Genomic DNA, 57,671 nt, shown 5'->3' with positions numbered 1-57,671 from the left:
CAGCATCCCGAGCGACTGCATGGGCCGCCTCCCGCATCGTCGAAGGGTGCAAGGGCGACCCGGCCGGTGCTCATCGGCCGCCGTCATCTGCGGCGCTCCGCTGAGACGGGCTGGCGGGCGGCCTGGCGTCGTCCGCCGGCGCCGCGCTGGAAGACACCCGCAGGTGCGTGTGGTGCGGCTCGGCGTACCCCGAGACCCCGGCGCGGTCGGGCAGCTCAGGCACGGGACGTGGGCGGGCACCGGTCCGCTGGCCACGACTCCGATCCCGACGTCGTCCGGGTCCCCGGGGTGGGTGGTCAGCTTCCGCTGCCGGAGGCCGCGCCCCCGGATCCACGGACCCCGCGGGGCACCGTCGGCGGTCGGTGCCCAGGACCTTTCGCCGGCGCGCGCCGGCACGCTGCCCATCCCGCGGCCAAGCCGCACAGCCTCCGTGGAGTGCCGGCTGGCCGCCATGGCTTCCCCTCCCTGCGAGCGCCGACCCGGTCGCCATCGGATCGGAGCCGGACGAGGGCCGAGGCGGTGGCGCGCATCGACCAGATGCGCCCATCCGGCTCATCCGTGGGGCATCCCGCACCGGGCCCCTGCGTCCCGGACCGCCTCCTCGGTGGGTCACGGCGGGATCAGGGTCGACCTCGTGCGTCATCCCGGCGTCACGGTCACGTCATCGAGGTGCGGTCGGTCCTCCGTGACCGCCTGTCGCCCGGGGTGTTCGAGCCGACACCGGGCCGTCGATGGTGCGGTCGAGACCGGCCGCACGCCCGATGACCGGTCGGTGACACGCCGGTGACGGAAGATGCCTAGCGTCGGCACGTCTGCCAGCCGAGTGTCGATCAGGCGGGGTGAGACCGCCGATGAGCCATCCGCGTGATGTTCGTGACGTCGGTTCGCCCGTCGCCGCTCTGCTCACCAGGGCGGGTCAGCTCCGGGACACCGGCGATCTCAGCGGTGCGCTCGCGGCGTCCACCGAGGCGGTCCGGGTGGCAGGAGCCCAATCGAGCGGCGCCCGGGCGCTCGCGCTGCTGGCGCAGGCGCGCCTGCGCCGTGAAGCAGGGGTGTCGGCCGGCAGTGAGCAGGCGCTGGCCGCTGTCCAGACGTTGATGGACGAGCTACCCCCGCAAGACCGGCCCGCCGTCGCGGTACAGCTGTGGATCGAGCAGGGGATCTGGGCCAAGGAGGCCGGGGACCTCGGTCAGGCAAAGCAGCTCTTCGAACGGGCGGTGGCGGGAGCCGAGCAGATCCCCGACGCGCTCGCCTCTGCACTGGCGAACCTCGGCGACGTCTTTCTCCATCGTGGCCGCATGGACGAGGCGCGCAGGCACCTCGAGCGCGCCGTACGCGTGAGCGCCGACGCGAACGACCGTCGGGGGGAGGCTGCGGGCCTGAACCTCCTCGGCATCGCTCTCCGCGGTGCCGGCGACCCGGATGGCGCCATCGACCACTGGTGGTCCGCCATCCGCATGGCACTGGCCGAGGGCCTGCCGAGGCAGGCGACGGACGCCTTCACCAACCTGCTGGTCCACAGCCGGGAGATCCCGGACGCGGACGTCCACGCACTGCTGCGCCGGGTCCTCGACTGGTATGCGTCCTCAGCCCTCCACGACGAGGCGCTCCTCGTGGGCGGCGTAGTCGCGAACCGTCTGGCCCGGGACGGTGACCCGGGAGCGGCCCGGGACCTGCTCGCGGAGATCCGCGACGAGCACCTGCGCGGCGGCCGGGTCGTCCCTGCGGTGTACGACCTGCTCAACCTGACGAATCTCGAGATCACCTGTGGCGACTACGGCGCAGCCGCGGATCACGCCCAGCTCCTCGTAGAGGACGTGGAGCGCCTGGGCCTGCTCGAGCTCCTCCACCCGGCCTACCTCGCGCTGGCGCAGACCCACCTGGGACGGATGGCCGGTGCCGAACCCGTGGACGTGACCGGGGTCTTCCGCGATGCGCATGCCGCGTACGCGCGGGCGGCGGAGGGCATTGATCTGGTGCGGGCCGGAGTGGACAGGCCGGAACGGCGCGAGCCCCTCCTGGGGGACCGGGAGCGGTTCTTCGACGAGGCCATCCAGTTCTATGCCCTCGCGTCCGACGCCCTCCCCGATCGGGCTTTCGGGCAGGACGCGTTCCTGATGAGTGAGCGCAGCCGGGCTCGGTCCTTCCTGGAACTGCTGGGTGCGGATCGGCTCGCGCGGGCGACTCATGGTGATCCGCTGGTGCGGCGGCGGACGGAGCTGACGCAGCAACTGCTCCGCGCGTCCGGGCGGGAGCCCGAGCGGGTCGCTCGGCTCACGGCCGACCTGCGCACTGTTCGTGGTCAGCTCGCGCGGGAGGCGCCCGCCCTCGCGGCGCTCACCGAGCAGGGGCCCGCCGGAGTCGACGACATCTGCTCCGCCATCCCGGCGGACGCGGCGCTCATCCACTACCACGTCACCGCGGACGCTCGGACGTTGTGGACCTTCGTCCTGACCGCCGAGGGCATCGCGGCCTCCTTCGAACAAGACCTCTCCGGCATCGACCTCCACGGCTTGATCCGGCGGTTCCTGGCGGAGGTGGGTGTCCGCTCCTCACCGGGGCGGCGGGGGGATGAAGCACGGCAGCGGAGGGATGTGCTTCAGGAGCGCATCCGCCAGGAGAGCGGCGATTCCGTCCTGCCGACGGGGCAGGAGCTGTCCGAGCTGCTACTGCCCCCTGAGCTGCAGGAACTTATCGGCGCCGCCGTCACGCACCTGCTGATCGCGCCCCACCGGAGCCTCCACGGACTGCCCTTCTCCGCCTTGCGGCATCTCGACGGCGATCGCGGCACCTGGCTCTCGGACCGGTTCGACCTCTCCGTCCTGCCGTCCAGCTCGTTCCTTCCCGTCTGTTCCTCACTCAGCCGCCCGGCGCCGCGGCCGGGCAGCGCCGTGGTCCTCGGCAATCCGACCGCGGACCTGCCCGGGGCGGAGGCGGAAGCGCTGCGGGTGGCCGACCGGCTCGGAACGGTGCCGCTGATCGGAGGTCAGGCGACCCGGCAGGCCCTCCTGTCGGTTCCTCCCGGCACAGCCGTCGTCCATGTCGCCAGCCACGGCGCCTACGACGACGCGGACCCCCTCCTGTCCGGCGTTCAGATGGCCGACGGTCGGGTGACGGTCGAGGACCTGATGGACGGTTCCGTGGCCACGGGACTGCTGGCCCTCAGTGGCTGCGTCACCGGCTTGTCCCGGCGCCGCCCGGGCGACGAGCTCACCGGCCTGACCCGCGCGGCGGTGACCGCAGGCACCGCCAGCGTCCTGGCCACGTTGTGGGAGATCGACGACCGGTCCGCGCCGGTCTTCTTCGACTCCTTCTACGCCGACCTGATGACGGGCCGGCCGAAGGACAGCGCCGTCGCAGCAGCACAGCGGCACATGCGAGAAGCGGGGTTCACATCGCCGTACCACTGGGCGCCGTTCGTGCTCATGGGCGACCGGCGATGACGCACCGCCATCGGGGCCGGCGCCGTGCGGGATGGCGCCGAGGGGGCCTGATGAACGTACGACCCGACGACGGTGACGCGCTGACCCTCCAGGATGTGCGGCTCCTCCTGGAGCGCGGTGACGTCGACACCGTGCTGAGCCTGAGTGGCCGAGGCCTCAGCCGCGGTGATCGTCGGTTGTCACGCGCGGCCCTGCTCCATGCCCGCGCCATCGCACTGGCCGAGTCGGCGGGTGGTGATCTCGGAGAGGCGATCCGCTGCCTCGAGGAGGCCATGTGTGAGCCTCCCGAGGATCGCCGACAGTCGGAGCCCGTCCTCGGCAGCCTCGCTCTGCACCGCGCCCACCTCGAGCAACGCCGTCGCCGGGCGGGGCCGGTCGACCTCGACCCTCCGCTGGGTCGTGCTCAGCCACTGGTCGCCGCCCTCGTGGAGGGAGCGGGCAGCCTGCTGTCGGCGTCCCGGGTGCTCGAGGCGGAGTTGCTGTTGTCGCGGGCCGTGGCCGTGGCCGCGGACAGCGAAGGTCCGGCCGGGGCGCGGTTTCGAGCCGGGGTCGCGGCACTGCGCCGAGTGCACGAGCAGCTCGGACAGGATCCGGGCGATCCCGTCGACGGCTCGCGCCGGCCTCCGACGCACAGGTCCGAGACGCAGGTGTCCGGCGGGACGGCGTTGCCACCGCAACCGGTCCTGCGCCTGCTCCAGCGGAACAGCAGGGAGTCGTGGGGGATCGCCGACGATGCACGGCAAGCGGCGTCCGCCGGCGCGATCGAACCTCAGCGGGCGGCACTCGCCGTCGCATTGGAGAACGCGCGCTTCTCCTACACCGCGCAGGAGCGGAACCAGTACCTCGAGATCCTCCGACAGCTGGCAGGAGCGGCTCGGGCGGGCCTTCTGACGGAGCTTGCGCGGCGGATCCTCATGTGCGGACTGGATGTATACCGGCGGACCGCTCAGGCGGAGGGCGAGCGGGAGGAGTACGCCGAGGTACTGGCCTGGCTCGGTCAAGTTGCCGTCGACGCCGGCGCCTACGGTCAGGCCCAGATCCTCGGCAGCGAGCTGGACCGGCTCGTCGCGAGCGGCGGCTGTCGGAGCTTCTGGGCCCGCATGGCGTTGGTCGTCGAGGGGCGCGCCCTCATCGCCCTCGGGGACACGCTCCCCGGCGTCGACCGGATCCGGGCGGGTGTGAGGGGCTCGACCGCCGACGACCGCAGCCGCTGGTTCGTCGACGGGATACGTGACCTCTACGGCGCATGCTTGACCCTCGGCGACCTGGAGGGCGCGTCGGAATGTCACGGTTGGCTCGCGGCCACCGGGGACCCCCGCGGGACCTCCCGACAGGAGATCCAGGCACGGGACCTGGAGGACTCGGACCTGGCCGGGGCGATCGACCTGTACGACCAGCTGCTCACCTCTGCTGATCAGCTTCCCGCGAGCGGCATCATCCGGATCTCGCTGCGACTCGGGCAGATCCTCCACGACCAAGGGCAGGACGACCGTGCGCTCGGGCATCTCAGCCGGATCTATCCGCTGATCGGTCAGCTCCGAGGGGCGGATCATCCGTCCCTGTCCGAGGTCGAGGAGTTGGCGGCGTCCCTGGAGTCCAGCGCTGGAAGGTACGAGTTCGCGCTGGGAGCGATCTCTCGCGCGACGGCACGGGACTCGCGGACTGCGGGGCGTCAACTTGCCGTCAGCTCCTCCACCCAGCGAGACCGGAAGTTGGGCGAGTTCCGTCGGCGCATCGAGACCATGGCCTCACTCGTCGTGGACCACTTCCGCCAGGACTCGGAGCCTGTTGGGGGGCTGTTCGCGCTCGTGCTGCGACAGAAGGGGGTCAACACCCACGTCGAGCGCCAGGTCCAACTCGACATCGTGGAACAGGCCGATGGCGGTCGTGAACTCGACGAGGCCCGGCGGAGTGCGGCGCACCTGCGTGCTCGGCTGAGCCAGGAGGCCCTGCGCATCCGGTCGGGCAGCCAGCGGCGACGACAGGTGGAAGAGCTCCTGCGTGAGCGGGAGGCGCTGGAGCGCCGCATGTCGATCCTCGTCGGTGGCCTGTCTCTGACCGGCTTGACCACCTATCCCGACCCCGTGGGGATAGCGATGACCATCCCCGAAGACAGCGTCTACGTCGACTACTACCTCCACACGTCGCCGTCCGCCCCCGGACGACCTCCTGTGACCAGGTACTGCGCATTCGTCGTTCCCGCCCGGACGGTCTACCGCTGGCAGGTGCTCGACCTGGGCGACGCCGCGACCATCGATCGACTCGTCGGTCAATTCCGGTCGACGGTCACCTCGACACCGACGTCGGGCAGGGACGCGGGCACGCAGGACGAGACAGGGCCCGGGAGTCTCCCGAGGGACCGGGATCGCGACGCAACGCGCTGGGGAGGGGAGATCCGCGAGCTGGTCTTCGACCCACTGGTGCCGTCCTTCGAGGGCCGGACGAGGCTGGTCGTGTCTCCCGATGGGAGCCTGGCGACGCTGCCCTTCGACTGCCTTCCGCTGGGCGAGACGGAGCAGGTCATCGACCGGTACCGCCTGAGCTACGCCACGTCGTCGCGTTCCGTGCAGACGATGGACGCCGCCGTCCTCCACGACCGCACGCCCGAAGCGGCTGCGGCATGCAGCGCTCCCCTGGTCATGGGAGCCCCCGCGTTCGACGAACCGCCCACTCATCAGCCCGAGCCCCCGGTCCCAGGCCTGCCAGGCGTCATGTTCCGGCCGCTCGAGGGCGCCGAGAACGAGGTGGACCAGGTCGGGAGGACACTCGGCGTGGCGCCGCTCGTCGGGAACGCCGCATCGAAGGCTGCCCTTCAAGCGACCAGCAGTCCGGTCATCGTCCACCTCGCCACGCACGGCTTCTTCCTCGACGGGGCAGAGGAGGCGGTGCTGGCAGAGGTGCCGTTGTTGCGCTCCGGCATCGCCCTCGCGGGCGCCAACGTCGGTGGCTCGGACGGCATCCTGCTGGCCGAGGAGGTCCTGTCGTTGCCTCTGCGACGAACCGCGCTGGTGGTCCTCTCTGCCTGTGAGACCGGACTGGGGCCGCAGGAGCGGGGCGAGGGGCCGGCCAGCTTGGGGCGGTCGTTCGAGGCGGCGGGTGCCGAGTCTGTCGTCGTGGGACTGTGGAAGGTCCCGGATGAAGAGACGACGAGGCTGATGGCGTCCTTCTACCGGTCGCTGGTGGCTGGCGCCGGCGTCGCTGACGCCCTGCGCGAAGCCAAGCTCGAGCTCAGACGGACGCACCCGCACACCTTCTTCTGGGGTGCCTTCATCTCCAGCGGAGGCTGGGGATCGATCGCCACGGACACCTGGCACGGAGGAAGGCCCTCCGCGGGCGGGCCCGACCGATCGTGACGGGGTGGGGGCGGGCGTGCCGGGGCCGGTCGGTGCGTCCTCGCCACCCGTCCGAGGAGCGAGCCCGAGGCGAGACGGCTTCACCATGGAGTGGCCCCACCGGGCATCGGGGAGGCCACCGGGAAGCGGTGGCACGTTGGATGCCGTCCCTGCCCATAGCGAGGCGCACGGCGCGGCGACGAGGAGCGGGCGCGGCGTCGTCACCGCTATCCCGTTCGAACGTTCACCCGCGGCGGCCGTTTTCCGGGGACCCGCCGACTGGACGGTCGACGTTGCCCGCACGCACGGCTGAGTGTGCGCCGACGTGGTCTGAGCGCCGGCCCGGGGGACTCGCCCAGCCGGCAGCATGGTTGGCCGGCGTCCCGTGGTGAGGGACGCGTCCCCGCGCCGAGGGAGGCCACGGCCACCGGGATCCGGTGATGGCTGCCGTGGAGTCGCTCGGCGCTGGCGGCGGCGCGGGGTCGCTGCCGCCGTCTCCGCCGCAACCTGGCCGGCGCCGCTGACCGTCGCCTCCATCCCCGGCCGCACGGCCCTCCTGCGCGGTCTCGCCGTGGTCGGCCGGGCGGGCGCCAGCCGCTCCGTCGGCGTCGGCGTCGGCGTCGGTACTGGTGTCGCCACCGAGCGGCTCGTCTGCCGCGGGCGCTCGGGGCTGCGGCTGCTCGACTGCCCGACGACGGGCCCGACCGGGCAGGACGGATTGCTGCGGGTGGGACCGGCCACAGCTCCTGTGGCCGTGGCGTCAAGGCGACGAAAGGGTGCGTCCGCCGGCGGACGCACGGTTCGCCGAAGGGGCAGAGCCCTCGGCGCTGTTCGAAGGAGCGCTCGTTGGCCGCGCGACCATGTCGGGTCCTCGCCACAGCGCCGAGGTGAGCGCTCGGCCGGCGTCCCGCTCCTGGGACGGTTGAGCCGGCCGTGGACGTCCCACTGCGTCGTAGAGCAGTCCCGGTGCAGCGCGAAAGCGGCGTCGAGGAGTTGTCCGTAGCGGCTGGCGGTGCCGACCAGGTTCGCATACACCACGACCGCCGCCACTATCCACGTCGGACGGGGGCGGCGCAGGCTCTGGAGTGCTGCCGCGGCCTCGGGGCGGCCGGCCCGCGCCCTGGGGACACGACCACGGCCGGCACCTGACCCACCGTCCGGTCCGCACGACGGCGCCTCGCGGAGCGGTGGACCCCGGGGCGGAGACGCAGCTCTCCTGACGCGGCGGCTGAGCGCCCACCCCACGAGGGAACCGCCCTCCGGCACACTGCCCGGGCACCGGCGGAGGGGGCGCGATGGACAGGCCCGTGCTGATGGCGGTGGACGACGATCCGGCCACGCTGCGCCCGGTGCAGGAGGAGCTGACCAAGCGGTACGGCACCGACTACGACGTCCGCTGCCTCACCTCGGCGGAGGAGGCGCTCGGCGACCTGGCGCAGGTGCGGGCGACGGGCGGGGAGGTGGCGCTGGTCCTCGCCGACCAGTGGATGCCCGGGATGACCGGCATCGAGTTCCTCGACCGGGTGCGGGCGCTGCACCCGGCGGCGAAGCGGTCGGTCCTGATCACCTGGAACGACCGGTCGATCGCGCCGGTGCTGCCGGTGTCGGTGCTGCGGCAGATCGACTGGGTCACCAAGCCCTGGCAGCCCGGGGACGAGCACTTCCACCAGGCGATCGGCCAGTTCCTGTACCAGTGGGCGCTGCCGAACCGTCCGCGGTTCCTGGCGGCCCGGGTGGTCGGGGAGCGCTGGGCGGCGCGTTCGCACGAGATCCGGGACCTGCTCAGCCGCAACAGCGTGGCCTACGGCTTCCTCGACGTGACCTCGGAGGAGGGCCGGGCGCTGCTGCGGGAGGTGGGACGGCCGGCCGCCCGGCTGCCGGTGGTCGTCCTCTTCGACGGACGGGTCCTCGAGGACCCGTCCGGTCTGCAGATCGCCGACGCGCTCGGCGTCCGGACCCGGCCGGATGCGCGCCCCTACGACGTCACGGTCGTCGGTGCGGGCCCCGCGGGGCTGGCCGCGGCGGTCTACGGCGCCTCCGAGGGGTTGCGCACGGTCGTGCTGGAGACCGAGGCGATGGGGGGTCAGGCCGGCACCAGCTCGCTGATCCGCAACTACCTGGGCTTCCCCCGCGGCATCCCCGGCGCCGACCTGGCACAGCGGGCCTACGAGCAGGCCTGGCTGCTGGGCGCGGAGTTCGTCTACGGACCGCGAGCGGTCGGCCTGGAGGCCTCGGGCGCCGGACTCGTCGTCTCGCTGAGCGACGGCAGCACGGTCACCAGCCGCGCCGTCGTCCTCGCGACCGGGGTGACGTACCGGCGGCTCGGGATCCCGTCCCTCGACGCGCTCGTCGGGGCAGGGGTCTTCTACGGCGCCGCGGGTCCCGAGGCGCAGGCGATGGCAGGGGAGGACGTCTACATCGTCGGCGGGGCCAACTCGGCGGGTCAGGCCGCGCTGCACCTGGCCCGCTACGCCCGGCGGGTGACGCTCCTCGTGCGCGGCGCCTCGCTGGCCGTCACCATGTCCGACTACCTGGTCCGCGAGATCGAGGCGGCGGCCAACGTCACCGTCCGCCACGGCGCCGAGGCGGTCGGCGGTGGCGGGGAGGGGCGCCTGACCCACCTGGTCGTGCGCGATCGCGGTGGCGGGGACACCGAGACGGTGCCGTCCGCGGGCCTGTTCGTGCTGATCGGCGCCGAGCCGCACACGCAGTGGCTGCCCGACGCGGTCCACCGGGACGACGCGGGCTACGTCCTGACCGGCGCCGACCGGCGTGGCAGCCCCGCGGGTCGTGGGGGCCACGCGTTCGAGACCAGCGTGCCCGGCGTGTTCGCCGTCGGCGACGTCCGGCACGGGTCGGTCAAGCGGGTGGCCTCCGCCGTCGGTGAGGGCGCGATCGCCATCCGCATGGTCCACGACCACCTCGGCCACGGGTGAGGGCCTCACCCGGGTCGAGCCTGCCGTCGACCTCTCGGAGGCCGGTGCGTTCGTGCGGCAGCCGGGGAGCCGCGCGCTAACCTCGGGGAGGACCGGGTCCGGGAACCGGAGGTCCGGGATGCGCTTCGTGTTCAGTCCTCCCGCCGAGGCGGCGGCCGATCTGCTGACCCTGCCCTGGGACGTCCCGCTCTCGCAGTGGACCGACGACCGGATCGTCGAGATCCCCCAGCACGGGCGCTCCCGTCACGTCGTGCGGTTCGTGGCCGAGGCCGGAGGCGTGTTCGCGCTCAAGGAGCTGCCCGAGCGACCCGCTCGCCGCGAGTACGAGGTGCTGCGCCGACTGCACGAGCTCGGCATCCCGGCGGTCGAGGTCGTCGGCGCCGTCGTCGACCGGCCCGGTGAGCAGCAGGCGGTGCTCGTCACCCGCTTCCTGGACTACTCGTCGTCCTTCCTGGCGCTGTTCGCCAACCCCCGGGGCGGGCACCTGATCGACCGGGTGATGAACGCGCAGGTCGAGCTGCTGGTCCGGCTGCACCTGGCCGGCATCGTGTGGGGCGACTGCTCTCTGGCCAACACCCTGTTCCGGTTCGACGCCGGGACGCTGGCCGCCTACCTCGTGGACGCCGAGACGGGGGAGGTGCACGAGCGGCTCACCCAGAGCCAGCGGGACCACGACACGGACGTCGCGTATGCGCGGGTCGTCAGCGAACTGACGGACCTGCGGGAGAGCGGCTCCCTCGCCGGGGACCTCGACCCGGCACTGGCGGCGGCCGACCTGGTGGCGCGGTACGAGCACCTGTGGGCCCAGCTGACCAGCGAGGAGGTGGTGTCGCGCGAGGACCAGCAGCTCCGCGTCGCCGGGCGCATCCGCAGGCTCCAGGACCTGGGCTTCGACGTCGGCGAGGTGGAGCTCGTCGAGGACCCGGCCGGCGGGAGCCGACTGCACCTCACCACCCGCGTCGCCGAACCCGGCGACTGCCGGCGGGCACTGTTCAGCCGGACCGGGCTGGACGTCCAGGAGAAGCAGGCACGCCGCCTCCTCGCCGACATCGTGAGCTACCGCGCCGCTCTCGAGCAGGTGGTGGGAGGCCCGGTCTCCGAGACCGCGGCCGCCATCCGCTGGCTGACCGAGAGCTACCAGCCGACGATCGCCGCCATCCCCGCGCACCTGCGCAGCCGGCTGGACACCGCCGAGATCTTCCACGAGGTCCTCGAGCACCGGTGGTTCCTGTCCGAGGCGGCCGGCCGGGACGTCGGGATGCAGGCCGCGGTGCGGGACTACGTCGACCGGGTGCTGCCGGCAGTGCCCGGCGACCTGGTGACGCCGCCACCCTCGAGCACCGACCCGGGACCTCGGGCCCCGATGGGCGACTCCTCGTAGGGCCCGTTCCACCGTCCTCCGGGCCCGCGGTCGACGGCGCGGACCGAGCGACCGGAGTCCGGTGCCAGCCGGCAGCGAGGTCCACGCTCCCCGTCCCGCACCAGCCGGGGGCCCCGTCGCCCCGCGGATGCCAGGAGCCCGGTCCCTCGACCCCGTCCACCGGGGCGCCTGACAGCCATCTCCTGGTACACCTCGTGACCGCCGGTCACGCCTCGCCGGGGGAGCGCGAGACCGGCAGGCGACCGCGACCACCGCAGACCTACGCTCGGATTCCAGAACGGCAACGGACGCAAGGCGTACGGCCCCTGCGCCCCGCACGACGCCGAGGCCTCGAGTGGACGCGTTCCACCTGGTGCGGGGCTCGGCTCCTCCCCGAGCAGAGGGTGACCGATGGACCAGGTGCCTTGGACCCAGCGACCGCTCCCGACCGTGCCCGACGTCGCCCTCGCGGTCTGGCGGCGGGAGCTGTGCACGCCCATGGACCTCACGGTGAGCCGGAACGACCTCCAGGCCACGGTGCGCACGGCGGGGCTGCGAGACCGCGCGCCGGTGGACGCCGACGAGCTGCTCCTGGTCTTCGAGGAGCTGACCTCCAACGGCCTGCGCCACGGGCGGCCGCCGGTGACCGTCTGCGTCGTGGCCGCCAGCGGCGGTTGGCTCGTCGACGTCACCGATGCCGCGGTCGAGTGTCCTCCGGTGCCGACCGTCGACCGTGACCCGGTCGACGGGGGGCTGGGCCTGCACCTCGTGGCCCGGCTGTGCCGCACGCACGGCTGGATGGTCGACGACGGCCGCAAGCACGTGTGGGCGTGCGTCGCCGCGGCGTGAGCCCGAGCGGGACGGTGCTCGCCCGCGGCGGGGTGGTCGCTGTCGTCTCACGGGGTGTGGCGACGTGCGCCCACCGCGCCGAGGGGGCGCGCCGGTGGTGACGCCGGCCGGCGGGTCCCGCAGTGGGTGTCCGCCGGCAGCGCGAGGTGCATTGCCCCGGTCGTCCGGGACTCCTACCGTGATCCGCAGTCAGCGCCAGACACGGTGATGACGGAGGCGGACCATGACCATCGCCCCGGCGCCCATCGTCAGTCGCCCGTATGCCCAGCCCCCGCCCGCCCGGGGGTCCCGGCTCAGCAACCTGCTGCGGACCACGGACCACAAGACCATCGGCCTGATGTACCTGGTCACGTCGTTCGCCTGGTTCATCGTGGGTGGCTTCATGGCCATGCTGATGCGCGGTGAGCTGGGCCGGCCCGGGCTGCAGTTCCTGTCGCCCGAGCAGTACAACCAGCTGTTCACCATGCACGGCACGATCATGCTGCTGTTCTTCGCGACGCCGTTGTTCTTCGCCTTCGGCAACCTGATCATGCCGCTGCAGATCGGCTCGCCCGACGTCGCCTTCCCGCGGCTGAACGCCTTCTCGTACTGGCTGTTCCTGTTCGGCAGTGTCATCGCCGTCTCGGGCTTCTTCACCCCCACCGGCGCCGCGGACTTCGGCTGGTACGCCTACACCCCGCTGTCCGACGGCACGCACTCCCCGGGGATGGGGGGGAACCTGTGGATCGCGGGCCTGGCGGTCAGCGGTCTGGGCACCATCCTCGGCGCGGTCAACTTCACCACGACGATCGCCTGCCTGCGCGCGCCGGGCATGACCATGTTCCGGATGCCGATCTTCACCTGGAACACGCTGGTCACCAGCATCCTGGTGCTGTTCGCGTTCCCGATCCTCACCGCGGCGCTGTTCGCGCTGCTGGCCGACCGCCACCTCGGCGCCGTCGTCTACTCGGACGAGAACGGCGGCCCGATGCTGTGGCAGCACCTGTTCTGGTTCTTCGGCCACCCCGAGGTCTACATCATCGCGCTGCCGTTCTTCGGCATCATCACCGAGGTCATCCCGGTGTTCTCCCGGAAACCGCTGTTCGGCTACAAGGGCATGGTCGGCGCGACGCTGCTCATCGGCGGCCTCTCGGTGACCGTGTGGGCGCACCACATGTACGCGACCGGCGCGGTGCTGCTGCCGTTCTTCGCGTTCCTGACCTACCTCATCGCGGTGCCGACCGGCATCAAGTTCTTCAACTGGATCGGCACGATGTGGCGCGGCCAGCTGACGTTCGAGACACCGATGCTCTGGTCGGTCGGTTTCCTGGTGACCTTCCTGCTGGGCGGGCTCACCGGGGTGCTGCTGGCCAGCCCGCCGCTGGACTGGCACCTGAACGACAGCTACTTCGTCGTCGCGCACTTCCACTACGTGGTCTTCGGCACCGTGGTGTTCGCGGCCAACGCCGGGATCGCGTTCTGGTTCCCCAAGCTGTGCGGCCGGATGATGGACGAGCGGCTGGGCAAGCTGCAGTTCTGGATGACCTTCATCGGCTTCCACGGCACGTTCCTGGTCCAGCACTGGCTGGGCGAGGAGGGCATGCCGCGGCGGTACGTGGACTACCTGCCCACCGACGGGTTCACCGCGCTGAACACCGTCTCGACGATCTTCTCCTTCGTCCTCGGCGCCTCCATCATCCCGTTCCTCTACAACGTGACGAAGTCGTGGCGGTACGGCCGGCCCGCGCTGCGCGACGACCCCTGGGGGTACGGCAACTCGCTGGAGTGGGCGACGTCCTCGCCGCCGCCGCGGCACAACTTCACCGAGATCCCGAAGATCCGCTCCGAGCGCCCGGCGTTCGAGGCGCACCACCCGGACCTGGTGCCGCGGCTGCACGCCGAGGCGCACGTCGGCAAGCGGCACCAGCCCTACGGCGGGGTCAGCGAGCTGGTCGAGGGCACCGGCCCGCGTCAGGGCCCGAACGACCCCGACTTCACCTGACCCGCCGGTCCAGGGCCGCCGTCCGGGCCGGTCAGCCGACGGCTCCGGGGACGACGGCGAACATCCGCTCGCGCACCGTCTCGCGCACCTGCAGCGTCTGCTCGATCCGCAGGAGCTGCTCCTCGGACGCGGGCAGCCCGAACACGTCGGAGAGGAAGCGGGGGAGGTCCGCGCGGTAGTCGTGCTGCGTCGCCCCGAAGGGCCCGGACGTCTGCGCGTTCTTCATGTCCACGAGGCTCTGGAAGAACGTCGTCAGCGGACGCCACCGCATCGCCGGGGGGACGCCGCGGGGACTGCCGGCGGCGACCGGCTCGGGGCGGGGCCGCGCGGCGCCCAGCCAGTCCGGGGGGTACCAGAGCAGATCCGGGCCGAACCTCGTCACGCCGTCGTTGTCGTGGCTGAGCAGGACGAAGCGGGGCGGTCCGCCGCGTCGTTCGACCAGCGCGGCGTACTGGGCGTGGTCGTTCACGACGGCGACGGCGTCGGGGTCGACGTCGAGGCGGTCGCCGCGGGTGACCTGGCGCATCCAACCGCTCCCGTACGGCGTGCCGATCCACAGCGCCCGGTCGATCCCCATCGCGTCGAGCCCGAGCGTGCCCCAGTGCAGGAACACGTCCTGGCTGGTGTGCGCGCCGAGGCTCTCGCCGAAGACCACGACGCGCGGACGGCGGCCGGGACGGTCGCGCAGGCGCTGGAGGACCCGCAGCCACAGCAACCGGTTCTGCTCCCGGGCGCGGGGGACCATGCCGAGGGACAGCGGCGACGGGCGGCGGGAGTACTGCAGGGCCACGGTGGCGACGTCGCCGAGCGCGAGGTACTGCAGCGCGGCCGTGGCGACGTAGTTCACGTAGCCGGTGCCGGTCGGCGAGACCAGGACCAGCAGCGACCGGTCGAACGCGCCGGTCCGCTCCAGCTCGGCCATCGCGAGGTCCACCCGCGCGCGGGGGGTCGGCGCGTTGTCCAGCCCGACGTACACCTGGACGGGGGCGGCGCGCGCGGGCGTGCCCATGACGGTCTCGATGGACAGGTCCGGCACGCCGTCCGGGAGATCCGCGACCGGGCGCGGGCGGACCGAGGCGAGCGCGTGCAGCCGGCCGTCACGCCCGAGGCCCTCCCAGGCGACGAGGCTGCCGGGACCGCCGCTGACGGTCGCGGGCACCCACCGGTCGCTCTCACCCGCCTCGAGCACCGGGACGTCGACCGACGTCCTCGCCTCGATCCGCCGCATCGCCCGGTGCCAGACGGTGGAGGCGCCCAGCCCCAGGCCGGCGAGGAAGCCCGCGTGGCCCACCGGGCGCCAGATCTCCGGAGGCCCGGGCAGGACCGTCCCCAGCCGGTGGGCGAGGAGGTCGACGAGGGCGTGCTCGCCGTAGGCGACCCCGGCGAAGGAGCCGACGACCCCCGTGGCGATCCCGAGGGACGACAGCGGTGACGGGGCCTCCGCCCCGGCCGCGCTCCCCGCGTGCTCACCTGCCCGCAACCGGTCCAGCACGTAGGCGACCGCCAGGCCCACGGGGACCGCCAGCGGGACGGAGGCGAGGCGCCCGTGCAGCCGCAGGCGGTCGTCCAGCGCCTGCGCGCCGAGCCGGGCCCCGCCCAGCAGCGCGCTCCCGAACCCCGTGGCAGCCAACCGCCAGGCCGCCTGGCGCACGGCGCCGCGGAGCGGGTCGTCGGCCCGCGGCGGGAACGCCCGGAGCGCCGCCAGGCCGAGCGGCACGGCCGCGCAGTCGACCGCGATCGTCCCGGCGCTCCGCAGCGACCCGGACGGTGCCCCTCTGAGGAGCAGGCGTGCCGTGGCCTCCAGCGCGTCCTGCGTCCCGGCCGAGAGCACGTAGTGCAGTCCCGTGGCCAGCCCGGTCACCAGTCCCTGGTCCGCCGCGCTGCGAGAGGAGAGGGAGGGAGCGAACGTCCCGGGGGCCATCGCCGCGGCCACGGCCAGCCCCACGTCGGGTGCGGTGCTCGCGGCCGGGTTCGCCCCGCGGCCCTGCCGTCCCGCTCGTGTCCGTCGCGTCCGGGCTCGTGCACGTCCCATGGGCGCATGGTGGGCCGGGTGGGGTGGATCGCGGCTCATCCTCCCGGTGCGAGCCTGCAGGGTCGCCACCCGGGTCCGACGCCGTCCGCGCACTCCGTCCCGGGCGCGCCGTCCGTCCCGCGGGCGGCGCGGTCAGCAGCCCGAGGTCGTCTCCTCCAGGAGGGCGTCGGCTCCCTGGACGAACGCCCCGACGGCGGTCGCCGCCGTGCCCAGCGTGCCGGCGGACGGATCGGTCTGCGCCGCGTCGACGGCCTCCCGGACGGCGTCGGCCTCGGCCTGCACGTCGTCGACGTCGGCGCCGTACTCGGCACGGGCCGCGTCCGCGAACTGCCCCCAGTCCTCCTCCACCGTCGCCCACGCCTCCTCCAGCGCGGAGGTGCCCTGCTCGACGACCGGGACGTCCCGCAGCGCCGCCAGGGAGGTGCGCAGGTCCTCCGCGGGACCGCACACCCCCGCGCTCGAGGACGTCGCCGAGGACGTCGCCGAGGAGGTCGCCGAGGAGGTCGCCGCCGGGTCCGCCGAGTCCGACGACGAGCAGGAGACGAGTCCCGCTCCCAGGGCCACCAGCGCCAGCACGGACACGCACCTCGACATGCCGCCGACCGTGCCCTCCGGCGGCGGGCGCTGCGTCGTCCCCGGCGGATGAGACCCGCGGGACCACCCCTGACGGCCACGCCGGCGGCGGTGCACGACGATCAGCCCGTGGACGCGAGCCCGGTACCCCTGTGGCAGGACGAGCCGTACCGCCCCCGGTCCCCGCTGGAGGGGGAGGCGCGGGCGGACGTGTGCGTGGTCGGCGCCGGCGTCGGCGGCCTGGCGACCGCCCGGCGGCTGCTCGACGCCGGCCTCTCCGTCGTGGTGCTCGACCGGCACGAGGTGGCGTCGGGCGCCAGCGGCCGCAACGGCGGCTTCTTCATCGCCGGCGCCGCGCCGATGTACCACGAGACCCGCGCGCTCTGGGGGCGCGAGCGGGCGGTCGCCGTCCACGCCGCGACGCTGGCCGCCCAGCGGGAGGTGCTCGAGGTGGCCGAGGCCGTCGGCGCCCGCGCGCACTTCCGCGTCGACGGGCTGCTCCGGCTCGCCGTCGACGCGGCCGAGGCCGACGACGTCCGGGCCAACGCCGCCGCCCTCGCCGAGGACGGCTTCCCGGGGGCGCTGGTCGCCGGCGACGACCTCCCCGGCCCGCTCGCCCGGCCGGAGCGGGCCGGGCTGCTCTTCCCGCACGACGGGTCGGTGCACCCGGTCCGCTGGCTGCGGGCGCTGGCCGCCGCGCTGGAGGCGCGCGGCGCGCGGGTCTTCGAGCGCTCGGCGGTGGTCGCGCCGCCGGCCGCCGACGGGGACGGCGTCGTCGTGCGGACGGCGGCCGGGACGGTGCGCTGCGACCGCGCGGTCGTGGCCGTCGACGGCGACCTCGCGGCGCTGGTGCCGACGGCGGCGGCCGTGCGCCCGCGGCGGCTCAACATGCTCGCCACGGCTCCGCTCGGGAGGGCGGTCCTCCCGTTCCCGGTCTACGCCCGGTACGGCCACGAGTACGTGCACCAGACCGCGGACGGCCGGATCGCGCTGGGCGGGTTCTCCGACCTCGACGGGGACGCCGGCTGGACCGACCGCGCCGAGGTCTCCGCGCCGGTGCAGGCGCGGCTGGACCGGTGGCTGCGCGAGGAGCTGCAGGTCGACGCGCCGGTCACGCACCGGTGGGCCGGCGTCGTGGGCTTCGCCGAGGACCCCCTGCCCCGGTGCGGGCCGGTGCCCGGCACCGGCGGTCGGGTGCTCGCGCTGGGCGGCTACAACGGCACCGGCCACGTGCAGGCGTGGGTCGCCTCCCGCGTGGTGGCGGACCTGGTCGTGAGCGGCGCGAGCTCCTCCGCCGGGCTCTACGCCCCCGTCGACGCCTGACCGCCGAGCAGCCGCCGGTGGACGACGGCGCCGGGGCCGAGAGCGAGCAGGGCGTCGGTGAGCGCGTCGGCGGCGGCGTGCGCGTCGTCGTCGGTCATCGGGTCCAGGACGTCGAGGACGAACAGCGCGCTGGTGGTGCCGGTGGTGATCCGGGTGCGGACGCCCTGCCGCCAGTTCCAGCGGCGGCAGGTGACCCCGGCGTCGTCGCGCCACACGACCTCGCCGGGCTCCGGGTGCTCGACGGCGGGCTCGCCGCCGGCGGTGGTGTCGAAGGGCTCGCTGCCGTCGGCGCGCACCAGCCGCGGCGGGCCGGCGTAGGCGGCGCGGTCCTCGCCGCCGAGCGGCAGCAGGTGGGCGATGGAGACGCCGTTGTAGACGTCGGTGATCCGGTCGATGCGCGGCAGCCCGTCCGGGTCGAGGCGGCGCAGCAGCGCCTCGACGCTGGGCCGGGTGCGCTGCGGCTTGGCGCCGAAGGCCCGGTAGGCCTCCCGCCAGGCGGCCGGGTGCGGCAGCTCCTCGGGTCTCCGCCCGTCCAGCCGCTCCCGCGCGGTGGCCTCGGCGGCGGCGAGGACGCGCTCGCTGGCCGCGTCGCTGGGGCCGCCCTCGAGCCCGTCGGCGGTGAGCAGCAGCGCCCGGTAGTCCGGGCGCAGGGCGAGCACGGCGTCGTCGACGGCGGCCGCGGCCAGCCACTCCTGCGGGTCGGTCACCTGCGTCCTCCGGGAACGTCGGGCTGGAACACGGTCAGGGCGAAGCGGGCGGGGGCGGGCGCGTCGGCGGGGGCGGCGTAGCCGTGGGGGACGTCGCCGGCGAAGGCCGCGGAGTCCCCTGCCGCCAGCCGGTCGGTGCGGTCCCCGACGCGGAGGTCGACCGTCCCCTCGAGGACCAGCAGCAGCTCCCGGGTGCCGGGGCTGTGCGGCTCGCTCGCGTGCTCCTCGCCCGGGTGGAGGGTCCAGTCCCACAGCTCGACGACGTCGGGTGGCTCCGTGCCGGCGACCAGCAGCGCCCGGCCGCCGTGCGGGCCGCGCCACAGCACCGGTGCCCGTCCGGCCGCGGTGACGGTCAGCGGGTGGGGGCGCTCGACGTCGACCAGCACGGGCAGGCCGACGCCGAGGGCGTCGCTGATCCGCAGCAGGGTGGCGATGCTCGGGTTGCCCTCGCCGTGCTCGATGGTGATGACCATCCGGCGGCTGACGCCGGAGCGGTCGGCCAGCTCGTCGAGGGTCCAGCCGCGGGCGGTGCGGTGCTGCCGGACACGCTGCCCGATCAGCTCGTTGACCCCTGGCGCTTGCGTCATCCCCGCTCCCTCCTCGTACGCTGCTCTCCGAAGTGCAACATACTGCATCGGAGGAGGTGGTGTCCGTGGAGCTGCGGATGGAGACCCGGCTGGCGGCCCTCGGCCGGGGGAGCGGAGCGCCCGGGCAGCCGCTGAACGTCCCGATCGTGCCGGCGTCGAACTTCCGCGCCGCCCCGGCCGGGACGGCGGGGCGGGAGTACTCCCGCGACGACGGCACGCCCGGCTGGGAGGCGCTCGAGGAGCTGCTCGGCGACCTCGAGGGCGGCACCGCGGTGGCCTTCTCCTCCGGGATGGCGGCGATCGCCGCGGTGCTCGAGCTGCTGCCGGTGGGGGCGCGGGTGGTGGTGCCGCGGGACAGCTACACCGGCCTGCGGGCTCTGCTCGCCGACGGCGCGGCGGCCGGCGGGCGCTGGGCGGTGCGCACGGTCGACACGACCGACGCCGGCGCGCTCGCCGCCGCGGCCGGCGACGCGGACCTGGTCTGGCTGGAGACGCCGAGCAACCCGCTGCTCCAGGTCGTCGACGTCGCCGCGGTCGCCGCCGCCGCCGGCGGCGCGCTCGTCGCCGTGGACAACACCTTCGCCACCCCGCTGCTGCAGAACCCGCTGCGGCTCGGCGCCGACTTCGCCGTGCACAGCGCGACCAAGGCGATCGGCGGGCACTCGGACCTGCTGCTCGGCGCGGTGGTGTGCCGCCGCCCGGAGGACCGGGCGCGGCTGGCCCGCCGGCGCGAGGTCGCCGGGGCCACGCCCGGCGCGCTCGAGGCCTTCCTCGCGCTGCGCGGGGCCCGCACCCTCGCCGTCCGGCTGCGCCAGGCGCAGGAGTCCGCGGGCGAACTCGCCCGCCGGCTGGCCGCGCACCCCGCGGTGCTGCGGGTGCGCTACCCGGGCCTGCCCGGCGACCCGCACTCCACCCTCGCCGCCCGGCAGATGCGCGGCTCCGGGACGGTGCTGTCCTTCGAGGTCGCCGACGCCGGCGCGGCCGACGCGGTGTGCGCCCACGTCCGGGTCGTGGCCTCGGCCACCAGCCTCGGGGGCGTGGAGTCGACGGTCGAGCGGCGGGCGAAGCTCCCCGGTCAGGAGCACGTGCCTGCGGGGCTGGTGCGCCTCAGCGTCGGGATCGAGCACGTCGAGGACCTGTGGGCCGACCTCGCGGCCGCGCTGGAGGCCGCGGGGTAGGTCCCGGGGTGGGTGCCGGGGCGCGCGGTCGGGAGGCGCATCATGGCCGCACCGCGGATCCGGAACGGGTCCGGCCGAGGAGCGGAGGGATCCCGTGGCCGACAGCCTCCCGCCGGTGGTCGAGCGCATCCACGAGGAGGTGCTGCGCCGCAACCCCGCGGAGCCGGAGTTCCACCAGGCGGTCCGCGAGGTGCTCGAGTCGCTCGCCGTGGTGCTCAGCCGGCACAGCGAGTACACCGAGATGAAGACCGTCGAGCGCATCTGCGAGCCCGAGCGGCAGGTCATCTTCCGGGTGCCCTGGCAGGACGACTCGGGCGAGGTGCAGATCAACCGGGGGTTCCGCGTCGAGTTCAACTCGGCCCTGGGTCCCTACAAGGGCGGGCTGCGCTTCCACCCGTCGGTCAACCTCGGGATCGTCAAGTTCCTGGGCTTCGAGCAGGTGTTCAAGAACGCGCTCACCGGCATGCCCATCGGCGGCGGCAAGGGCGGCTCGGACTTCGACCCCAAGGGCCGGTCGGACGCCGAGGTCATGCGCTTCTGCCAGTCGTTCATGACGGAGCTCTACCGGCACCTCGGCGAGTACACCGACGTGCCCGCCGGGGACATCGGCGTGGGCTCCCGGGAGATCGGCTACCTGTTCGGCCAGTACAAGCGGATCACCAACCGCTACGAGTCGGGGGTCATCACCGGCAAGGGCCTGGGCTGGGGCGGCGCGCTGGTCCGCACCGAGGCCACCGGCTACGGGGCGGCCTTCTTCGCCGAGGCGATGATGGAGGCGGCCGGGGAGTCGTTCGACGGCCGGCGCGTCACCGTCAGCGGGTCGGGCAACGTCGCCGTCTACGCGATCGAGAAGGTGCACCAGCTCGGGGGCACCGTGGTCGCCTGCTCGGACTCCAGCGGCTACGTCGTCGACGAGAAGGGCATCGACCTCGAGGTCCTCAAGCAGGTCAAGGAGGTCGAGCGGGCCCGGATCGGCGAGTACGCCGAGCGGGTCGGCTCGGCGTCGTTCGTGGCCGACGGCAGCGTCTGGGACGTGCCCTGCGACGTCGCGATCCCGAGCGCGACGCAGAACGAGCTCGACGGCGACGCCGCCGCCGTCCTCGCCCGCAGCGGCTGCCGCTACGTCGTCGAGGGGGCCAACATGCCGGCCACCCCCGACGCGGTCCGGGTGTTCCGCGAGGCCGGGGTCGCGTTCGCACCCGGCAAGGCCGCCAACGCCGGGGGAGTGGCCACCTCCGCCCTGGAGATGCAGCAGAACGCCTCGCGCGACCGCTGGACCTTCGAGCACACCGAGGCCCGGCTGGAGGAGATCATGCGCGGCATCCACGAGCGGTGCCACGCCACCGCCGAGGAGTACGGCTCCCCGGGCGACCTGGTCCTCGGCGCGAACGTGGCCGGCTTCCTGCAGGTGGCGGAGGCCGTCCACGCGCACGGCCTGGTCTGAGGCGGGGCCGAAGGGGACCGGCCCGGTCTCCGTTGCCCCTGCCCCCGGGCGGGGGCTAGCGTCCGCGGACGTCAGCACGGGGGACCCGTCCCACCCCTCGGGAGCCGACCATGCTGGACGACAGCCGCGTCGCGGCGAACATCCCGGCGAGCGACATCGACCGGGCGCGGGCGTTCTACGCCGACAAGCTGGGCCTCACCCCGGTACGCGAGCTCATGGGCGAGGTCCTGGAGTACGAGACCACCGGGGGTACCCGCTTCGGGGTCTACCGGACCGACTACGCCGGGCAGGCCGGGCACACCATCGCCCAGTTCCACGTCGACGACGTCGAGGCCCAGGTGAAGGAGCTCAAGTCCCGCGGGGTCACCTTCGAGGTGTACGGGGACATGCCCGGCGTCGAGTGGAGCGGGGAGATCGCCTCGGTGCCCGGCATGGGCCGCGCCGCCTGGTTCACGGACAGCGAGGGCAACGTCCTGTGCATCGACCAGGAGGAGCGCCGCGCCTGACGCGGGTCACCCCGGGAGCGGGACGGCGGTGCCGCTCACCTCGATGCCGCCGGTCCCGGCCGGCACGTGCACCGACAGCGTGCTCGGCCGGCCCATGTCCGCGCCCTGCAGCACGGTGAGCCGGGCGGGCACCGGCACGTGCCCGCCCTCCCGCAGGTAGCCGCCCAGCGCGGCCGCGGCGGCGCCGGTGGCCGGGTCCTCGACGACGCCACCGGGCGGGAACGGGTTGCGCGCGGCGAACGTGGTCGCGTCCTGGCGCCACACCAGCGCGACCGTCGTCCAGCCGCGGTCGGCCATCAGCGCGCCGAGCCCGGCCAGGTCGTAGTCGAGGACGGCCAGCCGCTCGCGGGAGCCGAGGGCCAGCACCGGGTGCCACGCGCCGGCGTAGGCCACCCGCGGCGGCAGCGCGGGGTCGAGGTCGCCCGGGGCCAGCCGCAGCAGCGCCAGCAGGTCGCGCAGGTCGGCGTCGGCCAGGGGCGCCGTCCGCGGCGGGACGCTGGTGAGGGTCGCCGTCCAGGCGCCGTCGGCGCCCCGCTCGGTGCGGACCGGCACCTCGCCGGCCGCGGTGCGCAGGTGCAGCGTCCCGGCGCCGGCGTGCGCGACGGCGGTGGCGATCGTCGCGTGGCCGCAGAAGCTCACCTCGGCCAGCGGGCTGAAGTACCGGGCGTCCAGGCCGTCGCCACGGGGGAGCAGGAACGCCGTCTCGGAGAACCCGACGCCGGCCGCGATCGCGAGCATCTCGTCGTCGGTCAGGCCGGTCGCGTCGAGCACGACCCCGGCGGGGTTGCCGCCGGACGGGTCGGCGCTGAACGCGACGTACCGCAGGACCTCGGGACGGGGGACCGGAGCCGTGACCACGCCGACATGAGACAGCACGGCCCGCCTCCCCGGGAGGGGAGACGGGCCGTGGGCGTCCTGGGTCAGCGCGGGTCGCCGCCCGGCGCCGGCTCGCGCGCGGGCCCGGGGTGCCGCTCGAGCGCGGCGCCCTCGACGTCGAGCACCGGCAGCCAGCGCAGCCGGCGCGGCAGCCACCAGGCGGCCTTCCCGAGCAGCGCCAGCGCGGCGGGCACCAGCACCATCCGGACGACGAACGCGTCGACCAGGATGCCGATGGCCAGCGCGAAGGCGATCGACTTGATCGTCGCCTCGCCGGCCGGGACGAACCCGGCGAACACGCTGAACATGATCAGCGCGGCGGCGACGACGACCGGCGCGGCCTGCCGGAACCCGGTGCGGACGGCCTCCAGCGGCGGGGTGCCGTGGCTGTGCGCCTCGTGCATCCGCGACACCAGGAACACCTGGTAGTCCATCGCCAGGCCGAACAGGATGCCGATGACCAGGATCGGCGTGAGGCTCAGCAGCGGGCCGGTGGTGTCCAGGTTGACCACGTCGGCCAGCCAGCCCCACTGGAACACCGCCACGGTCGCGCCGAGCGAGGCGCCGATGGTCAGCAGGAAGCCCAGGACGCCGACCAGCGGCACCAGCAGCGACCGGAAGACCAGCACGAGCAGCACCAGCGCCAGCCCGACGACGAGCAGCAGGTACTTGGGCAGTGCCTCGTCCAGGCTCTGGGCGACGTCGACGCTGACCGCCGTCGCGCCGGTGACGTAGGCGTCGACGCCGCCGAGGTCGGCCAGCTGCGCGCGCAGGTCGGCGACGAGCTGCTCGGTGGCCTGCGTGGTCGGGCCCGACTCCGGGATGACGGTGAGCAGCGCGGCGGTGTCGTCGGCGTTGGGGACCGGCGGCGCGACGAGCGCGACGTCGTCGAGGCCGCCGACCGCGCCCGCGGCCTGCCCGGCGGCCTCCGCGGCGCGGTCGCCCTCGAACAGCACGGTGATCGGGCCGTTGAAGCCCTCGCCGAAGCCCTCGGCCAGCAGCGCGTCGGCGCGGGCGGCGGAGGTGCCCTCGGCCGGCGTCTGGATCAGCGTGGTCTGCATGGAGGCGACCGGGATCGCGATCACGCCGAGGCCCACGATGGCCAGCAGCAGCGAGGCGGTGCGGAACCGGGTGACGGCGCCGACCCAGCCGCCGAGGAAGCCCCGCCCGCGGGCCGGCACGGCGGTCCCGGCGGCCGCCGCGGCGCGGCGCTTGCGGGGCAGCACCCGGTGGCCGAGCAGGGCGAGCACCGCCGGCACCAGCGTGAGCGCCACCAGCACGGCGACGACGATCGTCGCGGCCGCGGCCAGGCCCATCTGGGTGAGGAACGGGATGCCGGCGACGAACAGCCCGGCCAGCGCGATGACGACGGTGAGGCCGGCGGTGACCACCGCGGAGCCGGCCGTGCCGACGGCCAGCCCGATGGACCGGTGGACGTCGGTGCCGCGCAGCAGCTCCTGCCGGTGGCGGGTGACGATGAACAGCGTGTAGTCGATGCCGACGGCCAGTCCGAGCATGGCGGCGAGGATCGGCGTGGTCGAGGACAGGTCGACGAAGCCGGTGGCGATGGTGATGCCCAGGACGCCGACGCCCACGCCGACGAGCGCGGTCAGCAGGTTCATGCCGGCCACGGCGAGCGCGCCGTAGGTGACGGCCAGGACGACCAGCGCCACGACGACGCCGAGGACCTCGGCCGGGCCGCCGACGGCCGGCACCTCCTCCAGCGCCTGCCCGGTGACCTCGACGGTCAGCCCGGTGTCGCGGGCGTCGGCGACGGCGTCGCGCAGCGCGTCCTGCTCCTCGGGGGTGACCCCGCCGGCCGCGGCGTCGTAGGTGACGGTGCTGTAGCCGACCGTCTGCTGCGGGTTGACCGACGGCGCGGCCGGGTCCAGCGGGTCGGTCGCGGACACGACCCCGGGCAGCTGCCCGAGCGTGCCGGCCAGCCCGGTGACCGCGGCGGCGTTCTCCGGCGTGGTCAGCGTGGCGCCCTCGGGCGCGGCGACGACGACCCGCGCGGACACGCCGCCGGCCCTCGCGCCGAACTCCTCGCCGATCCGCTCCAGCGCGGTCGTGGACTCCTGGCCGGGGATGGAGAAGCTGGTGGACGTCGGCCCGGAGAGGGTGACCGCGCCGACGCCGCCGGCCACGAGGACCAGCAGCCACACGGCGAGGACGGCGAACCGGTGCCGCGCGGAGGAGGTCCCGAGACGGGACAACAGGACTGCCATGGACGATCAGGCCTCCGCCTGGGTGGGGTGGGAAGGAGTCGCGCCCGGACGGCGGTGGCCGAGCGCGTCGAAGCAGGTCGCGACGACGTACGGCCGCCACGCCGGGGTCAGGTCCGCCTGGCGGGCGGCCAGGGTGAGGACGGCGAGCGCGCCGAGCGCGCCGACGACCCGGACGCACCGCTCGGGCTCGGCGGTCTCCGGGTCGACGCCGAAGGCGGCCAGCGCCATCGCGCCGGCCCCCTCGGTGAGCGTCCCCTCGGCGCCGGGCTCGCCCTGCGTGGCCGGCGCCAGGAGCAGGGCGACGACGCCGGGGTGGGCCAGGGCGACGTCGACGAGCACCTCGACGGCGCGGAGGTCGCGTGCCGGGCCCAGCGGCAGGTGCGCCACCTGGTCGAGCACCCGCTCGCCGAGCGTCTCGGCCTGGGCGAGCACGGCCTCGTGCAACGCGTCCTTGCTGGGGTAGTGGTGCAGCAGCCCGGCCTTGGACAGGCCCACGGCGTCGGCCACGTCCTGCACCGACGTCTTGGCGTAGCCGCGCCGGGCGAAGAGAGCGGCGGCGCGGTCGAGGATCCCCTCGTCGATCTGCTGCCGGAACGGGCGGGCCACGCTCCCAGGCTACGGCCGACCGACCGATCCGGTCGGTCGACCGCCCGATCTGGTCGGCGTGGGGTCGCTCACAGCGTCCCGCTGGCCGGGAGTCGCTCCCGGGTCCCCGCCCGCGCCGGGCGAGGATGACGTCATGACGACACGCAGGAGGGTCGGCCCGGCGGACGCGCGCTCGTGGCTCCTCGTCAACGGCGCCCGCCCGGAACTGTTCGCCGAGCGGTACGCCTCGCGCGCGGACCAGGTGGTGCTCGACATCGAGGACGCCGTCGACCCGGCCCGCAAGGCCGAGGCCCGCAGCGGCGTCGTCGACTGGCTGCAGGACGGCGGGCGGTCGGCCTGGGTGCGGATCAACGACCACTCGACGCCGTTCTGGGAGGACGACGTCGCCGCCCTGGCCGGCCTGCCCGGGCTGGCCGGCGTGATGCTGGCCAAGACCGAGGCCGGCGAGCACGTCACCGAGACCTTCGACCGGCTCGGCGGGTCGACGCCGGTGCTCGCGCTGGTGGAGTCGGCGCTGGGCATCGAGGAGGCGGTGGGCATCGCCCGCGCCCGCGGCGCCTTCCGGCTCGCCTTCGGCAGCGGCGACTACCGCCGCGACACCGGCACCAGCGCCGACGACCTGGCGATGGCCTACCCGCGCTCCCGGCTGGTCGTGGCCAGCCGGATCGGCGGCCTGCCCGGCCCGATCGACGGCCCCACGGTGAGCACCAGCCACCCGGTGCTGCGCGAGCAGTCGGCGGTCACCGTGACCCTCGGCCTCACCGGCAAGCTGTGCCTGGACCCCGAGCAGGCGCCGGTCATCAACGAGGTGATCAGTCCCGCGCCGTCCGACGTCGCGTGGGCGCTGGACTTCCTCGCCGACTTCGAGGCCCGCGGCCAGGTCATCCGCGACGGCAGCGACCTGCCCCGCCTGGGCCGGGCCCGCAAGATCCAGCGGCTGGCCGAGACCTTCGGGGTGCAGCCCGCCTGATCGGGCCACGCGGCGGCCGGGTCGTGGTGCGGGGGGCCTCCAGGGCCCAGGATGGGGATCCCGTCCCGTCCTGAGCAGGAGGTCCCATGACCCGGCAGCTGCCCCGCTCGGCCTCGGTCGTCGTCGTCGGCGGCGGGGTCGTCGGGCTGGCCACGGCCTACGAGCTCGCCCTGGCCGGGGTGCCCGACGTGGTCCTGCTCGAGCGGGACGCCCTCGGGTCGGGCTCGACCTGCCGGGCCGCCGGGGGCGTGCGGGCGATGTTCTCCGACCCGGTGAACGTCGCCCTCGGCGCCCGCAGCCTGGAGACCTTCCGCGACTTCCGGGCCCGCTTCGGCCAGGAGATCGACTTCGCCCCGGTCGGCTACCTGTTCCTCCTGGACGACGCCGCGGCCGTCGCGGACTTCGAGGCGGCGGTCGCGCTGCAGAACGACCTCGGCGTGCCCAGCCGGATGGCCGACGTCGCCGAGGCGGTGCGGCTGTCCCCGATGGTCGACCCGGACGGGCTGCTGGCCGCCGCCTGGTCGCCCACCGACGGGCACTGCACGCCCGAGTCGGTCGTGCTCGGCTACGCCTCCGCCGCGCGGCGGGCCGGGGTCACCGTGCTGCCGCACTGCCCGGCCACCGGCATCGACGTCCGCGACGGGCGGGTCGCCACGGTCGCCACGGCGGCGGGCACGATCGAGACCGAGGCCGTGGTCTGCGCGGCCGGCCCGTGGTCGGCGCAGGTCGGCGCGTGGGCCGGCGTCGACCTGCCGGTGAGCCCGCTGCGCCGGCAGATCCTGGTGACCGAGCCGGTGCCCGGCCTGGACCCGCACACGCCGTTCACCATCGACTTCGGCACCTCGTTCTACTTCCACCGGGAGGGCGAGGGCCTGCTCATGGGCATGTCCGACCCCGACGAGACCCCCGGCTTCCGGCTCACCCGCTCCGACGCCTGGCTGCCGCGGCTGGGCGAGGCGATCGAGCGGCGGGCGCCCGCGCTGGCCGGCGTCGGCGTCGCCAGCGGGTGGGCGGGCCTGTACGAGATGACGCCGGACCACAACGCCCTCATCGGCCGCGCCGCCGACGTCGAGGGGTTCCTGTACGCCACCGGCTTCTCCGGCCACGGCTTCCTCATGGGGCCCGCGGTCGGGGAGGTGGTGCGTGACCTGTACGTCGGCGCGCAGCCGTTCGTCGACGTCTCCGGGTTCGACGTCCGCCGGTTCGCCGGCGCCGGCGTCCGCCCCGAACTGAACATCGTGTAAGGACCCCTCTGCCCCCCACCGCTCGCACGCTCGCGGCGGGACCCTGCAGAGGGGCCGGACCAACTCGAACACCGTCCTTCGACCCGAGGAGTGCTCCTGTGACCACCCTGCCCACCGCCGAGGACCTCGCGCGCCTGGCGGCCGACGCCGCCGGCCGCTGCGGCGTCGACCTCGACGCGATCGCGGGCGACTTCCCGGTGACCTCCCCGGTGAACGGGCAGCGGGTCGCCTCGCTGCGCCGGGACACCGCGGCCGACGTCGCGGCCGCCGTCGAGCGCGCGAACGAGGCGTTCCGCACCTGGCGGACCGTCCCGGCGCCGGTGCGCGGCGCGCTGGTGCGCCGGTTCGGCGAGCTGCTGCGCGAGCACAAGGCCGACCTCGCCACCCTGGTCAGCGTCGAGGTCGGGAAGATCACCTCCGAGGCGGCCGGCGAGGTCCAGGAGATGATCGACATCTGCGAGTTCGCCGTCGGCCTCTCCCGGCAGCTGTACGGCCGCACGATCAGCTCCGAGCGGCCCGGCCACCGGCTGATGGAGACCTGGCACCCGCTCGGCGTCGTCGGCGTCATCAGCGCGTTCAACTTCCCGGTCGCCGTCTGGTCGTGGAACACCGCGCTCGCGCTGGTCTGCGGCGACCCCGTCGTCTGGAAGCCCTCGGAGCTCGCGCCGCTGTCCGCGCTGGCCTCCGCCGCGCTGCTGGACCGGGCCATCGCGGAGACCGGCGCGCCGGAGGGCCTGAGCCAGGTCGTGCTCGGCGGCGCCGACGTCGGCGAGGCCCTGGTCGAGTCGCCGGGGGTGGCGCTGCTGTCCGCGACCGGGTCGACGCGGATGGGCCGGCTGGTCGGGCCGCGGGTGGCCGACCGCTTCGGCCGGTCGCTGCTGGAGCTCGGCGGCAACAACGCCGCGATCGTCACGCCGTCGGCCGACCTCGACCTCGCCACCCGCGGGATCGTGTTCTCCGCCGCCGGCACCGCCGGGCAGCGCTGCACCACGATGCGCCGGCTGATCGCGCACGTCGACGTCGTCGACGCCCTCACCGAGCGGGTCGCGGCCGCCTACCGCCGGCTGCCGATCGGGTCGCCGCTGGAGCCGGGCACGCTGGTCGGCCCGCTGATCCACGACGCCGCCTTTAAGGCGATGCAGGACGCGCTCGAGGCCGCCCGGCAGCAGGGCGGGGAGGTGCTGGCCGGCGGGGGACGGCGGCTGGCCGACGAGGCGCCCGACGCGTACTACGCCGAGCCCGCGCTGGTCCGGATGCCCGGGCAGACCGACATCGTCCGGCAGGAGACGTTCGCGCCGATCCTCTACGTGCTGCCCTACCGCACGCTGGAGGAGGCGGTGGCGCTCAACAACGACGTCCCGCAGGGGCTGTCGTCGAGCATCTTCACCTCCGACCAGGCCGAGGCCGAGCGCTTCCTCGCCGCCGACGGCTCCGACTGCGGCATCGCCAACGTCAACATCGGCACCTCGGGTGCGGAGATCGGCGGCGCGTTCGGCGGGGAGAAGCACACCGGCGGCGGCCGCGAGTCCGGCTCGGACGCGTGGAAGGGCTACATGCGCCGGGCCACCAACACGATCAACTTCTCCGGGGAGCTGCCGCTCGCGCAGGGGGTGGAGTTCCCGATCTGACGACGACGGTGTGCGCCGGCGCCGCGTTCCGCCTGCCGGGACGCGGCGCCGGCGCACCCGCTCCGGTGGCTAGACGGCGGTGGCGGTGACGAAGGTGCAGACGCCGTCGCCGGAGGTGGCCCGCTGCCGGATGCCGAGCAGCCGCAGCACCGCCATCTCCACGCGGTAGGCCAGCCGCATCGGCCCGGTGTAGAGGGTGTCGCCGGCGGTGGTGACCTCGATCCCGTCGAACCCGGCCAGCCGCACGTGCTCGGTGAGCATCCAGTCCGGCAGCAGGGTGATGTGGCCGGGGGAGTGGTAGTGGCTCGGGCCGAAGATGTACGGCGCCCCGCGCAGCAGGGTCAGCAGCCGCGAGTGCGGGTGCGTGACGTTCGGCGTGCTCACCAGCAGCCGGCCGCCGGGGCGCAGCAGGGCCCGGATCGAGCGCAGCACCTGCCGCGGGTTCTCCACGTGCTCGAGCGTCTCCACGCACACGACCAGGTCGAACGGGCCGCGGGTCTCCTCGGTCCAGTCCGGGTCGTCGAGGTCGAGCCGGGCGATCCAGTCGTGCGGCGGGTCGAGGTCGGTGGGGACGACGTCGACGCCCGCGTCGCGCAGCCGCAGGGCCAGCGCGCCGCAGCCGGAACCGACCTCGAGCACCCGCCCGCCGTCGGGGAGCAGCGTCCGGGCCAGGCCCGCGGCGTACTCGTGCACACCGGGGGCCGCGTGGATGCCGTGCCCCTGGTAGGTGCGGACGGCGGCCGTGCGGCGGCCGTCGCGGTGCTGGACGTCGGTCACCCGTCCACCCTGGCATCCCCGCGGAGGTCCCGCAGACGGCGCGCAGACGTCACGCCGGGCACCGCGGTGCGTCACCGACCGGCCACCCGTCGGTCACCTCGGTCCTGAGTACTGGGTGGGGCCGGTCCATGCGGCCGGCCCTCCTGTCGCCGCTCCCCGAGGAGAGACGTGTCCGGTCCGCACCACCACCACGACCACCCCCACCCCCACGACCACGACCACGACCACGACCACGAGCACGAGCCCGCCGCCTGGACGCCCTACAGCGACGTCTCGGTCCCCGACCAGGACCTCTCGCCCGGCGACCTCTCGCGCCGGCGGTTCCTGCAGGCGGCCGGGGTCCTCGGCCTGGCGGTCGGCGCGACGGTGGCCGGCGCGCCGCGGACCGCGCAGGCCGCCCCCCGCGCGGGCAGCGGCAGCGCCGGCGGGTACACCTGGCTCAACGGCGACCACCACATCCACACGCAGTACAGCTCCGACGGGCTCTACACCGTGCGGGACCAGGTGGAGCAGGCCCGCCGCAACGGCGTGAACTGGCTGGTCATCACCGACCACGGGTCCGCCACCCACGCGCGCCTCGGCGTCGACCTGGTCAACCCCGACGTCCGCGCCGCCCGGACGGCCCACCGGGACGTGCTGGTGTTCCAGGGCCTGGAGTGGAACATCCCGGCCGCCGAGCACGGCACCGTCTTCGTCGCCCCGGGCGACCACGAGGTCACCGTGCTGAAGGAGTTCGAGAACCAGTTCGACGGCGCGGTCCGGGGCACCTCCGCCGGCTCGCCGGCCAACGAGGCGCAGGCCGTCGCCGGCATCCGGTGGCTGGGGCAGCAGATGCTCGCCGGCCGCACCCCGAACGCGCTGTTCCTCGCCAACCACCCGGCCCGCAACGGCCTGGACTCACCGCACGAGATCCGCGCCTGGCGCGACGCCGACCCGCGGGTGGCGATCGGCTTCGAGGGCGCGCCCGGGCACCAGGCCGCCGGCATCCCCACCCCGCAGGGGCCGGGCGACGCGCGCGGCTTCTACGGCAACTCCCCGAACGCCAACAGCTGGCCGGGCTACCCGCCCGAGTCCTACCGGACCTTCGGCGGGTTCGACTGGATGACGGCGAAGGTCGGCGGGGTCTGGGACTCGCTGCTGGCCGAGGGCCGGCCGTGGTGGATCACCGCCAACTCCGACTCGCACTCCGTCCACCTCGACCGGCTGGTCCGCCCCGCCGGCCAGGACAGCAGCGCCTGGTTCACCGCCAACGGCCGGTACGGCGACCCGGTGGACAGCGGCACCCCGCAGGTCGACCGCGGCGACTACTTCCCCGGCTACTACTCGCGCACCTGGGTGGGGTCGACCGCCCGCGACTACGGCGCCGTCATGGACGGTCTGCGGGCCGGGCGTGCCTTCGTCGTCCACGGCGACCTGATCGACGGCCTGGAGGTCACCGTCCGGGGCGACGGCGGCGGCAACGCGCCGGGGACCCTCGGCGAGCAGGTGCGGGTGGGCCGCGGCGAGAACGTGCACGTGCAGGTCCGCATCACCCAGCGGCGGCAGCCCAACGCCCACGGCGACGTGCCGCAGCTGCGCCGCGTCGACCTGATCACCGGCCCGGTCACCGGCCCGGCCGCCGACCGGGACACGCAGGCGGCCCCGGAGACCCGCGTCGCGGAGTCCTTCGAGGTCCGCGGCGACGGCCAGGTCGTCGTCAACCACGTGGTCCGCCGCGTCGACCGGTCGTTCTACCTGCGGCTGCGGGGGACCGACGGCAACGTCAGCGCTCCCGGCAGCATCGAGCCGCGGCAGGACCCGGTCGGCAACAGCGACCCGTGGACCGACCTGTGGTTCTACTCGAACCCGGTGTTCGTCACCGTTGGCTGAGTCCTCCTCCGGCGACTGCTGGGTCGCGCTCTGCGGGGAGACCGGCAGCTCGTGGAGCTCGCCGGCCGAGGTCGAGCACCGGCTGCTCGACCTCGGCCGGCGGGTCGGCGCCACGGAGCTCGCCACGCACGTCGTCCGGTCGGCCGAGGGCGCCCACCACGCCGGCACCCTCCGCGCGCCCCGGTCCGCCGGGCTGGCCGACGCCGTCGCCGGCTGGGGGCGCCCCGGTGAGACGGTCGTGCTGGCCGACGGCGACGGCGAGGTCCGGCTCGGCGGGGACGCCGGGCACGGCGACCACGCGGCCCGTGTCGCCCGGGCGCACCGGGACCGGACCCCCGGGCGGCTGGTCCGCTTCCCCGGCCAGGAGGACCTGCCCGACCGGTTCCCGCTGGCCGAGCTGACCGCGCGGTGCGCGATCGAGGCGGTCGACCTGCTCGGCGTGGCCGACGCCCCGGGCCTGCTGCTGCGCACCCGCGGGCACGTGCGCCCGGAGTACCGCGAGGGCGTCCTCGTGCTGACCGTGAACGCCTGGGACGACCGCGAGGTCTGCCCGTTCGAGTCGCCGACCCCGCGGGCCTGCTGCAGCGACCACTGAGCGGGGGCGGTGGCCCGAGGCGGGCCCGCGGTGCGATCGACGTCCGCGGGACGGGGAGCCCGCCGGGGTCAGGCCCGGCCGCCGACAGGACGCGCGGTCCCGTCCCCGGCCTCGGCGGACCCGCCCTCCGGCACCTCACGTGGCCGGGGCACCTCGACGACGGATCTCGGCCGGTCGGCGACGGGTGCGGCGCCCTGGACGGCGCGCCGCTGCGCCAGGAGCACCCTGGCCGCGAGCCGCGGTCGCAGCAGCGACTCGGGCCGGTCGATCAGGTTGGCCACCCGGAGGAACGCCGAGCCCACCCCGGCGTCGACCGCAGCGGCGGCCTGGACCCGGGCGACGTAGGCGTTGACCAGGCGCACTCGCGCCGAACGCCGTCCGCGGACCGAGGGCTGCCGCAGGTCACTGCCGGCAGCGATGTCCCACGGAACGTCGACGAGACGCGCGGCGCGACGGAAGAACTGCCGGGCGAGGTCGTCGACGCCGGCGGTGAGCAGCTGCCGCAGGGCGAGGGCCTCCATGGCCGCCACCGTCATGCCCTGGCCGTAGACCGGGTTGAAGCTGCTCAAGGCGTCACCGGTGACCAGCAGGCCCTCCGGGAACCGGGTCAACCGCTCGTAGTGCCGTCGCGTGCTCCCGACGAAGTGGTACACGTGCGGGCCCTCGATCGGTTCCCGGTCCGCCATGAGCTGGGCGACCTCCGGTGCGGGCAGGCGGGCCGCGAAGGTCCGGAAACCCGCCAGGTCCGTCGGCGCGGCGTCGGGTCGATAGGCACCCGCGCTGACGATCCAGCGTCCCCCCTCCAGCGCCAGGGCGGCGCCGAACCGGGGGACTGCGGTGGTGGCCCCGATGAGGCAGACGCGGTCGCCGTCGAGGTCGTCGTCGTACCGGGGGACGACCCAGGTCGTGTAGCGGACGTCCACGTCGATCCGGGACTCCGTCGGCCGGCTGAAGCCGTGCGACTCGAGCCAGGACGGGGTGTGCGATCCGCGCCCGGTCGCATCCACCACCAGGTCGGCGGGAAGTGCCTCCTCCTCCGTGCTCCCGCCGACGGGGCTTCCGGCGACGGGATCGGCGCGACGCACCCGCACCCCGGACACCCGCCCGTCGACCGCTGTCAGGTCGAGGAGCTGAGCCGGTGCGAGGACCTCGACCCCGGGGAGGTCCAGGACGCGGGCCCGGACCCGGTCCTCCAGCAGCGGTCGGCTCATGGCGAGGCCCTGCATCCCGATCGGGGACCGGCACAGCAGGTGCCCGTCGTTGTACCAGCGGGCGTCGCGCTGCATGTCGCCGATCTCGGCTCCCAGCTGCACCAGTTCCTCGGTGAGGCCGGGGAAGAACTCCTCCAGCACCTCCCGGCCGCGGGCGAGCAGCCCGTGGGGATGCCGTCCCTGGGGCACGCCTCGCCGTGCGGCAGGCTCGCCGGGCAGCACGTCCCGGTCGACCACCGTCACCCGGTCGAACGCCTCGGTGAGCACCCTGGCGGTCAGGAGCCCGCTCATGCTCGCCCCGATGACGACCGCTCGTCCGCCTCTCCGTGGCACAGCGATCGCCCCCTGGGTCGTCGTGTCGTCCCGACGCGACCGTCCTCCCGGGGGCCGGGGACCGACAGGGGCCATGGGCTCTCTGATCGCGCGACGACCCGGGCAGCCGCCGGGGGACCCCTGACGGCAGTGACGGAGCCGCGGTCGGGAGGGCGGGCCTAGGCGGGGGCGCCGTGGTGGACGACGCGGCCCTTGCCCGCGCGCTTGGCCGCGTACATCGCCGCGTCGGCGCGGGCCATGAGCTCGTCGGCGCCCACCGCGGCGTCGCCGGCGGTCAGCGCCACCACGCCGGTGCTGGCGCCGACGGCGCGGGTGCGGCCGGCGACGGTGAACGGCACGGCCATCGCCGCCGTGAGGCGGGCGGCGGCCTCGAGCGGGTCGCCGCCGTCCTCGAGCAGCGCGGCGAACTCGTCGCCGCCGAGCCGGGCCACCGTGTCGCCGCCGCGCAGCGCGCCGGTGAGCCGCTCGGCGACCCGCAGCAGCAGCTCGTCGCCGGCGGCGTGGCCGAGGGTGTCGTTGACCGCCTTGAAGTCGTCGAGGTCGAGGAAGACGACGGCGACCGGCCGCATGTCCCGGGCGTGCAGCGCCAGGGCGTGCTTGAGCCGGTCGAGGAACAGCGACCGGTTGGCCAGCCCGGTCAGCGGGTCGGAGAAGGCCAGGTGCCGCAGCTGCGCCTCGCGGGCGGCGAGGTCGGCGGCGAGCCGCGCGTTCTCCCGCACGGTCACGTACTGCCGGACCATGAGCGCGGCGATCACCGCGGTGGCGGCCAGCATCTCGCCGGGGGACAGCGGCGTGCCGGCGAGGCTGCGCAGCAGGGCGGTGGCCAGCGCGGCCACGACCGGGACGTAGGGCAGCAGCGACGCCGCGGTGCCGGTGCCGCCCACCTCGCCGGTGCGGCCGTCGGGCCCGGCGCCCGCGAGGCCGGTGCGGCACAGCCCGGCCACGGCGAGCAGGACGAACGCGGCCGTCCAGCCGACGTCGGCGGTCCCGCCGTCGTAGGCACCGGTGGCCGACAGGTAGGTGAAGGCGCTGTCGGCGACCGCCAGCGCGCTGACGCCGGCCGCGACCAGGTTCAGCGGGCGACGGTCGCCGCGGGTGCGGGTGACCAGCAGGACGGCCAGCACGACCAGGACGACGTCGGTGACCGGGTAGGCGGCCAGCAGCAGCCGGGCGCCGACGGGGTGGCCGCCGTCGTCGCGCAGCACCGCGCCCAGCGCCGTCTGCCAGCTGACCAGGCCGACCGCACCGGTGGTCATCATCGCGTCGAGGAGCCGCTGCAGGCGGCCGGTCCGCCCGCCGCCGGCCGGGTGCAGGACCAGCGCCGGCACGGCGAACAGGCAGAAGCCGAGGAACCCGACGTCGGCCAGGGACGGGAACGGCGACTCGCCGCGGGCGGCGAGGACGGTCCAGTACGCCTGGCCGGCGCCCCACGAGGTGCAGGCCAGGGCCAGCAGCGCCCACGCCGTCCGCAGCCGCAGGCCGGTGCTGCGGACGGCGAACCGCGCGGTCGCGGCGCCGGCGGCGAGGGCCGCCAGCGTCTGGGTCAGGTCGGAGGCGAGCGCGGCGCCGGACGGCCCGAGGAGCGTGGTGGCCAGCGTCCCGGCGGCGGCGAGGACGACGACCACCACCGCCAGGCGCGGGTGCGCCGTCGACCGGACCATGCTGCCGCCCTCGTGCTCGGGAAGGGGTTCTCCTCCTCTGCATCGACCGGTCCGGCCCGCGGGTCCATCACCCGGAGGGGGGAGGTCAGCGGCTGAACACCGCCGCCTGCTCCGCGCACAGCTCGGCCAGCGCCTGCGGCGCCGACCGGCACAGCCGCGGGAAGGCGAGGAACCCGTGCGGCATCCCGACGTACTCGGTCAGCCGGACGGGCACGCCCGCGTCCCGGAGCACCGCGGCGTAGCGCACGCCGTCGTCGCGGATGGGGTCGTGCTCGGCCACCTGCACCAGCGCCGGCGGGAGGCCCGCGTGGTCGGTGGCGTACAGCGGCGAGGCGTGCGGGTGGTGCGGGTCGCCGTCGCCGAGGTAGTGGTCGCGGAAGGTGAGGCAGTCGGCCCTGGTGAGGACCGGCGCGTGCGCGTTCTCGTCGATCGACGGGCTGCTCATCGTCAGGTCGACCGAGGGGTAGACCAGCCCCTGGTGGGCGATCCGCGGGCCGGAGCGCTCGCGGGCCATCAGGCAGACGACGGCGGCCAGGTTGCCGCCCGCGCTGTCGCCCATGACCGCGACCCGCTCGGGGTCGGCGCCGAACTCGGCGGCCCGCTCCACGACGTCGGCCAGGGCGGCGTGGCAGTCCTCGGCCGCGGCCGGCCAGCGGTGCCCGGGGGCGAGCCGGTACTCCACCGAGACGACGACGGCGCCCACGGTGGCCGACACGGAGCTGCAGAGCCAGTCCGCGGAGTCGAGGTTCCCGAGCGCCCAGCCGCCGCCGTGGAAGTTGACGACCAGCGGCAGCGGGCCGGTCGCCCACTCCGGCCGGTACGTGCGCACCGGCACCTTGCCGACCTCGCCGCGCGCGGTGCCGTCGGTGAGCCGCACCCCCGGGGCCACGCCGCCGAGCAGCAGGTCGGTGACCCGGTTGTGCGGCACGCGCCGCTGCTGTGCCTTCCGCAGCCGCTCGTCGTCCATCCGCGTGATCGACGCCCGCGCGGCCAGCCGGCCGAGCAGCCGCACCCTCAGGTCCATCCGGGCCACGTGTCCTCCTCCGTGTCGTGCCGGTCAGTGGTGCCGATGAGTGGTGCTCCGTCCGCCGGTCTCCCCGGCATGACGTACGAGACGGTCCGCTCGGCGGACGGGACCCCCGTCGCCTACGAGGTGTGGGGCTCCGGGCCGCCGCTGGTGACGGTGTGCGGCGCGACCTGCGACCGGGCGCTGGTGCGCCCCACCGCCCGGGCGCTGGGCGGGCAGGCCACGGCCGTGACCTACGACCGGCGCGGCCGCGGCGACAGCGGGGACACCCTGCCGTACGCGGTCGAGCGGGAGGTCGAGGACCTCGCCGCGCTGGTCGACGCGGTCGGCGGACGCGCGTCCCTGTACGGGCACTCCTCCGGCGCCGCCCTGGTGCTGCGCGCCGTCGCCGCGGGCCTGCCGGTGGACCGGTTCGTCCTCCACGACCCGCCGTTCGCGCCCGACGACCCCGCGTTCCGGGACGAGAGCCGCGCCTTCGCCGCCGGGATCCTCGACCTGCTGGCCGCCGGGGAGCGGGACGAGGCGGTGGACGGTGGTGCCGCGGCACCGGCATGCCCGGCGAGGTGGTCGACGCGGTGCGGGCGACGCCGCGGTGGGCGGAGCTGGTCGCGCTCGCCCCGACGCTGGCGTACGAGATCGCGGTGCCCGGCTCCGTCGAGACCGGCGGCGCGGTGCCCGAGGACGTCGCCCGCCGCGCGGCGCCGCCCGGGCTCGTGCTGGTCGGCGGCGACAGCCCGCCGTTCGTGCGGGAGGTGGCCCGGCGGGTGGCGGACCTCCTCCCGGCGGGCGCGCTGCGGGTGCTCCCCGGTTCCGGCCACGTCGTCGCGCCGGAGGTCCTGGCGCCGCTGGTCGCGGAGTTCCTCCGCGGCTGACGTCGTCCGCACCGGTCAGGGCTCGGCGAACCAGGCGTGGCCGAGGCCGGGGACCAGCAGCAGGCCGTCCCGGACCGGCAGGGAACCGTCGCTGCCGTGCACCTGCGCGAACGCGCCGAACCCGGTGACGGTGTCGGCGTCGACCCGCTGCGGGTGCGGCGAGAAGTTGGCCACCCCGACGAACGCGCCGCTGCGCGGGTGCTTGCGCCGCCAGACCAGCACCGCGTCGCTGCCGGCGTCGACCACCGCGGACTCCACGCCGCCGCGCAGCGCCAGCAGCGACCGGCGCACCTCCCCGAGCCGGCGGATCCCGGCCCACACCCGGCCCTCCACCGTGGTGGGGTCGCCGCGGCGGGCCACGGCCGCCCAGTCCATGGGCGGGCGGTGCATCCAGCGGTTGTCCGGCGCCCGCTCGGGCTCGGCCAGGTAGGAGGCGTCGTTGCGCTGCGCGAGCTCGTCGCCCATGTAGAGCAGCGGGACGCCGCCGAAGGCGTAGGCGACCGAGTAGAGCAGCAGCAGCCGGCGCACCCCGGCGTCGAGGGCGACCGGGTCGTCGCGGTCGAGGGCGTCCTCGATGCCGCACAGGGACGCCGCCGACCCCGAGATCCGCGCGTCGCCGGTGGCCTCGTTCTCCTGGAACAGCGCGCCGCGGGCGAACGAGCCGGGGAAGCGGCCGGCGTAGAAGTCGTTGAGGAACCGGCGGTGGGCGAACCCGTCGAGCCCGACCGCGGCGGTGTCCTCGTCGGTGACCGCCCAGCCGATGTCGTCGTGGCCGCGGACGTAGGTGCACCAGGTGGCGGTGGGCGGGATCGGCCGCATCCGGCGCAGGGCCTGCCGGGCCAGCCGGACGTCCTGGGTGGCCAGGCTGCTCCACAGCAGCACCATGAGGGAGTTGTGGTAGGCCAGCTCGCACTCGGGCCGGTAGCGGTCGTGGCCGCCGAGGTAGGCCACCAGGTCGTCGGGGGAGACGATCGCCTCGGCCTTGAACACCACGCCGGGGGCGGCCAGCCGGGTCAGCGCGTGCAGCAGCTGCAGGAGGGTGTGCCCCTCGGGCTGGTTCTGGCAGCTGGTGCCCAGCCGCTTCCACATGAACGGGACGGCGTCCATGCGGAAGACGTCGACGCCGCGGTTGGCCAGCCAGGCGATCTCGCCGGCCATCGCCAGCGTCACCTCGGGGTTCGTGTAGTCGAGGTCCCACTGGTACGGCCAGAACGTCGTCCACACCCAGCCGCCGGCGCCCCCGCGCGCCTCGGGCACCCAGGTGAACGAGCCCGGCGCCCGGTCGGGGAAGACCTCCGGGATCGTCGCGTCGTAGGCGTCGGGCATCTCCCGGTCGGGGAAGGCGGTGTAGAAGCCGGCGTACGCGGGGTCGCCGGCCAGCCACCGCTGCGCCCAGGGGTGCTCGCGGGCGGTGTGGTTGAGCACGAGGTCGATGCACAGCGCCATCTCCCGCTCGTGCAGCGCCGCGGCCACCGCCTCGAGGTCGGCCATGGTGCCCAGCCGCGGGTCGACGGCGCGGTAGTCGGCGACCGCGTAGCCGCCGTCGTTCTCGCCCTCGCGCGGCCGCAGCAGCGGCATGAGGTGCAGGTAGGTGGTGCCGAGCTCGGCGAGGTGGCCGAGCCGGCCGGGCAGCTCGGCGAGCGTGCCGCAGAAGCGGTCGACGTAGCAGACGTAGCCCTGCACCCGGGCCCGCTGGAACCACGCCGGGTCGATCTCCCGCCGCCGGTCGATCCGCCGCAGCGGCTCCGGCCGCTCGGCCGCCGCGGCGAGCGCGGCGCGCAGGCCGCGGGCGAACAGCTCGTCGGCGGCGTCCCCGTAGAGGATCGCCAGCGGCTCGTGGACGTCGTACAGCGCCAGGTCGGCGCGGGCGAGGAAGGCGTCGGCCTCCGCCTCGCCGAGGGCTGCGACCGCCTCGTCCGCGAGGACCGGCCGCAGCGCCGCCCACGCCCGCCGGGCCCCCGCCCGCAGCTGCTCGGCCCCCGCGCTCATGTGCCCTGCGTATCGCGTCCACGCCCCGCGTGCACCTCGGTGGGGCGGCCCGCACCCCGACGGCGTCGCCGGGTCCCGCAGACTGGCGCCCGTGTCCGCCACCCCGCTGCCCGTGCAGTCCACCCGGCCCGGGGACGTCGCCGACGTCCTCCCGTTCCTCGCCCCCGGGTCCTGAGGTGAGCCGCGCACTGGTCCTCGGCGGCGGTGGCATCGCCGGGATCGCCTGGGAGATCGGGCTGCTGTCCGGGCTGGCCGAGGCCGGGGTCGACGTCCGGGACGCCGACCTGGTGGTGGGCACCTCGGCCGGCTCGATCGTCGGCACGCTGCTGCGCACCGGCCACGACCTCGAGGAGCTCTACGCCGCGCAACTCGGCCCGGTGCCGGCGACCGAGCGGGCGGTGGAGTTCGACGGCGCCGCCTTCCTCGCCTCGTTCGCCGCCGCGCTGGCCGGTGCGACCGGCGAGCAGGACGCGCGCGCCCGGATCGGCGGGCTCGCGCTGCGCGCGCAGACCATGCCCGAGTCCGAGCGGCGCGCGGTCATCGGCGCGCGGATCGGGTCCCCGGAGTGGCCCGCGCAGCGGCTCGTGGTGACCGCCGTCGACACCGCGGACGGGGAGTTCCTCGCCGTCGACCGCGACACCGGCCTCCCGCTGCTCGACGCCGTCGCCGCGTCCTGCGCGGTGCCCGGCGTCTACCCGCCGATCACGATCGGGGAGCGGCGGTTCATGGACGGCGGGATGCGCTCGGCCACCAACGCCGACCTCGCCGCCGGCTGCGACACGGTGCTCGTCGTCGCGCCGATGGCGGGGATCGCCGGCAGCCCGCTGGGCCCGTCGCTGGACGACGAGCTGGCCACGCTGCGGCGGGAGGGGAGGGCGCACCTGGTGCTCGCCGACGAGGACGCGGTGCGCGCCTTCGGCACCAACCCGCTCGACCCCGCCACCCGCGAGCCCTGCGCCCGCGCCGGCCGCGCCCAGGCCGCGCGGGTCGCCGACGAGGTCCGCGCGTTCTGGGGCTGACGCCGGCGACCGGCGTCGAGTGGTCGGCTGCCGGGGTCACCGCGGACCGGTGACGCCGGCAGGTGACCACTCGGTCGGGGGTGAGCGGCCTCAGTCCGGCAGGACGCGGACGGCGAGGACGGCGACGTCGTCGTCGGAGCGGCCGGGCAGGGCGCGGGTGAGCAGCCGGTCGCACAGGGCGTCCGCGGTCAGCCCGGACAGCCCGGACAGCGCCTCGGCGGCGGCCGCGAGCCCCTCGTCGATGCCCTGCCGGCCGACCTCGACCAGCCCGTCGGTGAGCAGCAGCAGCGTCTCGCCGGGCGCGATCGCCGCCTCGTGGTCGCGGCGCAGGCCGGGCTCGTCGGTGCCGAGCAGCCGCTCGGGCGGGGTGTCCAGCAGCCGCACCGCGTCGTCGGCACCGAGCACCAGCGGCGGCAGGTGACCGGCCGACGACCAGCGCAGCAACCGGCCGGAGCCGCCGGGCGCGGGTGCCAGGTGGGCGACGAGCGCGGTGGCCAGCGTGCCGACGTGCAGGCCGGCCAGCACCCGGTCGACGCGGTCGAGCGTCCGCGCCGGCCCGTCGGGGGAGTCGTAGGCGAGGGTCCGCACCGCGCTGCGCAGCTGCGCCATCGCCGCGGCGGCCTCGACGCCGTGCCCGGCCACGTCGCCGATGACCAGCACCGTGGTCCCGTCAGGGCGGGGGAACGCGTCGTACCAGTCGCCGCCGACCAGGTGCTGCGACACCGCGGGCCGGTAGCGGACGGCGACCTCGAGGCCGGGCGGCTGCGGCGGCGGGGTGAGCAGGCTGTGCTGCAGCGTCTCGGCCACCCGCAGCTGGCGGCCGTAGAGCCGGGCGTTGTCCAGCGCGAGCGCCCCGCGGCGGGCGACCTCGACGGCGAGCGCGACGTCGGCGGGCCCGGCCGGCGGCCGGTCGCCGCACCGGACGAGGGACAGGACGCCGAACCCCGTCCCGCGCGCCTGCAGCGGCACGAACAGGCTCGACCGCGGGTCCAGCCGCTCCCAGGCCGCGCGCACCGGGCCCTCGGGCATCGACTCCGGACCCAGGTCGGCCTCGATGCGCTCCAGCTGCACCGGCTCGCCGGACGAGAGGACCGAGGCGAGCGCGGCCTGGTCGCGCGGGGCGGTGACCCGGCCGGCGAGGTAGGTGTCGACGTCGTCGAGGCGCTCGGGGTCCCGGTGCGCGCGGGCGGAGCTGCCGGGGGCGCCGTCGCCGGCGAGCAGGGTGACGGTGGCCCAGTCGGCGAGGACGGGCACCACCAGGCGGGCGAGCCGGTCGGCGGCGGTGCCGGCGTCCAGGCTCTGCGTCAGGGACTCGGTGACCTCGGCGAGGTAGCGGTAGCGCTCGACGTCCCCGGTCCCGTCGTGAGTGCTCACCCCGGCTCCGTCCCGGCTCCCTGTGCGAGGGTGCCGAGCACGGAGCGTACGGCAGCGGTCACCCGCGGACCCGCAGGTCGCACCCGCTGTGCGGCGGTGGACCCCGGGCCACACTGGGGGAGGGAAGGGGAGGCGGACATGGCGACGGCGAGCATCGGCGCGGCGGACTTCGCGACGACGGTGTCCGCGCCGGGCATCGTGCTGGTCGACTTCCGGACGTCGCGGTCGGGCACCAGCCGGGCGTTCACCGCGGTGTTCGACCAGGCCGCGGCGCGGCACCCGGACCTGCGCTTCACCGCCGTCGACACCGAGGCCGAGGCCGCGCTGGCGGCCGAGCTGGGCGTGCGCTCGGCGCCGACGCTGCGGGTCTACCGCGACGGCGTGCTGGTCTTCGCCGAGCCCGGGTGGATCCCCGCGGACTCGGTCGACCTGCTCGTGGACACCGTCCGCGCCCTGGACATGCAGGCGGTGCGGGCGACCTACCCCGAGCCTCTCGACTGAGCGGGGCCCGCAGCACCGGATGGCGCTGCGGGCTGCGGCCCCACGCCGGCCGGTCCGTCCTCGGTCAGCGGCGGGTCGGCGAGCGCGGTGTCGATGAACGCGGCCCCACCGAAGCCGAGGACGGCCGCGACGACCGCGGCGGTCGCCCGGCCGGCCCGGTTCGCGTGCCAGCCGCCCGGACCCTCCGGTCCTGCAGTCGCCATACCGCTGCCCTCTCGCCGTCCGTGCGGACGCCGGAGGGACGCCGCTGACGGGCGGGACCCTCACACGGGCCGGGGCCATCCGTATCTGGACGAAGGCGCCCGGTGACTCGGACGGGGGACAGGCAGTCCTCTCCGCGCCGGGTGTCGACCTGCTGCTGCCTCCGGGCGCGGGAGACGACCGCAGGTCGACGACGGGTACGGGACCGGGCGGCGGGGTCAGCCGGCGAGGACGACGACCAGGGTGCGCGGGCCGTGCACGCCCTCGACCCGCTGCAGCTCGATGTCGCTGGTCGCCGACGGGCCGCTGACCATCGTCAGCGGGGCGACCGGGTCCAGCCGGGGCAGGGCGTCGGGCACGTCGGGCACCACCTGCGCGGCCTCGACCACGCAGACCAGGACGTCGGGCAGCAGCGACAGCGCCCGCCGTCCCGACAGCGGCGACCCGTCGAGGACCAGCGTGCCGGTCTCGGCGACCGCCGCCGCCACGCCGGCCAGCGTCGCGGCGAACGCGGCGAGCTCGACCGCGGGCCTCCCGTCGTCCTCGGTCGCGCCGGCGGGCCGCCATGCGGCCGGTACCCCGGGGGCGACGACGACGCCCGCGGGGTCCCAGCCGACCCCGAGCGCCGCATCCAGGCCGCGGACGACGGTCGCCGGGACGTCGGCCGGGGCGCAGCGGAGCACCGTGGCGCGGTAGTCCTCCACCCGCTCGGCGAGCAGGTCCAGCAGCTCGGCCACCGGCAGCTCGCGCGGCGCCGGCACCGGCGGGACGGCGACCGGCGGCCGCTCGGGGCCCAGCGCCGTCCGGATCCGGCCGAGCACCTCCTCGCGCGCGCTCACCGGCCGCGCTCCTCGTTCCACTGCTGCACGAACGTCCTCGCGGGCGGGGTGGGCAGGTCGCGGGTGCGGGTCCAGGCGCTGGCCGGGGGCGGCAGCGCGGCCGGCAGCGTCGGCTTCCCGCGCGCGAACAGCCGCCCGAGCCCGGCCGCGCGCTGGGCGAGGTGCCACAGCCGCGGGTTGCTCATCACCCGCGCCAGCCCCCGGAAGGCGACCGCCTCTGCCGTCGGCCGCTCCTGCGCCTCGACGTGCTCGGCGCGCAGGTGCACGAGGATCGAGGGGATGTCGATCGCCACCGGGCACACGTCGTAGCAGGCGCCGCACAGCGAGGAGGCGTACGGCAGGGAGGCGTTGTCCTCCACGCCGGTCAGCTGAGGGGACAGCACCGCGCCGATCGGGCCGGGGTACACCGAGCCGTAGGCGTGCCCGCCGGTGCGCTCGTACACCGGGCAGACGTTGAGGCAGGCCGAGCAGCGGATGCAGTGCAGCGCCTCGCGGCCCACCTCGTCGGCGAGCACCGCCGTCCGGCCGTTGTCGAGCAGCACGAGGTGGAACTCCTGCGGCCCGTCGCCGGGGGTCACGCCGGCCCACAGCGAGGTGTAGGGGTTCATCCGCTCGCCGGTGGAGGAGCGGGGCAGCAGCTGCAGGAAGACGCCGAGGTCCTCCCAGCGCGGCACGACCTTCTCGATGCCCATGACGGTGATCAGCGTCTGCGGCAGCGTCAGGCACATCCGGCCGTTGCCCTCGCTCTCGACGACGGCGAGCGTGCCGGTCTCCGCGACGGCGAAGTTGGCCCCGCTGACGGCGACCCGGGCGCGCAGGAACCGCTCGCGCAGGTGGGCGCGGGCGGCCATGGCCAGCTGCCGCGGCTCGTCGGTCAGGCCGGGGTCGACGCCGGGGATGGTGCGGCTGAAGATCTCGCGGATCTCCGAGCGGTTCTTGTGGATCGCCGGCACGAGGATGTGCGAGGGCGTGTCCTCGCCGAGCTGCACGATCAGCTCGGCCAGGTCGGTCTCGATCGCCTCGATGCCGGCGCTCTCCAGGGCCTCGTTGAGGCCGATCTCCTGGGTGGCCATCGACTTGACCTTGACCACCTCGGAGCTGCCGGTGGCCCGCACCAGGTCGGTGACGATGCGGTTGGCCTCGGCGGCGTCGCGCGCCCAGTGCACCGTGCCGCCGCGCGCGGTGCACTGCCGCTCGAGCTCCTCGAGGTGCTCGTCGAGCCGGGCCATGGTGGCGGCCTTGAGCGCCTTCCCGGCCTGGCGCAGCTGCTCCCAGTGCGGCACCTCGGAGACGACGGCGGCGCGCTTGCCGCGGATCGTCGTCGTGGCGCGGCCGAGGTTCGCGCGCAGCTGCCCGTCGCGCAGGGCCGTGCGGGCGGCGTCGGGGAAGGGCTGCGTGCCGCGCAGGTGGCCGACGCCGCGGGGCGCCGTCGGCAGGCCGAGGAACGTCGTCCCGGAGCGGGGGGCGCCCGGCGCGAGCGGGGTCGCGCTCACGCCCGCACCGCCGGGCGGGTGGACTGGGTCGGGCTCACGTCGTCCTCCGTCGAGGCGAGGATCTCGGCCAGGTGCACCGTGCGGGTCCCCGAGCGCAGCCGGGACAGGCCGCCGCCGATGTGCACCAGGCAGGACGCGTCCCCGGCGGTGCACACCTCGGCGTGCGTGGAGAGCACGTCGGCCATCTTGTCGGTGAGCATCGCCGTCGAGGTGTCGGCGTTCTTCACCGCGAACGTGCCGCCGAAGCCGCAGCAGGACTCCGCGTTCGGCAGCTCCACCAGCTCCAGCCCGCGGACGGCGCGCAGCAGCTGCAGCGGCCGGTCGCCCACCCGGAGCAGGCGCAGCGAGTGGCAGGTCGGGTGGTAGGTGACCCGGTGCGGGTAGTAGGCGCCGACGTCGGTCACGCCGAGCACGTCGACGAGGAACTGCGACAGCTCGTACGTGCGCGCGGCCAGCGCCTCGGCCTCGGCGGCCAGCCCCTCCTCGCCGGCGCGGCGGGCGACCGCCGCCTGCTGGTGGTGGATCGAGGCCACGCACGACCCCGACGGCGCCACGACCGCCTCCGCGCCGGCGAACGCCCGCACGTGGTTGGCCACGATCGGCACCGCCTCGCGCCGGTAGCCGGTGTTGACGTGCATCTGCCCGCAGCAGGCCTGCGTCGGCGGCACGACCACCTCGTGGCCAAGCCGCTCCAGCAGCCGCGCGGTGGCCAGGGCGACCTGCGGCACCACCGTGTCCACCAGGCAGGTGGCGAACAGCGCGACCCTCACCGGTCCCCCTCCCTGTCCCGCACGACCATGCTCGACTCCTGCACCGGTGCGCAATGCGCGGCGGGTCCGGCCCGCCGCCGGTACCCGCCGGCTCGGGAGCCGCGGCGGCGGCCCTTGCCCGCGCCCCGGCCGGGCGCGGACCATCGGCCGCACGTTCCCGACGGCGTCGAGGAGGGGCCGTGACCCAGCCGGCTGAGCGTTCCGACGGCGACTACGGCTACGACATGGCCCACGAGGCAGCGGCCGGGGCGGCACGCGCGCCGGTGCCCCCGGTGGGCGCGGAGCCGGCCGACCGGACCGGGCACGACGACCCCGGCGGCGACTACGGCTACGACGAGGTGCACAGCTCGTGACGTCCGGCCCGCGCCGGACGCGGGCGTGTCCCGCGAGTGAGTCGCCCTCCCGCGCGGGTAGTGGGGGCCAATGCGCCTGCCCGACCCCGCGGACCTGTTCGACCTCCCCCGGACCCTCGTCGAGTCGGTCCGCACGCTCGGCGCCGCCCTGCCGCGCGCGGAGAACCTGCTGCCGATGGCCGACGACGTGCTCCGGAGCACCCGGGCCCTGCTCGACGGCGTCGGCCCCGCGGTGGCGCGGGCGGCCGCCGCGGCGCCCGACGTGGTCGACACGGCCACCGGTGTGGTGCAGCGGCTCTCCGGCGTCCTGACCCCCGAGCGGACGGCCGCGGTGGCCGCGCTGACCGACCGGCTGGTCGCCGTCCTCACCCCCGACCGGATCGCGGGGATGTCCCGGGTGGCCGACTCGGTCCGGGCGCGGGCCGACGTCGTGCCGCGGGCCCTCGACGCGCTCGACGGGCTGCTCTCCTCCGGCCGGCTGCAGCGGCTGGGGGCCGGGATCGACCGGCTGACCTCCCCGGACCGGGTGGACCGGCTCGACGCGCTGCTCGAGCTCGTCACCGGCGACCGGGTCGCGAAGGCGCTGGACCTGGCCGGCGACGAGCGCATCGGGCGGCTGCTGGACCTGGCGGCCGACGAGCGGATCGGCCGGCTGCTGGACCTCCCCGCCGACGAGCGCTTCGGCCGGCTGCTCGCCCGGCTCGACCTGCTCCTCGCCGACGACCGCCTGCCGCACGTCGTCGACCGCGCCGGCGAGGTCCTCGACGACGGCCGGGTGGAGCGGGTGGCAGCCGGCCTGGACCGGGTGCTGGCCGAGGAGAACCTCGACCAGGCCGGCGAGCTGCTCGGCAACGGGCGCGGCGCGGCCGCGGTCCGGGCGCTGCTGCGCGTCGGCCGGGCGCTCACCGGCCAGGGGCCGCTGGCGGTCGCCACGCTGCTCGAGCGGCTGCCCGACCTGCTCACCGAGGAGCGCGTGGAGTCCCTCGGGGCGCTGGCCGACCGTGCGCCGGAGGACATCGACACCGCGCTCGACGTCCTGGAGGACCTCTACGCCGTCATGGCCGGCCCGGCGGACGAGTACGAGGACGAGGCCGGCGACGACGCGCAGCAGGACGACGAGCCGGCCCGGGACGACCAGCAGGGCGACGACGAGCAGGGTGACGACGACGAGGACGACGAGGAGGAGGAAGCGGCCAGCTGAGGCGGCTCAGCCGCCGGCGAGCTCCCGCCACTGCCGCACCCAGGCGCGGCCGTAGTCCTCTCCCGTGCGGAGTGCGCAGCCGGCCGCGGGCCGGAGGTGGTGCTGGAGATCCGCACCGAGCCGGCCACGGGCCACTTCTCCTCGACCACGCTCGGCCCGGACGTCCTCGTCGCCGGCGTCGTCGGGCCCGGCGGCTTCGCCGAGCCCGGCCGGCTGGACGGGCGCCACCTCTCCACCGAGGTCGCCGGCGGGATGACCGGCCGGCTGGGCGGCGCGTGGTGCGCCCGCGGCTCGCTCGTGGTGCGCTCGTTCGCGTACGCCGGCGCCGACGACCCGCAGGAGCTCCCGTGACCGACCTCGACGGCCTGCCCCTCGAGCGGAGGGCGACCCTGCTCTCCGGTCAGGACTTCTGGTCGACCCCGCCGGTCGAGGAGGCGGGGCTGCCCTCGCTCGTGCTGACCGACGGCCCGCACGGCGTGCGCCGCCAGGAGGGCGACTTCGGCGGCCCCGGCATCACCCGCAACCTGCCGGCCACCTGCTTCCCGCCCGCGGTGGCGGTGGGCAACAGCTGGGACCCCGCGGTCGCCGAGCGGATCGGCGCGGCGATCGGCCGGGAGGCGCGGGCCTTGGGCGTGCACGTGGTGCTCGGGCCGGGGGTCAACATCAAGCGGTCCCCCCTGGGCGGGCGGAACTTCGAGTACTACTCCGAGGACCCGCTGCTGTCCGGGGTCCTCGGCGCGGCGCACGTGCGCGGGCAGCAGGCCGCGGGCGCCGGCGCCTCGGTCAAGCACTTCGCGGCGAACAACCAGGAGACCGAGCGCATGCGGATCAGCGCCGAGGTCGACGAGCGGACGCTGCGCGAGATCTACCTGCCGGCGTTCGAGCGGGTGGTCACCGAGGCGGCGCCGGCCACGGTCATGTGCGCCTACAACAAGGTCAACGGCGTCTACGCGTCGCAGAACCGCTGGCTGCTCACCGAGGTGCTGCGCGAGCAGTGGGGCTTCGACGGCGTCGTCGTCTCCGACTGGGGCGCTGTCGACGACCGCGCCGCGGCGCTCGCCGCCGGGCTGGACCTGCAGATGCCCGGCGACCGCGGCGCCGGCAACCGGCGGGTGGTCGAGGCGGTGCGGGCCGGGGAGCTCGACGAGGCGTACGTCGACGCGAGCGCCGCCCGGGTGGCCGCCCTCGCCCGCTACGCCGGCGGGCCCGCCGGGGAGGTCGACGTCGAGGCCCACTGCGCCCTGGCCCGCGAGCTGGCCGCGGAGTGCGCGGTGCTGCTGCGCAACGAGCGCGGCACCCTGCCGCTGTCCCCGGGCACCCGCGTGGCCGTCGTCGGGGAGCTGGCCCGCACGCCCCGCTTCCAGGGCGGCGGCAGCTCGAACGTCACCGCCACCCGGGTCGAGTCCGCGCTCGACGCGATGCGCGCCCTCGCCGGCCGGGAGCCCCCGTTCGCGCCCGGCTTCGGTCCTGGCGACGACGCCGCGGCACTCCGCGAGGAGGCCGTGGCGCTGGCCCGCGAGGCGGAGGTCGCCGTCGTCTTCCTCGGCCTGGCCGACGCCGACGAGTCCGAGGGCTTCGACCGGACGACGATCGACCTCCCCGCCGAGCAGGTCGCGCTGGTCCGCGCGGTGGCCGCCGCGGCGCCGCGGACGGTCGTCGTCCTCTCCCACGGCGGGGTGGTGTCGCTGGAGGGCTGGCACGACGACGTCGACGCGGTCCTCGACGGCGCGCTGCTCGGGCAGGCCGGCGGCGGCGCGCTGGCCGACCTGCTCTACGGCGTCGCGAGCCCGTCGGGCCGGCTGGCCGAGACCGTGCCGCTGCGGCTGGAGGACTCCCCGAGCTCCCTGTCCTTCCCCGGCGAGCAGGGGCGGGTCGTCTACGGCGAGGGTGTGCTGGTCGGCTACCGCGGGCTGGTCACGCAGGGCCGGGCGGTGCGGTACCCGTTCGGGCACGGGCTCTCGTACACGACGTTCGCGACGTCGGACCTGCGGGTCGAGGTCACCGGCGCCGACACCGCCACCGTCGCGGTGACCGTGACCAACACCGGTGACCGGGCCGGGAGGCACGTCGTCCAGGTGTATGTGTCGACGACGGCCGGGCCGGTGCGCCGCCCGCTGCGGGAGCTGCGGGCGTTCACCAAGGTGGCGCTGGAGCCGGGGGAGCGCCGCGAGGTGACGCTGGAGCTGGACCGGCGGGCGTTCGCGTACTGGGACGTCGTCGAGTCCGGCTGGGTGGTGGCGCCCGGGGAGTACGCGGTGCAGGTCTGCGCCGACGCGGAGACCGTGCTCGCCGGGCGGACCGTGACCCTGGCCGGGGACGACCTGGTGCGGGTGCTGACGATGGAGTCCTCGGTCGGCGAGTGGTTCACCCACCCGGACGCGGGCCCCGCGCTGGTGGAGGCGCTCATCGCGACCATGCCCGCCGGCGCCGCCTCACCCGCCGAGCAGGCGGTGATGCTGCAGATGATCGGCTCGATGCCGATGCGCCGGTTCGCCACCGACTTCGGCGCCGCGCTGCCGCAGGACCTGCTCGACCGGCTGATGGCCGAGACCGCCGCCGCCCGCTCGACCCGTTGACGTGCACTTCCGCGGATGTGCACGGGGCACATCCGCGGAAGTGCCCGGTCAGACGGGCAGCGGGTCGTCGTCGCGCTTGGAGAGCGTCGGCTCGGGCGCCGGGACGGCGGCCTGCGCACCGGACCGCAGCAGGGTGGCGAGCTCCTCCTCGGACTCCACCGCCTCGCCGCGGGCGACCATGCCGGCGTGCTCGGCGAGCGGGATCTCCCTCAGCACGAACGACAGCAGCAGCGCGACGGCGAGGATCGGCACCAGGTACCAGAACACCGGCGCGAGCGAGTCCGCGTACGCGTCGACGATCGCCGTCCGCAGCGGGTCGCCGGCGGCGTCGACCGCCGACGGCACCAGCGTGTCCGGCGAGGTGATGCCCGCGGCGGCCGCCTGCCCGGCGTTGCCGGTCAGCGCGCCGGTGAGGTTCTCGGCCAGCCGGCTGGTGAACAGCGTCCCGAAGACGGCGACGCCGAGGGTGGCGCCCACCTCGCGGAAGTAGTTGTTCGTCGAGGTGGCGGTGCCGATCTGGGTGGCCGGGACGGCGTTCTGCGCGGCCAGGACGACGTTCTGCATGATCAGCCCGAGCCCGCAGCCGAGCGCGAAGAACATCGCGCCGATGGTCCACAGCGACGTGTCCCCGGCCAGCGTGGTCATCCAGACCATCGTCGCGAGGATGACCGCGACGCCCGCGATCGTGAACCGCTTGTACCGGCCGTCCCTGAGGATCAGCGCGGCCGAGCTCTGGATGGTCAGGATGATGCCGGCGGTCATCGGCAGCATGAGCAGGCCGGAGTTCGCGGCCGAGAGCCCCGAGCTCATCTGCAGGAACGTCGGCATGAACGCGATCGCCGAGAACATGCCGAGGCCCACGGCCATGCCGAGCGCGGTGGCGACGACGAAGGTGCGGTTGCGGAACAGCGACAGCGGCACGATGGGCTCGACCGCGCGCCGCTCGACCAGCACGAAGACGACGGCGCAGACGACGAACGCGGCGGCCAGCGCGAGGGTCAGCGGGTCGGTCCAGCCGTCGCTGCCGCCGAGGTCGGTGAACAGCACCAGCGACGTCGTGGTCGCCGACAGCGCGACGATCCCGGCGAGGTCGAGCGGGGTGGTGCTGCGCCGGCGCGGCAGCGACAGCGCGAACCAGCCGATGAGGAAGGCGCCCACGCCGACCGGCACGTTGATCCAGAAGCACCACTCCCAGCCCAGGGCGGCGGTGTCGGTGAAGAAGCCGCCGACGAGCGGCCCGGCGACGGCCGACAGGCCGAACAGCGCGCCGATCGGGCCCATGTACTTGGCGCGCTCCCGGGCGGGGACGATGTCGGCGATGATCGCCTGCGACAGGATCATCAGCCCGCCGCCGCCGAGGCCCTGCACCCCGCGCCAGACGACGAACCAGGTGAAGTCCGGCGCGAGCGCGGCGCCGACGCTGGCCACGGTGAACAGGCCGATGGCGACGAGGAACAGGGTCCGCCGTCCCCACAGGTCGCCGAACTTGCCGTAGACGGGCATGACCAGCGTGGTGGCGAGCAGGTAGGCGGTGGTCACCCAGGCCATGTGCGAGACGCCGCCCAGCTCGCCGACGATGGTCGGCATCGAGGTCGCGACGATCGTCTGGTCGAGCGCGGCGACGAGCATCCCGGCGAGCAGCGCCGAGAAGACCAGGTTGATGCGGCGCCGGGTCAGGACGATGGGCGGGGCGGTGCCGTCGGGCGGCGGGTTCACGTCGTTCTCCAGGGGTCGTTCGGCGGTGCCGCGGGCGCGCGGCACCGGGGGGGAGCGGACGGCGCCGGCCGCTCGGGAGGGTCAGGGGCGCGGGGCGGGGAGCCCGGCGGCGAGCGCGTCCCAGGCCTCGTCGAGGAGGCGGGGCAGCGGCACGGCGAAGTCGGCGGCCAGCCAGCGGTGCAGCGCGGTGCGCAGGGCGACACCGGCGACCGCGGCCAGCAGCGTGGGGTAGGCGTCGACGCCGACCCGCGTGCCGGTGCGGGCGGCGACGGCGTCGGCCAGCGCCCGCTCGGACGCGCCGAAGGCGGCGTGCAGCCGGGCGAGCAGCACGGGGTGCTCGTCGATGACCCGCAGCCGCAGCGGCCACACCCCTGCGGGCTCGTCGGCCATCGCGGCGGCCTGCTCGGCCTGTACGGCACGCAGCGCGGTGACCGGGTCCTCGCCGGCCGGGCGCGCGGTGAACCGCTCGGCGAGGAGCGCGGCGTCACCGGGGTCCAGGCCGAGGACGGCGTCGTCCTTGGTGGGGAAGTAGTTGAAGAACGTCCGCGGGCTCACGCCGGCGCGCTCGGCGACGTCGTCGACCGAGACGCCGTCCAGCCCGCGCTCGGCGACCAGGTGCAGCGCGGCGGCGTGCAGGGCCGAGCGGGTGGCGAGCTTCTTGCGCTCGCGCAGACCGGAGGTCACCCCGTCATGGTCGCGGAAAACATGCAGTCCGTGCAAGGTTGCACGCACTGCACGGCGTGTCGGGGCCGGTGGGGATGGCCACTTCTGCCCCCCGGGCCCGGGTCAGTCGCGGTCGCGCTGCCGCTCGATCGCCTCGAGGACCGTCTTGCGGCCCGCACCGAGCTCGCGCTCGGCCTTCTCGGCCCGGTCGAGCTGGGAGTCGCCGTGCATCTCCCGGACCTTCGCGCGCGCCTCGGTCGCCTTCGCGTCGACGAGCTCGGCGGCCTTCCGCGCCTCCTTCGCGGCGTCCGTGTCGGCCACGTGCTGCTCGCCGGAGCCGCGCTTGCGCGCGTCGGTGGCCCGCTTCTCCTCCTCGGAGAGCAGCTCCCACGCGGCGTCGGGCAGGTAGCGCTTCGTCCCGCCCTCACCGCGGGCGCGGTCGCCGCCGTCGGCGGTGCGCCAGTCCTGCCCGGTCCACTCCTGCAGGTGCCGCTGCGACTCGCTGCGCTCGCCCTCGTGCCGGTAGCCGCCGCCGGCCGCCTCGTACTCGTGGGCCAGCAGCTGGCTCTTGCGGGCGCTCCACTGGCCGGGCCGCCCGCCCCGGTCACCGGCCTTGATCTCGTCCTTGAGCCGCTCGCGCAACTCGGGGTCCGTGTAGTCCCGGGCGTAGTCCTCCGCCGACTTCCCGCTCATGGGGTGGGGATTACCCCATCCGGTCGTGTCTCATCCGGCGGAGCGCGACCGGTCGACCTCCACGTGCGGGCGGGACTGCCAGCGCGCCCAGTCCGCGCTCACCTCGCCGGCGGTGCGCAGCAGCGCGGGCAGGTGCTCGGCCAGCAGCCGCTCGGTCGAGGTCTCGGCGGCGTGCACGGTCACGTTCATCGCCGCGCGCACCGCGCCGTGCCCGTCACGGACCGGGACGGCGACCGAGCGGACGCCGGGCGCGAGCTCCTCGTCGGCCAGCGCCCAGCCGCGGGCGCGCACCTCGGTGAGCTCCTCGCCCAGCTGTCCGGCCGTGCGCCCGATGTAGGGCGGCAGTCCCGAGCGGCTGGGCTCGGCGAGGGTGGCCTCGAGCCGGTCGGGAGGCAGGGCGGCGAGCAGCACCTTGCCCTGCGAGGTCTGGACGGCGGGGAAGCGCGTGCCGATCTCCACCCGCAGCGCGATCAGCTTGGGCACCGACACCCGCGCGACGTAGACGATGTCCGACCCGTCGAGCTGGGCCATCGACGACGACTCGCCGGTCCGCGCGACCAGCGCCTCCATGTGCGGCCGCGCGAGGTCCCACAACCCGAGCGCGCCGACGTAGGCCATCCCGAGCGAGAGCACCCGCGGGGTCAGCGTGAACACCCCGCCGGCCGACCGCACGAAGCCCAGCTCCTCGAGCGTGAGGAGCAGCCGCCGCGCGGTCGGCCGGGCCAGCCCCGCGGCGGCCGCCACCTCCGACAGCGTCATGGCCGGGTGGTCGGCGTCGAAGCAGGTGAGCACGTCGAGCCCCCGCGCCAGCGCCTCGACGAAGTCCGGCCCCTCACCGCGTCCGGCCACGGTGGCCCCTCAGCGCTCCCCGGCCAGGTGCCGCTCGAAGTCCGCCTCGCGGGCGGCGTGCGTGGTCTCCGACCGGTAGTCGGTGTACTGGTACGGGTTGTCCAGCACTTCGGCCGACGGCAGTTCCGGGTCCATGCCCAGGAGCCAGACGTCCTCGCCCATGTCGGCGCGCAGGTGCTCCACGGTCGCCTCGACCTCGCGGCGGACCGCCGCCAGGTCGACGCCGACCAGCCGGTGCTGCCACTTCACGACCCGCCCGTCGACGAGCACGGTGTGCACGTCGCCGCGCTGCGCCTGGAACGCCACGTGACCCCAGGGGTTGAGGAGGGGGAAGGACACCGGCGAGGCGTCGTTCTTGATCAGCACGACGTCGGCCTTGGCGCCGGGGGTGAGCCGGCCCAGGTCGTCGCGGCCCAGCGCCGTCGCCCCGCCGCGGGTGGCCCACTGCACGACGTGCTGCGCCCGCAGCGCCAGCTGGGTCACCGTGTCGCCCTTGAGGTGGGCCTCGAAGTGCTCGCGTGAGCGGTCGGCGCCCAGCGTGCTCCGCATCGCGGAGAACAGGTCGCCGCTCCACCACACGCTGGTGTCCATCGACAGCGACACCGGGATGCCGTGCGCGCGCACCTGCCAGGTGGGCGGGTAGCCCTGCCCGGCGCTCTGCTCGGACTCGGTGGAGACCGAGATCGACCCGCCGGTGGCCGCGATGCGGTGGTAGCTGTCGGGGGACAGCGACGCGGCGTGCACGTACACGGTCTCCGGCGTCGCGAAGCCGTGCTCGTGCATGAGCCGGATGCCGTCGTCGTTGGTGGCGCCCCAGACGCCGGCGTGCGTGGTCACCGGCAGGCCGAGCTCGCGGGCCACCTCGAACGCGGCCTTCTCCGGGAACGCGGGGTCGCCGGTGACGTCGAAGGCGAGCTGGAAGCCGAGCAGGTCGCCCGCGCCGGTGCGGCGGCGCTCGAGGAAGGCCTGCACCGCCTTGTCGGCGGTCCACTCCCACGGCGCGGCCTGGATGTTGCCGTAGGCGAGCACGTACCGGCCGGGCACCGACTGCAGCGAGTCGACGGCGGCCTCGGCGTGGTCGACCGTCTGCAGGCCGTGGGACCAGTCGACGACGGTGGTGACGCCGGCGTCCAGCGCCTCGACGGCGGCCAGCCGGTTGCCCGCGGCGACGTCCTCCGGGCGGAAGCGCCGGCCGTGCTCGAGGTAGTACCAGACGAAGTACTGGGTGAGGGACCAGTCGGCGCCGTAGCCGCGCATCGCCGTCTGCCACATGTGCCGGTGGGTGTCGATCATCCCGGGCATCACGATGCCGTCGGTGGCGTCGACCTCCTGGGCACCCTCGGGCGCCTCCAGCGCCGGGCCCACGGCCGCGATCCGGTCACCGACGACGAGGACGTCGGCGTCGCGCAGCACCGTGCCGGCGTCGTCCATCGTCAGCACCGTGCCGCCGCGGAAGACGACGGGGCGGCCGGCCTGCGGTGGCGGGGTCTGCGGGTCGGTCATGGTGGTCTCCTCGGACGTCGCTGGCTCGACGGACACCTGTCCGCTGATCGGACACAGGGTGGGAACGCGGCCACCCTGCTCGTGACCTGCCGCACGTGTCAAGACGGACCGCGTGCAGTTGACACAGGTCCGGGGCGGTGCCGAGACTCGGCGCGACCGGCGGACGACTGTCCGCTGACGCCAGCCCGATGCGAGGAGCGCGACGCGACGATGACGGCAGCACCCGGCGCGCCGAACCCCGAGGGCCCCCTCGCCGGCCTGCTCGTGGCCGACTTCTCCCGGATCCTCGCCGGCCCCTACGCCACGATGCTCATGGCCGACCTCGGCGCGGAGGTGGTCAAGGTCGAGGGCCCGCGCGGCGACGACACCCGCACCTGGGCACCACCGGTCCGGGACGGCGTCTCGACCTACTACATGGGCGTCAACCGCAACAAGCGGTCGGTGGCCCTCGACCTCACCGACGACGCCGACCTGGCCGCGGCCCGCGAGCTCGCCCGCCGCGCCGACGTCCTGGTGGAGAACTTCAAGCCCGGCGGCCTGGCCCGCTTCGGCCTCGACTACGACACGGTGGCCGCCACCAACCCCGCTGTCGTCTACGCCTCGATCAGCGGCTTCGGCAGTGGCCCCGGCGGGCGGTCGCTGCCCGGCTACGACCTCATCGTGCAGGCCATCTCCGGGCTGATGAGCCTCACCGGCGACCCGGGCGGCGACCCCTACCGGGCCGGCGTCGCGGTCTTCGACGTCATGGCCGGCCTGCACGCCACCATCGGCGTGCTGTCCGCGCTGAACCTGCGGCACGCCACCGGCCGCGGCCAGCACGTCGAGGTCAACCTGCTCTCCAGCGCGCTGTCCGGGCTGGTCAACCAGACCTCGGCGTACGTCGCCGGCGACGTCGTCCCGTTCCGGATGGGCAACAGCCACCCGAGCCTGTTCCCCTACGAACCGCTGCCCTGCGCCGACGGCGACCTGATCGTCACCGCGGGCAACGACGGCCAGTTCCGCAAGCTGTGCGAGGTGCTCGGCGTGCCCGGGCTGGTGGAGGACCCGAGGTTCCTGCACAACGAGGACCGCACCGCGAACCGCGAGGAGCTGCGCCCGCTGCTGGTCGAGCGGCTGAAGACCCGCACGAAGACGGAGTGGTTCCGCGACATCATCGCCGCGGGCGTGCCGTGCGGGCCGATCAACACCGTCGACCAGGGCGTCGCCTTCGCCGAGGAGGTCGGCCTGGACCCCGTCGTGACGGCGGGGGAGGGCGACGCCGCCGTACCGTCCATCCGCAACCCCATCCGGTTCTCCGAGACGGCGGCGCGGTACCGCTTGCCACCGCCCGCGCTCGACGAGCACGGTGCGGAGATCCGCCGGTGGCTGGCCGAGGGCGAGGAGACGCGGTGAGCGAGGACGGGTACCCGACCGCACTGGGCGCCTCGAGCCGCGAGTCGATCACCCTGCTCGGCACCGACCTCGCCCGCGACGTCATGGGCACGGTCGGCTTCGGCGAGCTGGCGTTCTGGCTGGCCACCCAGCGACGGCCCACGCCGGGGGAGACCCGCGTGTTCGAGGCGGTGCTCGCCGCGCTCGCCGACCACGGCTTCACCCCGACGGCGATCGTCACCCGGCTGACGTACCTGTCGGCCCCCGACTCGATCCAGGGAGCGCTCGCCGCCGGGCTGCTCGGCGGCGGCTCCCGCTTCCTCGGCGTCACCGAGGACTGCGGCCGCTTCCTGCACGAGGTCCTGGTGTCCGCGGGGGAGCTCCCGGCCGACGACGCCGGCTGGGACGCCCT

General features: G+C 75.2%; 46 protein-coding genes and 1 pseudogene (2 of these 47 only partly in view). 25 read left to right on the top strand and 22 right to left on the bottom strand.

The features are described from left to right. Positions 1–87, bottom strand: partial view of a CHAT domain-containing protein gene (locus tag ACI79B_RS13640; protein ID WP_457000156.1) — the beginning only. Its footprint begins 3,435 nt before the window's first position; 87 of the gene's 3,522 nt are visible here — the first part of the coding sequence; the start codon lies at positions 85–87; its stop codon lies off the left edge, out of view. 764 nt (positions 88–851) lie between these two features. Between ACI79B_RS13640 and ACI79B_RS13635 the strand changes: the two genes are divergently transcribed. The 6 genes from ACI79B_RS13635 (at position 852) to ctaD (ending at position 13,901) form a co-directional block, all read left to right on the top strand. Then, positions 852–3,443 (top strand): CHAT domain-containing protein, encoded by a 2,592-nt coding sequence (locus tag ACI79B_RS13635; RefSeq protein WP_456928479.1) that lies wholly within the window; start codon positions 852–854, stop codon positions 3,441–3,443. Positions 3,444–3,493: 50 nt separating this feature from the next. Continuing rightward, positions 3,494–6,796: a CHAT domain-containing protein gene (locus tag ACI79B_RS13630; protein WP_456928480.1), complete on the top strand. Its 3,303-nt coding sequence runs from the start codon at positions 3,494–3,496 to the stop codon at positions 6,794–6,796. Positions 6,797–8,070: 1,274 nt separating this feature from the next. Next, the gene (locus tag ACI79B_RS13625; protein ID WP_456928481.1) at positions 8,071–9,711 is read left to right on the top strand and encodes an FAD-dependent oxidoreductase; all 1,641 of its coding nucleotides are present in this window, start codon (positions 8,071–8,073) and stop codon (positions 9,709–9,711) included. Between the two features lie 118 nt (positions 9,712–9,829). Continuing rightward, on the top strand, positions 9,830–11,092 hold the full coding sequence (locus tag ACI79B_RS13620; protein WP_456928482.1) for a DUF4032 domain-containing protein: 1,263 nt from the start codon (positions 9,830–9,832) through the stop codon (positions 11,090–11,092). Between the two features lie 390 nt (positions 11,093–11,482). Next, the gene (locus tag ACI79B_RS13615; RefSeq protein WP_456928483.1) at positions 11,483–11,920 is read left to right on the top strand and encodes an ATP-binding protein; all 438 of its coding nucleotides are present in this window, start codon (positions 11,483–11,485) and stop codon (positions 11,918–11,920) included. A 223-nt stretch (positions 11,921–12,143) separates the two neighbouring features. Further along, positions 12,144–13,901: an aa3-type cytochrome oxidase subunit I gene (ctaD, locus tag ACI79B_RS13610; RefSeq protein WP_456928484.1), complete on the top strand. Its 1,758-nt coding sequence runs from the start codon at positions 12,144–12,146 to the stop codon at positions 13,899–13,901. A gap of 31 nt (positions 13,902–13,932) precedes the next feature. Here ctaD and ACI79B_RS13605 read toward each other — a convergent pair whose 3' ends face one another. Then, positions 13,933–15,846, bottom strand: coding sequence for an alpha/beta-hydrolase family protein (locus tag ACI79B_RS13605; protein WP_456928485.1), 1,914 nt, complete (start codon positions 15,844–15,846; stop codon positions 13,933–13,935). A 219-nt stretch (positions 15,847–16,065) separates the two neighbouring features. Then, the gene (locus ACI79B_RS13600; protein WP_456928486.1) at positions 16,066–16,527 is read right to left on the bottom strand and encodes a hypothetical protein; all 462 of its coding nucleotides are present in this window, start codon (positions 16,525–16,527) and stop codon (positions 16,066–16,068) included. Between the two features lie 108 nt (positions 16,528–16,635). On the opposite strand from ACI79B_RS13600, the gene ACI79B_RS13595 reads away from it, so the two are divergent. Beyond that, entirely contained in the window at positions 16,636–17,829 is a 1,194-nt protein-coding gene (locus tag ACI79B_RS13595) for an NAD(P)/FAD-dependent oxidoreductase (RefSeq protein WP_456928487.1), read from the top strand. Here the strand turns inward: ACI79B_RS13595 and ACI79B_RS13590 are convergent. Together ACI79B_RS13590 and ACI79B_RS13585 are read right to left on the bottom strand one after the other, a co-directional pair. After that, positions 17,808–18,536: a B3/B4 domain-containing protein gene (locus ACI79B_RS13590; protein ID WP_456928488.1), complete on the bottom strand. Its 729-nt coding sequence runs from the start codon at positions 18,534–18,536 to the stop codon at positions 17,808–17,810. The two genes, ACI79B_RS13595 and ACI79B_RS13590, sit on opposite strands and share 22 nt — an antisense overlap. Further along, positions 18,533–19,123 (bottom strand): helix-turn-helix domain-containing protein, encoded by a 591-nt coding sequence (locus ACI79B_RS13585; protein ID WP_456928489.1) that lies wholly within the window; start codon positions 19,121–19,123, stop codon positions 18,533–18,535. The genes ACI79B_RS13590 and ACI79B_RS13585 overlap by 4 nt, the downstream gene beginning before the upstream one ends. Before the next feature lie 59 nt (positions 19,124–19,182). On the opposite strand from ACI79B_RS13585, the gene ACI79B_RS13580 reads away from it, so the two are divergent. From ACI79B_RS13580 to ACI79B_RS13570, 3 genes are all read left to right on the top strand, one after another. Continuing rightward, positions 19,183–20,301 (top strand): trans-sulfuration enzyme family protein, encoded by a 1,119-nt coding sequence (locus ACI79B_RS13580; protein WP_457000155.1) that lies wholly within the window; start codon positions 19,183–19,185, stop codon positions 20,299–20,301. A 94-nt stretch (positions 20,302–20,395) separates the two neighbouring features. Continuing rightward, the gene (gene gdhA / locus ACI79B_RS13575; protein ID WP_456928491.1) at positions 20,396–21,745 is read left to right on the top strand and encodes an NADP-specific glutamate dehydrogenase; all 1,350 of its coding nucleotides are present in this window, start codon (positions 20,396–20,398) and stop codon (positions 21,743–21,745) included. A gap of 110 nt (positions 21,746–21,855) precedes the next feature. Next, complete coding sequence (locus ACI79B_RS13570) at positions 21,856–22,251, top strand: VOC family protein (protein ID WP_456928492.1); 396 nt, start codon at positions 21,856–21,858, stop codon at positions 22,249–22,251. Positions 22,252–22,257: 6 nt separating this feature from the next. On the opposite strand, the gene ACI79B_RS13565 is transcribed toward ACI79B_RS13570, so the two are convergent. The 3 genes from ACI79B_RS13565 to ACI79B_RS13555 all read right to left on the bottom strand — a co-directional run bounded on the left by ACI79B_RS13565 (position 22,258) and on the right by ACI79B_RS13555 (position 25,961). Beyond that, entirely contained in the window at positions 22,258–23,109 is an 852-nt protein-coding gene (locus ACI79B_RS13565; RefSeq protein WP_456928493.1) for a PhzF family phenazine biosynthesis protein, read from the bottom strand. Between the two features lie 62 nt (positions 23,110–23,171). Beyond that, positions 23,172–25,355: an MMPL family transporter gene (locus ACI79B_RS13560; protein WP_456928494.1), complete on the bottom strand. Its 2,184-nt coding sequence runs from the start codon at positions 25,353–25,355 to the stop codon at positions 23,172–23,174. 6 nt (positions 25,356–25,361) lie between these two features. Beyond that, positions 25,362–25,961, bottom strand: coding sequence for a TetR/AcrR family transcriptional regulator (locus ACI79B_RS13555; protein ID WP_456928495.1), 600 nt, complete (start codon positions 25,959–25,961; stop codon positions 25,362–25,364). A gap of 133 nt (positions 25,962–26,094) precedes the next feature. Between ACI79B_RS13555 and ACI79B_RS13550 the strand changes: the two genes are divergently transcribed. The 3 genes from ACI79B_RS13550 (at position 26,095) to amaB (ending at position 29,803) form a co-directional block, all read left to right on the top strand. After that, complete coding sequence (locus tag ACI79B_RS13550; RefSeq protein ID WP_456928496.1) at positions 26,095–26,931, top strand: HpcH/HpaI aldolase/citrate lyase family protein; 837 nt, start codon at positions 26,095–26,097, stop codon at positions 26,929–26,931. Positions 26,932–27,017: 86 nt separating this feature from the next. Next, positions 27,018–28,175 (top strand): NAD(P)/FAD-dependent oxidoreductase, encoded by a 1,158-nt coding sequence (locus tag ACI79B_RS13545; RefSeq protein WP_456928497.1) that lies wholly within the window; start codon positions 27,018–27,020, stop codon positions 28,173–28,175. Between the two features lie 98 nt (positions 28,176–28,273). Further along, on the top strand, positions 28,274–29,803 hold the full coding sequence (gene amaB, locus ACI79B_RS13540; RefSeq protein WP_456928498.1) for an L-piperidine-6-carboxylate dehydrogenase: 1,530 nt from the start codon (positions 28,274–28,276) through the stop codon (positions 29,801–29,803). A 69-nt stretch (positions 29,804–29,872) separates the two neighbouring features. Here amaB and ACI79B_RS13535 read toward each other — a convergent pair whose 3' ends face one another. Beyond that, positions 29,873–30,580, bottom strand: coding sequence for a class I SAM-dependent methyltransferase (locus tag ACI79B_RS13535; RefSeq protein WP_456928499.1), 708 nt, complete (start codon positions 30,578–30,580; stop codon positions 29,873–29,875). Between the two features lie 168 nt (positions 30,581–30,748). On the opposite strand from ACI79B_RS13535, the gene ACI79B_RS13530 reads away from it, so the two are divergent. Both ACI79B_RS13530 and ACI79B_RS13525 read left to right on the top strand, forming a co-directional pair. After that, positions 30,749–32,449 (top strand): PHP domain-containing protein, encoded by a 1,701-nt coding sequence (locus tag ACI79B_RS13530; protein WP_456928500.1) that lies wholly within the window; start codon positions 30,749–30,751, stop codon positions 32,447–32,449. Further along, positions 32,442–33,044, top strand: coding sequence for a hypothetical protein (locus ACI79B_RS13525; protein ID WP_456928501.1), 603 nt, complete (start codon positions 32,442–32,444; stop codon positions 33,042–33,044). Before ACI79B_RS13530 ends, ACI79B_RS13525 begins: the two co-directional genes overlap by 8 nt. Before the next feature lie 68 nt (positions 33,045–33,112). Here ACI79B_RS13525 and ACI79B_RS13520 read toward each other — a convergent pair whose 3' ends face one another. From ACI79B_RS13520 to ACI79B_RS13510, 3 genes are all read right to left on the bottom strand, one after another. Beyond that, the gene (locus ACI79B_RS13520) at positions 33,113–34,546 is read right to left on the bottom strand and encodes an NAD(P)/FAD-dependent oxidoreductase (RefSeq protein WP_456928502.1); all 1,434 of its coding nucleotides are present in this window, start codon (positions 34,544–34,546) and stop codon (positions 33,113–33,115) included. Positions 34,547–34,746: 200 nt separating this feature from the next. Next, positions 34,747–36,249: a diguanylate cyclase domain-containing protein gene (locus ACI79B_RS13515; RefSeq protein WP_456928503.1), complete on the bottom strand. Its 1,503-nt coding sequence runs from the start codon at positions 36,247–36,249 to the stop codon at positions 34,747–34,749. An 85-nt stretch (positions 36,250–36,334) separates the two neighbouring features. After that, positions 36,335–37,273 (bottom strand): alpha/beta hydrolase, encoded by a 939-nt coding sequence (locus ACI79B_RS13510; protein ID WP_456928558.1) that lies wholly within the window; start codon positions 37,271–37,273, stop codon positions 36,335–36,337. Between the two features lie 45 nt (positions 37,274–37,318). Here ACI79B_RS13510 and ACI79B_RS13505 point away from each other — a divergent pair. Together ACI79B_RS13505 and ACI79B_RS13500 are read left to right on the top strand one after the other, a co-directional pair. Continuing rightward, positions 37,319–37,933, top strand: a pseudogene (locus ACI79B_RS13505) (alpha/beta fold hydrolase); the annotation flags it as partial. Continuing rightward, the gene (locus ACI79B_RS13500; protein WP_456928504.1) at positions 37,828–38,148 is read left to right on the top strand and encodes an alpha/beta fold hydrolase; all 321 of its coding nucleotides are present in this window, start codon (positions 37,828–37,830) and stop codon (positions 38,146–38,148) included. The pseudogene ACI79B_RS13505 and the gene ACI79B_RS13500, both read left to right, overlap by 106 nt. Before the next feature lie 15 nt (positions 38,149–38,163). Here ACI79B_RS13500 and ACI79B_RS13495 read toward each other — a convergent pair whose 3' ends face one another. Further along, positions 38,164–40,137 (bottom strand): alpha-amylase family protein, encoded by a 1,974-nt coding sequence (locus ACI79B_RS13495; RefSeq protein ID WP_456928505.1) that lies wholly within the window; start codon positions 40,135–40,137, stop codon positions 38,164–38,166. 176 nt (positions 40,138–40,313) lie between these two features. Here ACI79B_RS13495 and ACI79B_RS13490 point away from each other — a divergent pair, with 176 nt between their 5' ends. Then, entirely contained in the window at positions 40,314–41,156 is an 843-nt protein-coding gene (locus ACI79B_RS13490) for a patatin-like phospholipase family protein (protein ID WP_456928506.1), read from the top strand. Between the two features lie 90 nt (positions 41,157–41,246). On the opposite strand, the gene ACI79B_RS13485 is transcribed toward ACI79B_RS13490, so the two are convergent. Beyond that, positions 41,247–42,530 carry a PP2C family protein-serine/threonine phosphatase gene (locus ACI79B_RS13485; protein WP_456928507.1) on the bottom strand — a complete coding sequence of 428 codons (1,284 nt, stop codon included), beginning with the start codon at positions 42,528–42,530 and terminating at the stop codon, positions 41,247–41,249. Between the two features lie 138 nt (positions 42,531–42,668). Between ACI79B_RS13485 and ACI79B_RS13480 the strand changes: the two genes are divergently transcribed. Next, on the top strand, positions 42,669–43,031 hold the full coding sequence (locus ACI79B_RS13480; protein WP_456928508.1) for a thioredoxin family protein: 363 nt from the start codon (positions 42,669–42,671) through the stop codon (positions 43,029–43,031). A 419-nt stretch (positions 43,032–43,450) separates the two neighbouring features. On the opposite strand, the gene ACI79B_RS13475 is transcribed toward ACI79B_RS13480, so the two are convergent. Genes ACI79B_RS13475 through ACI79B_RS13465 form a run of 3 tightly spaced genes read right to left on the bottom strand, consistent with a single transcriptional unit; the run spans position 43,451 to position 46,334 of the window. Beyond that, complete coding sequence (locus ACI79B_RS13475; protein ID WP_456928509.1) at positions 43,451–44,071, bottom strand: LutC/YkgG family protein; 621 nt, start codon at positions 44,069–44,071, stop codon at positions 43,451–43,453. Further along, positions 44,068–45,564, bottom strand: a complete 1,497-nt coding sequence (locus ACI79B_RS13470; RefSeq protein ID WP_456928510.1) for a LutB/LldF family L-lactate oxidation iron-sulfur protein — start codon at positions 45,562–45,564, stop codon at positions 44,068–44,070. Before ACI79B_RS13470 ends, ACI79B_RS13475 begins: the two co-directional genes overlap by 4 nt. Continuing rightward, positions 45,561–46,334 (bottom strand): (Fe-S)-binding protein, encoded by a 774-nt coding sequence (locus ACI79B_RS13465; protein ID WP_456928511.1) that lies wholly within the window; start codon positions 46,332–46,334, stop codon positions 45,561–45,563. The genes ACI79B_RS13470 and ACI79B_RS13465 overlap by 4 nt, the downstream gene beginning before the upstream one ends. A 179-nt stretch (positions 46,335–46,513) precedes the next feature. Here ACI79B_RS13465 and ACI79B_RS13460 point away from each other — a divergent pair, with 179 nt between their 5' ends. The 4 genes from ACI79B_RS13460 (at position 46,514) to ACI79B_RS13445 (ending at position 50,464) form a co-directional block, all read left to right on the top strand. After that, positions 46,514–46,687 (top strand): hypothetical protein, encoded by a 174-nt coding sequence (locus ACI79B_RS13460; protein WP_456928512.1) that lies wholly within the window; start codon positions 46,514–46,516, stop codon positions 46,685–46,687. Positions 46,688–46,757: 70 nt separating this feature from the next. After that, positions 46,758–47,888, top strand: coding sequence for a hypothetical protein (locus tag ACI79B_RS13455; protein WP_456928513.1), 1,131 nt, complete (start codon positions 46,758–46,760; stop codon positions 47,886–47,888). A 99-nt stretch (positions 47,889–47,987) separates the two neighbouring features. Then, positions 47,988–48,239 carry a hypothetical protein gene (locus tag ACI79B_RS13450; RefSeq protein ID WP_456928514.1) on the top strand — a complete coding sequence of 84 codons (252 nt, stop codon included), beginning with the start codon at positions 47,988–47,990 and terminating at the stop codon, positions 48,237–48,239. Then, the gene (locus ACI79B_RS13445) at positions 48,236–50,464 is read left to right on the top strand and encodes a glycoside hydrolase family 3 C-terminal domain-containing protein (protein ID WP_456928515.1); all 2,229 of its coding nucleotides are present in this window, start codon (positions 48,236–48,238) and stop codon (positions 50,462–50,464) included. The genes ACI79B_RS13450 and ACI79B_RS13445 overlap by 4 nt, the downstream gene beginning before the upstream one ends. Before the next feature lie 48 nt (positions 50,465–50,512). Here ACI79B_RS13445 and ACI79B_RS13440 read toward each other — a convergent pair whose 3' ends face one another. From ACI79B_RS13440 to ACI79B_RS13420, 5 genes are all read right to left on the bottom strand, one after another. After that, a complete protein-coding gene (locus ACI79B_RS13440) occupies positions 50,513–52,225 on the bottom strand; it encodes an MDR family MFS transporter (RefSeq protein WP_456928516.1) in 1,713 nt (570 codons plus the stop codon). Positions 52,226–52,261: 36 nt separating this feature from the next. Then, complete coding sequence (locus ACI79B_RS13435; protein WP_456928517.1) at positions 52,262–52,864, bottom strand: acyl-CoA-like ligand-binding transcription factor; 603 nt, start codon at positions 52,862–52,864, stop codon at positions 52,262–52,264. Between the two features lie 102 nt (positions 52,865–52,966). Continuing rightward, positions 52,967–53,536, bottom strand: a complete 570-nt coding sequence (locus ACI79B_RS13430) for a hypothetical protein (protein WP_456928518.1) — start codon at positions 53,534–53,536, stop codon at positions 52,967–52,969. Between the two features lie 30 nt (positions 53,537–53,566). Beyond that, positions 53,567–54,385 carry an IclR family transcriptional regulator domain-containing protein gene (locus ACI79B_RS13425; RefSeq protein ID WP_456928519.1) on the bottom strand — a complete coding sequence of 273 codons (819 nt, stop codon included), beginning with the start codon at positions 54,383–54,385 and terminating at the stop codon, positions 53,567–53,569. Positions 54,386–54,394: 9 nt separating this feature from the next. After that, complete coding sequence (locus ACI79B_RS13420; protein WP_456928520.1) at positions 54,395–55,888, bottom strand: amidohydrolase family protein; 1,494 nt, start codon at positions 55,886–55,888, stop codon at positions 54,395–54,397. A gap of 210 nt (positions 55,889–56,098) precedes the next feature. Here ACI79B_RS13420 and ACI79B_RS13415 point away from each other — a divergent pair, with 210 nt between their 5' ends. Beyond that, positions 56,099–57,280, top strand: coding sequence for a CaiB/BaiF CoA transferase family protein (locus ACI79B_RS13415; protein WP_456928521.1), 1,182 nt, complete (start codon positions 56,099–56,101; stop codon positions 57,278–57,280). Continuing rightward, positions 57,277–57,671: the beginning of a citryl-CoA lyase gene (locus ACI79B_RS13410; RefSeq protein ID WP_456928522.1), read on the top strand. The gene runs 427 nt beyond the window's last position; the window shows 395 of its 822 coding nt (coding positions 1–395); the start codon lies at positions 57,277–57,279; its stop codon lies beyond the right edge, outside the window. Before ACI79B_RS13415 ends, ACI79B_RS13410 begins: the two co-directional genes overlap by 4 nt.

The organism is Geodermatophilus sp. SYSU D00879 (assembly GCF_054050375.1).
This window is presented reverse-complemented; position numbering and strand designations above follow the sequence as displayed.

Bases quoted from the DNA above. Each gene is read 5' to 3' on its own strand.
- ACI79B_RS13635 (WP_456928479.1), top strand. From the start codon at position 852: ATGAGCCATCCGCGTGATGTTCGTGACGTCGGTTCGCCCGTCGCCGCT.
- ACI79B_RS13630 (WP_456928480.1), top strand. From the start codon at position 3,494: ATGAACGTACGACCCGACGACGGTGACGCGCTGACCCTCCAGGATGTG.
- ACI79B_RS13625 (WP_456928481.1), top strand. From the start codon at position 8,071: ATGGACAGGCCCGTGCTGATGGCGGTGGACGACGATCCGGCCACGCTG.
- ACI79B_RS13620 (WP_456928482.1), top strand. From the start codon at position 9,830: ATGCGCTTCGTGTTCAGTCCTCCCGCCGAGGCGGCGGCCGATCTGCTG.
- ACI79B_RS13615 (WP_456928483.1), top strand. From the start codon at position 11,483: ATGGACCAGGTGCCTTGGACCCAGCGACCGCTCCCGACCGTGCCCGAC.
- ctaD (WP_456928484.1), top strand. From the start codon at position 12,144: ATGACCATCGCCCCGGCGCCCATCGTCAGTCGCCCGTATGCCCAGCCC.
- ACI79B_RS13600 (WP_456928486.1), bottom strand. From the start codon at position 16,527: ATGTCGAGGTGCGTGTCCGTGCTGGCGCTGGTGGCCCTGGGAGCGGGA.
- ACI79B_RS13585 (WP_456928489.1), bottom strand. From the start codon at position 19,123: ATGACGCAAGCGCCAGGGGTCAACGAGCTGATCGGGCAGCGTGTCCGG.
- ACI79B_RS13570 (WP_456928492.1), top strand. From the start codon at position 21,856: ATGCTGGACGACAGCCGCGTCGCGGCGAACATCCCGGCGAGCGACATC.
- ACI79B_RS13560 (WP_456928494.1), bottom strand. From the start codon at position 25,355: ATGGCAGTCCTGTTGTCCCGTCTCGGGACCTCCTCCGCGCGGCACCGG.
- ACI79B_RS13550 (WP_456928496.1), top strand. From the start codon at position 26,095: ATGACGACACGCAGGAGGGTCGGCCCGGCGGACGCGCGCTCGTGGCTC.
- ACI79B_RS13545 (WP_456928497.1), top strand. From the start codon at position 27,018: ATGACCCGGCAGCTGCCCCGCTCGGCCTCGGTCGTCGTCGTCGGCGGC.
- ACI79B_RS13520 (WP_456928502.1), bottom strand. From the start codon at position 34,546: ATGAGCGGGCTCCTGACCGCCAGGGTGCTCACCGAGGCGTTCGACCGG.
- ACI79B_RS13515 (WP_456928503.1), bottom strand. From the start codon at position 36,249: ATGGTCCGGTCGACGGCGCACCCGCGCCTGGCGGTGGTGGTCGTCGTC.
- ACI79B_RS13510 (WP_456928558.1), bottom strand. From the start codon at position 37,273: ATGGACCTGAGGGTGCGGCTGCTCGGCCGGCTGGCCGCGCGGGCGTCG.
- ACI79B_RS13500 (WP_456928504.1), top strand. From the start codon at position 37,828: ATGCCCGGCGAGGTGGTCGACGCGGTGCGGGCGACGCCGCGGTGGGCG.
- ACI79B_RS13495 (WP_456928505.1), bottom strand. From the start codon at position 40,137: ATGAGCGCGGGGGCCGAGCAGCTGCGGGCGGGGGCCCGGCGGGCGTGG.
- ACI79B_RS13480 (WP_456928508.1), top strand. From the start codon at position 42,669: ATGGCGACGGCGAGCATCGGCGCGGCGGACTTCGCGACGACGGTGTCC.
- ACI79B_RS13455 (WP_456928513.1), top strand. From the start codon at position 46,758: ATGCGCCTGCCCGACCCCGCGGACCTGTTCGACCTCCCCCGGACCCTC.
- ACI79B_RS13430 (WP_456928518.1), bottom strand. From the start codon at position 53,536: ATGAGCGGGAAGTCGGCGGAGGACTACGCCCGGGACTACACGGACCCC.
- ACI79B_RS13420 (WP_456928520.1), bottom strand. From the start codon at position 55,888: ATGACCGACCCGCAGACCCCGCCACCGCAGGCCGGCCGCCCCGTCGTC.
- ACI79B_RS13415 (WP_456928521.1), top strand. From the start codon at position 56,099: ATGACGGCAGCACCCGGCGCGCCGAACCCCGAGGGCCCCCTCGCCGGC.